We start from the raw sequence: 56,925 nt of genomic DNA, 5'->3' as shown, positions 1-56,925 counted from the left end.
AGCATGCAGGAGTTCGGGGAGTGAGGGCTTCGTCATAGCGCGACCACCCTACGGCGCGCCACTGACAAACGGGCGATCAAGGCGGTGGTGAGGGGCGGGATCAAGACCGAGTGCTGCTCAGGCGTGGATCGGATCGCTTCGGTCGGGTCCGGGACAGGCACGTTCGGGTTCGCGGTGGCTCGTTTGATGGCCTGGATCACTTCGGTTCTGTTCGATGGCGGCGTGGTGGCGTCAGGGGCTGGGCTCGGCGCTGGTGGAAATCGGCTTGGCTACGGCGCTCGCCGGACACGGATTCGTCGGATGTCGGCTCGGCTGGAAATCCGTGTGGCGCGAGTGGGAACCGGATCGGCGCGGGCGGTGTACCAAAAGTGATGACGCTGCGACGTGGCGTTACAACACATGGCGCAGGTGCCGGTCTCGGATCATGAGGGCGGCCTGCTTGGTGGGCAGGTCGACCTCGGCGGCGAAGCCGAATCCTGCACTCAGAAAGGCGGCGATGGAGGCGATGTTGCGAAGGTCGGGTTCCGCGACCACGCGGGTACAGGAGAACCGCTTGTCGAGCACCAGATCGGCGACAGCTCGCAAGAGCGTGCTGCCGAGCCCTCGCCCACGGTCGGCGGCACCGCCCATAAGAAAGTGGATGCCGGTGTCGTGAGGTCGAGCGGGATAGTGACGTGCCAGCGGATCGAGGTCTGCCCGGTAGATCTCCCAGTAGCTCATCGGTGTGTCCTCCAGCACCCCGAGGCACGGAACGCTGCGTCCGTCGCCAGCGAGTTGGGCGAGCAGGTGCTCCTCCGTGACGGACTGGGGTCCGGCCAGCTCCCAGAACTCTGCGACGGCGGGGTCGTTCATCCAGCGGCTGACAAGCGACAGGTCCCGCTCGATGCGTACGGGAACCAGGTGGAACCCGCCCGCAGGGGTCGCGGTCGGCCCCCAGTCCGCGACCTGTTCGATCAGGTCGTCGCCTGTTGGTGGGGCGTCGGCGGGCGGTGCCATTTCCGCGGCGTGGTCCCGGTCCGGGTTGTCGCCGGTCCTCTCGCTCTCCTTCTCGAGGAGTGCGATGAGTTCGTCGGGCAGGCGCAGCTCCAGCGTGTCCTCGCTGTCCGGGCTCACGGCGTCATGTTCCTCGCGGGAAAGGGGTTGGCGGCGGTCACGCGCGTCGGTCATGAATGAAAGTCGTCGGCGTTGGTCAGGCGGCGGTCAGCAATGAAGGGGGTTCGTGATGGTGACGTACACGGACTGGGTGTCCACCGGGCCGACGAGTTCGTCGAGGCCGTGGAGGCGGGTCAGCAGGTTGGCCTTGCAGCGCAGGACCGGTGAGTCGAGCAGGCGGGTGGGCAGCGTGGTGTGCAGTCGGGCGGGCCCCGAGTCGACGTCGGTGAGGAAGCCACGGAAGGCGGCGAGCAGAAGCCGCTCGTCGGCGAGGCGCTGAGAGCCGAACGCGCCGATGAGACCGAGGACGTTGTTGATCGCGAGGTAGTACGCGAATCGTTCGTCGGTCACCTCGTCGGAGACGAAGGTGTCGCTGTGCTCTCCGATGCCGGGCAGCCGGGCATCGAGTTCCGCGCGCCGGGACTCGCGGAAGTAGTAGCCCTGGTTGTCGCGGTAGCGGCCGCCGGTGGGCCAGCCGTCGCGGTCCAGCAGGAGCAATGTGTTCTGCTGGTGTGCCTCCAGGGCGATTCCCGCTTCCGCGTCCAGCCACAGCACCGGGCGTACGACCTGTTCGAGGTAGCGCAGAAACCACTCGGCGGCGACGGCTCCACGGGGACGGCCGGTCCGGTCGGCGAGGCGTATGACCACCTCGGCCAGCCGGGACCGCAAGGCCGGCCGGTCGAGGTGCCGATGGCCGTCGGCGGCGCCTGGTGGGACGTGGGGTCGGGGCGAGACGAGTCCGGCGATGCAGGAGACGTCGTCCTCGGGGCTGAACGGGTTGTGCCGGATCATCACGTCGAGCCCGGGCACGGCGTTTCCGTCCGGCCCGTCGACGGCGACCCAGGCGGGATCGCGGACGATGTCGAATCCGGGGTGGGCTGCCTGCCATTGCTTGGACAGGCCGCTGCGGAGCAGCCGGTGGACCTCTACGCCGCGGTGGAGTTCCTTGCGGAGGTTCTCTCGGCGGGAGTTGGTGATGCTCAGACCCAGGGACAGCTTGAGCATGGTGGGGGCGCCGGACTGGTGGACGGTTCGAACGGAGGAGGTGGGGTGCCATGGGGAGCCGTGCGTGCCGAGGTCCTGGAGCAGTCCCGCGTCGAGCAGGGCCGTGGTCTCGGGGCGGTGCAGGATCTCGCGCAGCTGCCAGGGATGCAGGGGCAGGGCGGTGTGGCCGTCGGGCAGCGGGAGCCCGGCTCCTGCGAGCCGTGCGGTGAGCTGGGTCGCGGAAATCGGGCGGCCACGTTCGGTCCAGGCCGAGTCGGTGGCCAGTACAGAGGGAGCTACAGCCAACCAGTGCAGGGGGAAGGAACCGCGCAACTCGGGCGAGTACAGCCGTGCTTCGGCTTCGGAGAGACCCTCGCGGCTCTTCGGTGTCGGGTGCAGCGGATGTCCGAGTACGAGGGCCTGTTCGGCGGCGAGAAAGAGGTGGGGGTCGTCGGCAGGGTACCTCCGTCGCTCGGTGACGAAGGCGGCGGTTCGGCGAACGGAGTCGGCCACGCGTGCGACGAGATCAGCACCGGCACCGGCCGGGGCGAGAGCGGGAGGTGCCTGGGGAGGAGCGTGGGTCGGGAGGACTTCAGCGCCGGCATCGGAGGTGACTGTGCTGGTCACGGGGAGGTGAGCACCGGCATCGGGGGCGGCTGTGCCGGTCACGGGGACGTGAGCGTCGGGCTCCGAGGTAGTCGTCTCTGAGGTGGAGGCAGATGTTGCGGTCTCGGAGGCGGCCTCAGGGGTTCCGGGAGTGGTTTGGCCCGGTGCTGGCGAGGCCGTGGTGGGGCCCGGGCGCGTCGACTCGGTCGGCTGAGCCGACAGGGCGGCGGTGGGCTCTGCCGAGTCCACAGAGTGCGGCGTCTGCTGGATGGCGGTCTGAGTGGGCCTGTCGGTGGGGTTTCCTCCGCTGGACGACTCGCGCGTGAGCAGGGCAGCGACCGTGATCGCGTCGGCCGGTGGAGCGTCATCGGGGGCGTCGGCGAGGAATGGGAGGCCGAAGCGGTGCCAGCCTGTCGGAGACCAGTAGTGGACGGGAGTGAGGAGGGCTGTGCCGCTGGCGGGAAGCGGGATGCAGAGAGTGCAGTTGTCGGGTGCGGGGAGGTTGGTTTCGCGTACCCAGCAGCGCAACAGGTTTTCCACGGCCGCGGCCTCAGCCACCGTGTGCGGATCGGCATGCTCCAGGAGGTCGGTGGCACCGCCTCGTAGCCAGGCGGTCTCGGGGCTGCGCCCTACCTGTGTCGGAACCTTTTCCGCCGGCACCTCGGTCGCTCCGCTTGCCTCCACCGAGGCCTCCCGCCGCTGGTGGGCGGTCCGTGTGGTGGTCGGCGCCGGTTGTGGATGCGAGGAGTTCTGGCCGCCGGAGGAGCCGTCGGTGTGGGGGTGGGCACGGCCGCCGGGTGCGGGGGTGGTGTTCAAGGCAGTGCTCCTCGGGGTGGTTCTGGCTCGTGCGGCCGAGGTGAATCGGCTCCGTGGTGCGGTAAGGCGTGCGTCGGGCTGGGGTGTTCAGGAAGTCGTGTGACGGGGCTGGAGGTCAGAGATGTTGAGGGAGGATCTCGGCGGTGATGGGTGAGAGGAGGGTTCCTGTGTGGGCGTGTGGGCGTCAGACCTCGCGGGCCACGGCCACTGGGCTACCCCGCCCGCTCGGCGCGGTCGCCGGGTCGGCCGGGCTGTGGGTGCTGTGGGCGTCGTGGCTGCTGTGGTCGCTGTGGGAGCGTCTGCTCCCCGCGGGCGTGGTTCCGGGCCACTGCCTCCACCGCGTCGGTCAGTCGGTCCAGTACCGCTGTCGCTTGTTCGTCGGTGATCGTCAGGGGTGGGAGCAGCCGTACGACGCTCGTGTGACGGCCGCCCAGCTCGACGATCAGACCGCGGCGCAGACACTCCCGTTGGACGGCAGCAGCGAGGTGGGGGGCGGCAGGACGCGGGCTTCCAGCAGAGCGACCGGCTTCGACACTCCCCAAGCCGGTCGACGGCGCCCCACCATCGTGCCCCGCACCCGCTGCGGCACCGGCACCGGCACCGGCACCGGCGAAGGTGCCCGCACCACAATCATCGATACCACCAAGGCTGACCTGATCCGCAAGCGAGGCCCCACCTCCAGCCCAAGCCCCAGCCACCGCCCCCGGTTCAGTCCCAGCCTCGGCCCGAGCGGTGCCGAAATCGCCCTCAGCCTCGACAAGTTCAATCCCGACCATCAGACCCCGGCCCCGGACATCGCCGACGATGGAGAACTCGCGTGCAAGCGCCCGAAGTTGATTGAGCATGCGGGAGCCGAGCGTCCCGGCCCGCTCCGCGAGGCTGTTCTCACGGACGTAGGACAGCGTCGCCGCGCCCGCGGCCATGGCCAGCTGGTTGCCCGGGAACGTGTCCGCGGGGGTGCCGGGCTCCCCGGCGTCGAGGTCGTCCCGGTACACCAGGGCGGCCAGGGGCAGGCTGCCGCCGATGGCGTTGGAGAGGATCATCACGTCGGGTGTGACGCCGCTGTGGTCCACGGCCCAGAAAGCACCGGTGCGCCCGACACCCGTCCGGATCTCGTCGGCGATCAGCGGGACGGCCCGAGCGGCTGTGATCTTGCGCATGCGTCGCATCCACGCATCGGGCGCGGGGAGCACACCGCCCTCGATCTGGACGGGTTCGAGGATCACCCCGGCAGGCAGCGGCAGCCCCGACTTGGGGGCGTCAAGGACGGACTCGGCCCACCGGGCGGCGAGTTCGGCACCGCGCGCGCCCCCGACGCCGAAGGGACAGCGGTAGTCCTGGGGGTAGGGCAGGTGGGCGATCCGCGAGCCGACGGCGTCTCCGGGCGCTTCGAGCGCCCTGATGATTGTGCCGTGGTGGGCGCCGGTGAAGGCGAGCATGCCGTCGCGTCCCGTCGCCGATCGGACGAGTTGGAACGCGGCCTGCACCGCGTCCGTGCCGGCCGGTCCGCAGAACCTGACCCGCGCGCGGTCGGCGAGCCCCGGCGGCAGCGTGCGGAACAGTTCGGTGACGAAGGCGTCTTTGACGGGGGTCGCGAGGTCGACGGCGTGCAGCGGGGCACCCGAGTCGAGGACGTTGCGGATCGCTTCCAGGACGACGGGGTGGTTGTGGCCGAGTACCAGGGTCCCCGCGCCCGAGAGACAGTCCAGGTAGCGGCGGCCGTCCGCGCCCTCGATGGTCAGCCCACGGGCTCGCACCGGCACGATCGGCAGGGCGCGAGCGTAGGTACGCGCCGCCGACTCGCGCAGCGACTGTCGCCGCAGAATCCCCTCCTGCATCAAGTGCACCCCATCGGATGCCTCCTCGGCAGCCCCCTCAAGCGCATCGGCATCCGCATCCGCACCAGCCTCGCCAAGCCCGGTCACCACGTCCTCCCAGTCCCGACCCCGGCCACTTCTCCCAGCACAATCCCGGCGGTGTCCCCAGCGGACGCTGGGATCCCTACGGCATTGGCCACAAGTTCGACCACAACGGCACCCCCTTCACACGCAGTCCTCGCCGCCACCCCAACCGCACGCCTCTTCACACCCACGGCTCCCTGTCCTCCCGCAGTCCAAGGGCAGGCCGTTCCTGACGTCCTCGCCCGACCCGACATACGAAACCCCGCGAGCGTTCACTCGAAGACTCTCGAAAGCTCACGGGAATTGGGCACGAGGGGCCGGGTCGACAGGCCGACCGGAGCGACCACCGGCGACAAGGCCCCGTCGCTACCAACCTCGGACTGCTCAGCGGGTTACGGGTTGCCTCGTGATCGTTGCCGTGGCCGAACCAGTCGTCTCCCGCGGCGACGGGTCGAGCGTTGCGGCAGAACAGCCGGCCGATCAGGCGGGCCGAGTCACCAGGCGCTGACGCCTGCCTTCTCCCGCGCCGACTCACCGATCCACCGACGCCACAACGCGCCCACGCGCCCACGCGCCAGCCAATTCGTCTCTCACCGCGGGCAGTTCGTCGCAGGTCAGCACCCGGCCTTCACGCGGGTCGCCACTCCGCAACCGCATCGACGCGCAGCGGCTTCAGTCGGGCCGTGTCAGGGTGCGGATGCCGGGGTGAGGCGTGCCGCCAGCGTGGCCGCGAACTCCTCGGCACGGGCCAGCTGGGTGCGCAGATCCTCGACCCGCTGCTGTGCGGCCTGCTCGAAGCCCTGTATGCGCTTCAGCAGTTCCTCGCGCTCCCCGGGCAGCAGTTCCTCGCCCGAGTCCAGACGATCCGTGGCGTCGAGCAGGGCGCGCATCTCATCCAGGGTGAAGCCGAGCGGCTTCATACGGCGGATGACCATCAGGCGGGCCACGTCGGCCTCGGTGTAGAGGCGGAAGCCGCCCTGGGAGCGGGCGGAGGGGATGACGAGGCCGGTGTCCTCGTAGTGCCGGATGGTGCGCAGCGACAGCTCGGTCCGTGCGGCGACCTCGCCGATCTGCATGTGCTCGCTGCTCACGCGGGGTGCCTTCCTCGTCCGTCGCTGTCTGTCGCCGTCAATCGCCATCTGCCGCCGCCTGCCGCTGCGGCCGCGGACGACCGGCCACCGCCGGTCTCTACTCTAACGTTAGGGTAGAGTTGCCCGGGTGTTGGGGCGGCCGCCTGCCGTGCCCGTTTCCCTGGTACGGGATGCCGCCCCGTCACACTGAGCCGTGTCGGGGCCGACGAAGCCCCCGGCGAAGATCGATGTCCGTGGGAGAGAGCGTGCGCATGTCCGTGATGCCCGGCGCCGCCGCCTTCCCGCCGTGACCCTTCGCCCACTCACAGCGCAATATTCCCCTGCGGGTCGATTCGCTGCTGCCCACTGACTTCGGTCCGCGACTCCGGTCCGCGACTCGTGAACCCCGTGGATCGCCGCCCCGGCCCTCCACACCTCCCTGCGCGCCCGCCGTGATGCCGGGTGCCCGAGCACGACAGGTTCCCTCCGTCTTGTCATCCTCCGCACTCTCCCCGGCCGCGTGGCTGCGTGGCTCCCGGCGTCCGTCCTGGCTCTCCGATCCCAAAGTGCTGCGCACCGAGGTGCTGGCCGGACTCGTGGTCGCGCTGGCGCTGATCCCGGAGGCGATCTCGTTCTCGATCATCGCCGGGGTCGAGCCGGCCATCGGCCTGTTCGCCTCGTTCACCATGGCCGTGACCATCGCGATCGTCGGCGGCCGACCGGCCATGATCTCTGCGGCCACCGGCGCGGTCGCCCTGGTCATCGCCCCGCTGAACCGAGAGCACGGCTTCGGCTACCTGGTCGCGGCCGTCATCCTCGCCGGTGTGTTCCAGATCGTCCTTGGCGCACTCGGAGTCGCGAAGCTGATGCGGTTCGTCCCGCGCAGCGTGATGGTCGGCTTCGTCAACTCCCTCGCTGTGCTGATCTTCATGGCACAGGTGCCGGAGATGACGGACGTGCCCTGGCCCGTCTGTCCGCTGATCGTCGCCGGGCTGGCGCTGATGGTGTTCTTCCCGAAGGTCACCACGGTGATCCCGGCGCCGCTGGTGTCGATCGTCATCCTCACCGTCCTCACGGTCGCGGCCGGCATCGCGGTGCCGACCGTGGGAGACAAGGGCGACCTGCCCTCCGCGCTGCCGGTGCCGGGCCTGCCGGACGTGCCTTTCACCCTGGACACGCTCACCACCGTCGCCCCGTACGCGCTGGCGATGGCCCTCGTCGGCCTGATGGAGTCGCTGATGACCGCGAAGCTGGTCGACGACATCACCGACACCCACTCCTCCAAGACCCGTGAGTCGGTCGGGCAGGGCGTCGCCAACATCGTCACCGGCTTCTTCGGCGGCATGGGCGGCTGCGCCATGATCGGCCAGACGATGATCAACGTCCGGGTCTCGGGCGCCCGCACCCGGCTGTCGACGTTCCTGGCCGGGGCGTTCCTGATGGTGCTGTGCATCGTCTTCGGGCCGGTCGTCTCCGACATCCCGATGGCCGCGCTGGTCGCGGTGATGGTCATGGTGTCGGTGGCCACGTTCGACTGGCACTCCATCGCGCCGAAGACGCTCAAGCGGATGCCCGCCGGGGAGATCAGCGTCATGGTGATCACCGTCGCGTGCGTCGTCGCCACCCACAACCTCGCCATCGGCGTGGTCGTCGGCTCGATCACCGCGATGGTCATCTTCGCCAAGCGCGTCGCCCACCTCGCCGAGGTCACCGCCGTCACCGACCCCGACGGCACCACCGTCGTCTACCGGGTCACGGGCGAGCTGTTCTTCGCCTCCTCCAACGACCTCGTCGGCCGGTTCGACTACGCCAACGACCCCGACAAGGTCGTCGTCGACCTGTCCGCCGCCCACATCTGGGACGCCTCCTCGGTCGCGGCCCTGGACGCCATCGAGACCAAGTACGCCCAGCGCGGCAAGACCGTCGAGATCATCGGGCTGAACGAGCCCAGCGCCCGGATCCACAAGACGCTCAGCGGCGAGCTCACCGGCGGCCACTGACCGCCGTACGCGCATCCGACAGCCGCGCCGACAGCCGCGTGCCATCAGTCTCCGCAACCTCCCGTCGGCGACGGACGTCTGCCGGCTGTTCACCCGGGCAGGGTCTGGGTGACGCGCCACAGGCGGCGGGGCAGGTCGCCCTCCTCGAACGGGTGGACCTCATCCAGGGTCCAGCCCTCGGCGAGACTGTCGACCAGGGCGCGGGGGAAGAAGTGCACGGCGAAGCCACTGTGCTCGTAGATGTCGTCTCCGTGTGCGGTGCCGGCGCCGTAGTGGGCGTCGCCGGTGTGCCGGACGGTGTAGACGAAGGTGCCACCCGGCCGCAGCACGCGCCGGATTTCGTCGGCCAGGGCGTGGATCTCCCCGGTGGACAGGGCCATGCACAGCAGCATGTGCGCGAAGACCGCGTCGACGGTGGCGTTGGGTATGGGCAGCGGCTCGCGCACGTCGTGCACCATGGTGCTGATCCGTTCGGCGACGTCCTGCTCGTGGGCGGCGTGCCGCAGTTGCCGGAGGCCGGTGGGGCTGAAGTCGGTGGCGCGGACGGTGAAGCCCTGGCGGGCGAAGCACAGGGCATCGCGGCCGTGTCCGGCTCCGAGCTCGAGCACCTGCCCGGCCCGCCGTACGGAAGACGCCGGCCGCGTGGACGGCGGCGGTGGAGGGCTCCTCGCCATACATTCCGGGATGAGCGGCGTAGGTGCTCTGCCAGTGCGCGCGCTGTCCCTCAGCCAGCTCCTGCTCCTGCTCCTGCTCCTGGTCATCCATGCCGTGCGCCCTGCTTCCGCGACCGGTGCCTGCCGTCGCGACCAGCCTAGGCGCGGCGCATCACGCAGTACGGCCACCCGTCGGCCATCGCTGTACGGCCACGCCCCGGCCGGTCGCCGTAAGGCCACCCGCGCCGCCCTGTCACCGTTCGGCCGGCCACCCGCCGCCCTGTCGCCGTTCGGCCCCCGGGACTGTTGTCCCGGACGGGTCGCGCGCTGGGTTCGTGACGGCGAGCTCCTGATCTGTGGGAAAGCCTCGATCTCTGTGGGAAGCCTCAGTCCCGGACCGAACCGGGTGTGCCTCCGAGCAGCAGCGGCCACACGCTGGGCATCTCGGCCACCGGTACCTCGATCAGCGAGGGGCCCGGTTCGGTGAGGCGTTCCCTGAGGGCTCCGACGAGCCGTGCCGGGGTGTCGGCCCGAACAGCGGGGACGCCGAAGGACTCCGCAAGCCGCACGAAGTCGGGGCTGGTCAGGTCACTGCCGATGAAGCGGCCCTCGAACTCGTCGGCCTGGATGCGCCGGACGTTGCCGTAGGCGTTGTCGTTGAAGACCACCGCGGTCACGCCGATGCCGTACTTGCGGGCGGTGGCCAGTTCCTGCATGTTCCAGCAGAACCCGCCGTCCCCGTTGACGGAGACGACCGCCCGGTCCGGGTTGCCCACCTTCACGCCCAGCGCCGAGGGATAGCCGTAGCCCAGAGTGCCCTGGTAGCCGGGGGTGAGGAAGGTTCCCGGATGGTGGACGGGGTAGCCGACGGCGGCCAGATAGCCCACCTGGGTCAGCTCGTTGACCAGGAAGCCGTCGTCCGGGATCGCCTCGCGCAGTGCGCGCACGTACGACCACTGCGGTTCGACGCTCTCGACCTTCCGTGCGCACCAGGCGCGCACCTCGGCCAGTTCGCCGGGCGACCACCCGGCCTCCGGCCGTCCCGATCGGGGTGTCGCCGTCCGAGCGGGGACCAGCGCGGCTCGCAGGTCCTCGAGCGCCTCGCGGGCGTCGGCGCGCAGTGCGAGGTCGGCCCGGCGGGGCGCGCCCAGGTCGGCCGGGTCCGCGTTGACCAGGGCGACGGTCGCGTCGGGGGCAGTCGGTACGGCCGTTCCGCGAGGGGTCAGGAAGCGGCTGCCGACGACCAGTACCGCGTCCGCCAAGGGGAGCAGCCGGGGTGCGGCGAGGCTGGAGAAGGCGAGTCCGTGGTGTGCCGGGACGGCGCCACCCGCGTTGCGACTCATGACGACCGGGGCCGACAGTTCCTCGGCCAGGGCGATCAGCGCCGCGCCGGCCCGCGAGGCGAGCACTCCGCCGCCTGCGTAGAGCAGGGGCCGACGAGCAGCCCGTAACACCGCGGCGATCTCGGACAGGGCGTCCTGCTCCGGCTCCCCGAACGCACAAGCGCGGCCCGACCGTCCGTCGTCCGGTGCTTGCCCGGCCCACTCCGGCCCGCCGGACGCACGGGGACGGCCCGTCCGGTCGCCGTCCGGTGCCTGCCCTTCCCGCTCCAGGTCCACCTCCGCCCGCGCGGCCAGTACGTCCGCCGGAATCGTCAGAGCCACCGGCCTCGGGCGGCCGGACCGTGACTGTCGTATCGCCTCGCGTACGAGTCCGGGAATCCGAGCCGGGGTGTCGGCCCGTCCGGACCATTTGGTGAGCGAGGCCAGGAAGCCGTGCTGGTCCGGCAGTTCGTGCAGCATGCCCAGACCCCGGCCGGCCAGCGGCGACGGGATGTCGGCTGCCAAGCACAGCATCGGCGACGAGCAGGCGTAGCCGGTGGCCACGGCGGGCAGGGCGTTGAGCACGCCGGGGCCGGGAACCACCAGGCAGACGCCGGGCCGCCCGCTGGTGCGGGCGTACGCCTCGGCCATGTGGGCCGCGCCCTGCTCGTGGCGGGCGGCGATGTACTCGATCGGTCCTCCGGCGGCCCTGGCACGGGCCAGGGCGTCCAGTACGTGGTCGAGCTGGACACCCGGCACGCCGAAGACATGGCGGACGCCCTCCCGCTCCAACTGGCCGACCAGCGCCTGTGCCCCGCTCAGCGTCATGTCACCGCCGCCTTCTCGCTCTGAGAGACCGTCTCGTCGGAAGTCCGCGCCCGGGCGGCGTCCCGGCGGTCCAGCAGGCTCAGCACCGGAACCGTCATGATCGTGGTGACCATGGCGACGAGGACCAGCGCGGTGAACAGTTCGTCGCTGACGATGCCGGCCGACAGCCCGATGTTGAGGGCGATCAGCTGCATCAGGCCGCGGGCGTTCATCAGGGCACCGACCCGTACGGCCACCGGGCCGGGTTCGCCGCGCAGCCGGGCGGCGGCCCAGCAGCCGCCGAACTTGCCGACCACCGCCAGGACGACCGCGGCCGCCCCGAAGGCCATCACCGACGGGTCGGAGAAGACGTCGAACCGGGTGTTGAGGCCGGAGTAGGTGAAGAACATCGGGACGAAGACGACCTGGGTCACGGACTGGGTGGTCCGTACGAGCCGTTCGGACGCCTCGGCGCGCGGCATGACCATCCCGACGCAGAACGCCCCGAACACGGCGTACAGGTCGATGATGTCGGTGAACCAGGCGGCGCAGAACAGCACGGCGACGGTGAACAGGAGCCGGGTGTCGTCGCCGAGGCCCGGCCGGTTCACGACCCATGCCAGCAGGCGGCGTCCCAGCAGGAGCAGGACGGCCACGAACAGCAGGGAGCCGCCGACCGCCGTAAGGACGGGGCCCGCCTCGCCGGAGGCCGCGCTCAGCACCCCCGCGAGCAGGATCCAGGCGACGGCGTCGTCGGTGGCTCCGGAGGCCAGGGCGAGGGAGCCGAACCGGGAGCCTGCCAGCCCGCGTTCGGTGATGATCCGGGCCAGCATCGGGAAGGCAGTGATCGCCAGGGCGACGCCGACGAACGCGGCCGTCACCCATACCGAGACCCCGTCGACGAAGATGCCGACGTGGCCGTGGGCCACCAGGGTCAGTCCCACGCCCAGTGCCAGCGGGATTCCGACCCCGGCCGAGGAGACGGCGACGGCCGTGCCGGCCAGCCCCCGCCCGGCGTGCGCCCGGAACTCGTATCCGGCGGCGAACATCAGGGTGACCAGACCGATCTGGCCGGCCACGTACAGGACCGGTTTCAGTTCCGGCGGGAAGATCCCGGGGGCGAGCAGTCCGAACAGTGAGGGGCCGAGCAGCACCCCGGCGATCATCTCGCCGACCACGGGCGGCTGACCGAAGCGGCCCGCCACCAGGACGACCAGACGGCAGGTCAGCAGGATGACGACGGCTGCCAGGAAGAAGGCGGGAGCGAGCTCCACGGGAGTCATGGTCTCGTTCCTCTCAACGGCCGGCGGTGACGGAGGGCGCGGAGCCGCCGGAGGAGGCGGCGAAGTAGGTGCGGCACAGCCCTTGGCGCCGGGCGTCCCAGACCATGTAGCTGCCGAGGACCAGTTGGGTGAGGCTGCGCGGGACCGTCGCCCAGCGGTCGGCCAGGCGCATCGCCGCGAGCCGGGTCCGCCGGCGGGCGGGGCTGAGGGACGCTCCGGTGCGCGGCACCAGCAGGCAGGGACCGCGGCTGGGCAGGGACCGGGTGTGCTCCACCGAGGACTCCAGCCGGAAGCGCCGCAGCACCTCTTCGGCCGCGACCCGCATGGTGAGGACGGCGAAACCGCGGGCGGGGCAGGGGCGGTTGGCGGTGACCCCGAACGGGATGAAGGCGGACGGCCTGGTGTCCGGGTTCAGCCACCGGTCGGGGTCGAACCGCCCTCCCCCGGAGGAGCCGGATCCTTGGTACTCGGGGTAGTTGAACAGCAGAACCGACCCGGCCGGGATGGGCTCGCGTCCCTCCCGGGGGATCTCCCCGGAGGTGATCCGGTGGGCCACGCCGAAGAGCGGGAAGTGCTGCAGCGTCTCGTTGATGACCCGGTCCAGGAAGGCGCCCTCCTTGTCGACGGTCTCCTCGCCGGCCGACAGGCGGTCCTGCACCGGGCGGTGCGTGGCGAGGGCGAGCAGCAGATGGGCCATCGCCTCCGACATCTGCACAACGGCGGTGTTGAAGAACGTGCCCTGCAGGTAGTACGCCTGCTCCCGCCGCGAGAGCGAGGACGGCAGCGGCACGGGCGGCGGGTCGTGCGCGAGCCGGTCCCGTAAGTGGGCGGTGAGCCGGGCCCGCCGGTCCATGTGCCGCAGACCGGTGCACTTCAGGGCGGTGACCACGTCGTCCGCGTTGCCGGTGATCAGGTCCCGGACGTGACGCGGGCACGGTTCGCGGAAGACCACCTCGTAATAGACCTCGGCCCAGACCGGCATCATCAGGTCGCGCAGTCTGACTCGCTGCACGCGCGCGTGGCCGTCGAGTTCGTCGAGCACCCGCTGGGTGCAGCGGCCGACCAGCTCGGTCCACTGCGCCCGGGAGAGTCCGGCCAGGATCTGCCGGGTGGTCCTGGCCACGTCGTCGTAGCGCGGTCCGGGCTCCAGGTGCTCCTGGTGCACCTCCGGGCCGGGCGACAGCCAGTACCAGAAAAGGTCGGAGAGTGCAGCGCCCCGGCTGCGGCCGTTCGCCGCCGGATGGCCGTAGACCTTCTTGAACTCCTCGGCGGGCACCTCCCGGCCGGGTGCCCGGACGCCCTCCTCGCCGCCCACCCGGGCGAAGATGCGTACCCGCAGCGCGATCACCGCCCTGGGCAGCCAGTACGGCAGCGTGGCCACCAGGACCACGACCGCGCCGGTGATCAGCCATCCGGTGGCGCTCATGCGACCACCCCGCCGAACCGGTGGTCCGACCCCGGAGCCAGGACGGGACCCGGCACGGGCCCCCATGCGGGCACCCGGACCAGATCGGGCGTCAGGTCGGCGAGACCGGACGCCCCGCACAGGGCCATGGTGTCGTCGAGCTCCTCGCGCAACAGATCCAGCAGCCGGCGTACGCCCTTCTCACCGCCCTCGGCCAGCGCCCACATCACGGGCCGGCCGATGCCCACCGCGGACGCGCCCAGCGCCAGGGCCTTCACCGCGTCGGTGCCGCGCCGGACCCCGCCGTCCAGCACCACCGGGACCCGGCCCGCCACCGCGGCGACGATCTCCGGCAGCAGCTCCAAGGTGGCGGGGACGGTGTCGAGTTGGCGGCCGCCGTGGTTGGAGAGCAGCAGCCCGTCGACGCCGTGCCGGACGGCAAGCCGGGCGTCCTCGGGGTGCAGCACGCCCTTCAGCAGGATGGGCAGGTCCGTCACGCCGCGCAGCCAGTCGATGTGCTCCCAGTTCAGCTCCGGGGACATGGCGATCTGCCGTACGTGGCCGCGCTCGCCGTCGCGCAGGTCCACCAGGTTCTCGCAGCGGAGCCCGGGCGGCAGGTCGTGGAAGCTGTTGCGCCGGTTGCGTTCGCCCGCGCCCAGCACCGGGGAGTCGACGGTGACCACCAGGGCGCCGCACCCGGCGTCGGTCGCCCTGCGCACCAGCGCCTCGGTGATCTCCAGGTCGGGCTGGATGTAGAGCTGGAACCACAGGGGTACGTCGTCGCCGACCGCGCGGACCGCGTCGGCGAGCTCGCCCACGGCCACCGTGGACGCCATGGAGACGATCATGATGGCTCCGGCGGCGGCAGCGGCCCGGGCCGTGGCCAGCTCCCCTTCCGGGTCGACCAGCTTGTGGAAGGCGGTCGGGGAGAGCAGGACCGGCAGGCTCGCGCGGCTGCCGAGCAGGGTGATGTCCAGCTCCCGTACGGCACTTCCGCGCAGCACCCGCGGCAGCAGCTGGAGGCGCCCGAACGCCGCCTCGTTGGCCCGTACGGTGATCTCGTCACGGGCTCCGCCGGCGATGAAGTCGGCGTACACCGGGTCGAGTGTGGCGCGCGCCGCGATCTCGAAGTCGTGGACGGTGAACTGCTGCACGCCGCTCACCGCCCGGCGGGGCTCGGCCGGCGGTCCAGTTCCCGGGTGAAGAACTCGGCCAGCGGGGCGCGGTGGACCTCCGGGTCATCCCACTCGTTCTCCAGGTTCTCTGCCATGTGATGCGTGCCGAGCAGCTCACCGCCGCGGAAGTGGCGGATCACGGGGTGCAGGTAGGCGGCGTCGAAGGCGTCGTCGACCGAGTTCTGGGCGGTGCGGCGCACGGTGATGTCGAAGGGGTCGACCTTGTCGTGGTCGGGGCCGTACTCGAGGGTGACGGCGAAGTAGTCGCCGCTGTCGGTGAGTCGGCTCTCGTGGGCGTACGCGACCGGCACCTCTTCGTGGTAGCGGGCCGGTTCGCCGGGCGGCACGACGATCAGGTCCCCGATCACGCCGAACTGCTGCCAGAGCGCGGAGGAGCGGTTGACCCGGTCCGCGACGGCATCCGCCAGCGCGGGCGGGGACGCGTCCAGCTGCTGGTGCGGCCAGGGCCGGTCGTGATGACGCTCGTCGAGGATGCGGCTCAGGGCGCGTACGGCGTACCGGAAGCCGTGGATGAAGCCGCCGGTGGACTTCTTGAAGTCACGCTGCTGCATCAGGGTGCCGGCGAAGTACAGGCCGGGCACGCTCACCGACTCGTACGCCGGGGAGAGCGCGGCGAAGCGGTCGTTGATGACCAGCTCGGGCCGGCACTGCGGGCCGAACACCGAGGCGTCGAAGCGGAAACCGGTGCATACGACGACCCGGTCGTAACGCAGTTCCTTCACGACCTCGTCGGCCCGGGAGAAGCTGAACCGGATCCGGTATCCGCCGTCGCCGGCGTCCTTCTCGATCGACAGCACGTTGCCGTCCAGCAGGGCGTTCTGCGATTTGAGTTGGTAGGTGTCGAGGAAGTTGTTGTTGACCGCGCGCAGATGGCCGACGTAGTGGGTATTCCAGGCCATGCGGATGGAGTGGGGGCCGGCGACATGAATCACGGCCGCGGTCTCGACGAGGCTGTCCGCGGTCTCCAGGGCGGAGTTGCCCTTGCCGATGATCAGGACGCGCTGGTCCGTGAAGTCCTCGGGATCCACGGAAACGACGGAGTAGTCGTCGGCGGTCTCGATGCCGGGGATGTCCGGGGTGTTGGGCCGGCTCACCCCGGTCGCCATGACCAGGCGCCGGGCGTGGTGCTCCTGTCCGTGCTGGTCGGTGACGGTGAAGCCGTCGGCATCGCGCCGGATCCGCTCCGCCCTGGTGTCGTAGGCGATGTCCAGCTTGAACGCCTCGGCGAAGTCGGCGAGATAGCGCACCAGGTCGTCGGCGTGCGGGAAGTACCGCTTGCTGTAGCGGGTGAAGAGCAGGTCGGGGTCCGGGGACAGCAGGGAGTTCCAGTCCATCCGGAGGTTCAGCTCGGGGTCGTCGGTGCCGTTGTACACCTTGTTGATGGAGATCAGCTTGCGGTGGCGGGGGAACGTGCGGAAGAAGGTGCCGGGGGCCTGGCCGCCCTCCAGAATCCGGTATCCGTGCCCGGCCGCCTGGAGTAACTGCCCGAGCTGCAGCCCGGCGGGGCCGGCGCCGACCACGAGGTAGTCGAGGGGCTCGGTGGGTGTGGAGTTCACGGATCTCTCCTTCTGCTCCGGGCGATGGGTGATGGCATGCCCGGAAACCGGTGGGGGGTGGGGCAGTGGGAGACGCGATGGCGTGGTGGCGTGGTGGTGCGCAAACGGCAGAGCGCCGCCCCGTGCAGCGAGAATCGAGAGTCGCGTTCCGTCAGGCCGGCATCGGCCGGAACGAGGTGATACGGCTCGTCGGAGCAGCCGTGCTTCGCAGGTGCGGGAGAGTATTTCGGGGGATGGCAAGGGCAGCCGGGGATGACAGAGGCTTGCTTTTTGGCAGGGGCATGACAGGCCCTTCCACGGGATTTCCCGTTGAAATCTCAAGCAGCACGGTAGTGACTCGTCACGTCACGGGCAACAACGGCTCCGGGATGACAGGGTTTCGATAGGTAGCCCGACCATCGTCGATCCCGGGTGAGGGCAGCCGAAGGCCCGGGCAGGCATGACCGGCGCGGAGGGACACGTGCGGCGGCGTCAGCCGAAGCCCGGGCAGGAGTGACCGGCGCGGCTCGAAGGGTGCCCCGGCCTCAGGCGGCGGCGAGTTCGGCGGCGCCGAAGGACACGTCGAAACGGTCGCACCAGATGCTGACGCTGGTGTAGCGGGCGGGGTCGATGTCGGCGGGCAGCGTGTAGTTCTGGCTGCCCTTGTTGCCCTTGAGTTTGCCGAGGCTGACGTACTCCCCGTCGTCGAAGACGTGCCAGCCCGCCTTCCCCTCTTTCACCGGTGCGTCGGTCAGCCACACCCGCAGGTCCGGCCCGTTGCTGGTGTCGAGGTTCTCCAGCCGGACGACGTGGGAGCCGTCGGCCAGTCGTACGAGCTTCACCGTGCCCGATGTCGCGTGCTCGTGGCTGATCAGCTCACCGCTCGCCAGCGACTGCGGCCCGGTCGCCGAGGAAGCCGACTCGGAGGGAACCGACTCGGGGAGAGCTGTCGAGGGCGCCACCGTCGGCGGCGCGGAGGTCTCCACGGTTCCGGGCAGGGCCTCCTCGACGGTCTCGTCCTGCCACAGCTTCCACGGCTGGAACCAGTACAGCCCGAAGCCGGCCGCGGCGACCGCCACCACCAGTGCTCCGACGACCAACGGCCCGGTCAGTACCTTGCGCACGCGCCCCATCCCCGCCCTCACCACTTGGGAGTTCTTTGATCTCCGCCCCATTCAACGGAAGAGGCAGCCGCCCCGTAACCCCGCAGGAGATGACGGAAGCCTTACGTCGTCCCACTCAGATCCGCGGATCCTTGATGATGTCCAGCTCAGACAGCTCGTAGCGAAACCGTTGCCGTTCCGCGGGGAGTCCCCCACAGCGAGCGCATAGTGTGTGATGCCGTTCCCACACAACGTGACTCAAGCGCGTGAGCCAACCGATTTCACCTCAGGGGGAGTTCAGACAATGCGACCCATACGGCCGTCCTTCACCGCTCGTCGAGGAAGGAACGCGCGCCGCAGAACCTCCCCCGCGCTGACTGCCGTTGCCCTCACCTCGGCGCTCCTGCTCTCCGCCACTGCCTGTGCCTCTGGCGACGCCGAGGCCGGTGGCGAGGCCTCCGCCACGGCCACGTCCGCGGGCGACGGCAAGATCACGATCCCGGACGACCTCAAGGACAAGCTCAAAGAGCACGGGATCGACCTCGACAAGTGGAAGAACGGCGCCTGGAAGGACTGGAGCAAGGAGGACTGGCTCCGCGAGGCCGACGAGTACATCAACCCGATCATCGAGGGCCTGTGGGACCCGGACCGGATGCGGGACGCCGAGGACCCGGAGAAGGCCGTCGACGACAGCGACCTCTCCGACGACCAGGGCGTGACCGACCCGGAGCCCGAGCCCGTGGAGGCGAAGGCCGTCGCGCCCACGTACCAGGCCAACGCTCCTGAAGCGGGCAAGGTGTTCTTCGACTCCCCCGAGGGCACGATGGTCTGCTCGGCAACCGTCGTGCAGGACCCGGCCAACCCCGGCAAGTCCAACCTGGTGTGGACGGCAGGCCACTGTGTGCACGCGGGCAAGGACGGCGGCTGGTACCGCAACATCGCGTTCGTGCCGTCGTACAACAACAAGGCCATGGCGACGCAGGAGTTGGAGAGCGCCGCCAAGGAGGAGGTCGCTCCGCTCGGTGTGTGGTGGGGCGACTGGGCGCAGACCTCGGACCAGTGGATCGAGCAGGGCGGGGCGACGGGCGGTGACGGTGCCTCGTACGACTTCGCCGTCATCCATGTGACCCCGGAGGAGGGCAGCGGCGGCAAGTCGCTGGAGGAGACGGTCGGTTCGGCTCTGCCGGTGAACTTCAAGGCGCCGGCCGTGGCGAAGGTCGCGAGCATCACGGCGACCGGCTACCCGGCCGCGGCACCGTTCGACGGCCAGACCATGTATCAGTGCGAGGACAAGCCGGGACGGCTGTCGATCAGCGCCCCGGACCCGACGATGTACCGCATCGGCTGCACCATGACAGGCGGTTCGTCGGGCGGCGGCTGGGTCGCGACCGGCTCGGACGGCAAGCCGGCGCTGGTCTCCAACACCTCCATCGGCCCGGTGACGGCGGGCTGGCTGGCCGGTCCGCGGCTGGGTGAGGTGGCCGAGGGCGTGTACGCCTCGGTGAGCGACAAGTTCGCGGGCCAGTGACCGCCCGCTGAACACGGACGGCGGTGGGGCGGGTCGGGGAAACCTTCACCGGCTCACCGCCGTTCACCCTCAACTCCCCGGGCATAGTGGTGTGTCGTCCGTTACAGGCACACGGCATTCGCACGTTCCCACGGGGGTTATCGCACCATGCGCTCCACACGTACGCCCGCACCTCCACGCCACGGGCGGCGCACCCACACCTTCCTCGCGGCCACCGGCCTCGTCGCGGCCCTCGCGCTGACCGCGAGCGCCTGCGGCGGCTCGAGCGAGGACACCGCCGGCGACAAGCCCGGGGCCACCACGTCCCAGGCCGCGAGGGACAAGGTCGAGATCCCCGCCGGTCTCGCCGACAAGCTCAAGGAGCACGGCATCGATGTCGACGACTGGGCGGCCGGCGGCTGGAAGGACTGGGACAGGGCCACGTGGCTCAGTGAGGCCAAGGACTTCGTCAACCCGGTGATCGAGGGCCTCTGGAAGCCCGAGCGGATGCAGTCCGCGAAGGAGGCCGACAAGACCGTCTCGACGCAGGACGCCACCGCCGACCAGGACGTCAGCGACCCGGAGCCGGTGCCCGTCGAGGCCACGGCCGAGAAGACGCCGTATCACCGGAACGCGGCCCCGGTCGGCAAGATCTTCTTCGACTCCCCCGAGGGTCCGATGGTCTGCTCCGGCACGGTCGTCACGGACGTGAACCACCCGGGCAAGTCCAACCTGGTATGGACGGCCGGCCACTGCGTGCACGCCGGCGGCAGCGGCGGCTGGTACCGCAACATCGTCTTCGTCCCGGCGTACAACGACCTCGGCAAGTCCGAGGCGCAGCTCGCCGACGCCCCCGCCACGGAGATCGCGCCCTACGGCAACTGGTGGGCCGACTGGGCCTCGACGTCGAACGGGTGGATCGAGGGCGGTTCGGAGACCGGAGGCGCGGGTGCCGCGTACGACTACGCGGTGCTGCATGTGAAGCCGGAGTCGGGCTCGAAGTCCCTGGAGGAGACCACCGGCGCGCTGGACGTCGACTTCTCCGCCCCGCCCGCGAGCGAGGTCGCCACGATGGGCGCCTGGGGCTACCCGGCCGCGCCCCCGTACAACGGCCTGAAGATGTTCAAGTGCCTCGACCGGCCGGGCCGGTTCTCGGTCAGCGCGGGCCTGCCGACGATGTACCGCATCGGCTGCACCATGACGGGCGGCTCGTCCGGCGGCGGCTGGTTCCGGGTGGTGGACGGCGAGACCAGGCTGGTCTCGAACACCTCCATCGGCCCGACCGACAACACCTGGCTGGCGGGCCCGCAGCTCGGCCAGGACGCCGAGACGCTCTACGAGACCATGAGCAAGACCTACGGCGGTCAGTGATCCGCGCACGCTGAAGGCCCGCCGCCTGCGACGAGCAGACGGCGGGCCTTCAGGCTGTGCTACGACGGTCAGACGAGCGGCGCCGGAACGTACGGCGCGAGATCCGCCGCCAGTTCCTCGTGCACCCGCGCCTTGAGCAGGGTGCCCTCCGGGGTGTGCTCCGCGGAGATCACCTCACCCTCGTCGTGAGCGCGGGCGACCAGCTTGCCGTGCGTGTACGGCACGAGCGCCTCGATCTCGACCGACGGCCGCGGCAGCTCGTTGTCGATCAGCGCGAGCAGTTCCTCGATGCCCTGGCCGGTGCGGGCCGAGACCGCGATCGAACGCTTCTCGATCCGCATCAGCCGCTGAAGCGTCAGCGGGTCGGCCGCGTCCGCCTTGTTGATCACGACGATCTCGGGTACGCCGGTGGCGCCGACGTCCCTGATCACCTCGCGTACGGCGGCCAGCTGCTCCTCCGGGTCCGGGTGCGAGCCGTCCACCACGTGCAGGATCAGGGCGGACTCGCCGACCTCCTCCATGGTGGAGCGGAACGCCTCGACCAGGTGGTGCGGCAGGTGCCGTACAAAGCCGACGGTGTCCGCCAGCGTGTACAGGCGGCCGCTGGGCGTCTCCGCCCGGCGCACGGTCGGGTCGAGGGTCGCGAACAGGGCGTTCTCGACCAGGACGCCCGCGCCCGTGAGGCGGTTGAGCAGTGAGGACTTGCCTGCGTTGGTGTAGCCGGCGATGGCGACCGACGGCACCTTGTGGCGCTTGCGCTCCTGGCGCTTGATCTCGCGGCCGGTCTTCATGTCCGCGATCTCCCGGCGCATCTTCGCCATCTTCTCGCGGATCCGACGCCGGTCCGTCTCGATCTTGGTCTCACCGGGACCACGGGTGGCGAGGCCGCCGCCCTTGCCACCGCCCATCTGACGGGACAGCGACTGACCCCAGCCTCGCAGCCTCGGCAGCATGTACTGCATCTGCGCGAGCGCGACCTGCGCCTTGCCCTCTCGGGACTTGGCGTGCTGGGCGAAGATGTCGAGGATCAGGGCCGTACGGTCGATGACCTTGACCTTGACGACGTCTTCGAGGTGGATGAGCTGGCCCGGGCTGAGCTCACCGTCGCAGATGACGGTGTCCGCGCCCGTTTCGAGCACGATGTCGCGCAGCTCCTCGGCCTTGCCGGAACCGATGTAGGTGGCCGCGTCGGGCTTGTCGCGGCGCTGGATCACGCCGTCGAGCACCAGCGCGCCCGCGGTCTCCGCGAGAGCGGCGAGCTCCGCGAGGGAGTTGTCCGCGTCCCGCGCGGTCCCCGTGGTCCAGACGCCGACGAGCACGACCCGCTCCAGGCGGAGCTGGCGGTACTCGACCTCGGTGACGTCCTCGAGTTCGGTGGAGAGGCCCGCGACGCGGCGCAGGGCCGCGCGCTCGGAGCGGTCGAACTGATCGCCGTCCCGGTCTTCGTCGATCTCGTGGCTCCAGGCGACGTCCTCTTCCATCAGGGCATCGGCCCGGAGACTTTCGGGGTAAGCATGCGCGAAGCGCTCAGTGTCCTGGGAAGAAGATGAAGAGGAGGTCATTGGGTCCTTACGTCGATGAGGATTCCGATAAAGCGCGACAGAGCCGAAGCGGAAACTTCTGAGCGATCCGTCACTGCTCACAACGCACGAGTGCCCCGGGAGATTCCCGTGTCCCGTGCCGCGCCGACCTGAAGATGGTCGCACGGCACGGCCCGTCTCGTCACCGTGTTATTTCACAGCGGCCGACCGGGGTGCGGCTGACTTCCAGTCCGGGTGGCCGGGCATCGGAGGGGTCTTAGCGCCGTACAGCCAGCCCTCGAAGAAGTCGCCCAGTTCCCGTCCCGAGACCTCCTCAGCGAGCTCGACGAAGTCCGCGGTACTGGCGACACCGTCCTGGTGGCGGTTCACCCAGGCCCTCTCCAGGCGTTCGAAGGCCGGGCGGCCGATCTCCTGGCGCAGTGCGTACAGGACCAGCGCGGCGCCGTCGTAGACGTTCGGCCGGAAGATGCTGATCTTCTGGCCGGGGTCGGGCACCTTCGGGGCGGCGGGCGGTCCGCCGGCCGCGCGCCAGCGGTCGGAGGCGCCGTACGCCGCCTTCATCCGCGCTTCCACGGACCGGTCCGCCTTCTCCTCCGCGTACAGCGCCTCGTACCAGGTGGCGTGCCCCTCGTTCAGCCACAGGTCGGACCAGGTGCGGGGGCTGACGCTGTTGCCGAACCACTGGTGGGCCAGCTCGTGCACCATGATCGACTCGACGTACCACTTGGGGAAGCCGGGCTCGGTGAACAGGTCTCTCTCGAAGAGAGAGAGGGTCTGTGTCTCCAGCTCGAAGCCGGTGTCGGCATCGGCCATGAGCAGTCCGTACGTCTCGAAGGGGTACGGCCCGACCTTGCCCTCCATCCAGACGATCTGGTCGGGGGTCTTCTTGAGCCACGGCTCCAGCTGCGCTCGGTCCTTGGTGGGCACGACGTCCCGTACGGGCAGCCCGTGCGGGCCACTGCGGCGCAGCACGGTGGAACGGCCGATGGACACCTGGGCGAGCTCGGTGGCCATGGGGTGCTGGGTCCGGTACGTCCAGGTCGTCGCCCGGCCCGCCCGGTCCACGCCGGTGGGCAGGCCATTGGCGACGGCCGTGTAGCCCTTGGGCGCGGTGACCCTGATGGTGAACATCGCCTTGTCGGAGGGGTGGTCGTTGCACGGGAACACCAGGTGGGCGACATCGGCCTGGTTGGCCATGGCAAGGCCGTCCGCGGTCCGGATCCAGCCGCCGTCCCGGTCCGCGGCGGAGACGGGGTCGCTGGTGTGCCGGACGGTGATCCGCATCCAGCTGCCCTCGGGCAACGACCCCTCGGGCGTGACCACCAGGTCCTCGCCGGCGCTCGTGAAGGCCGCGGGCTCGCCGTCGATCTCGACCGAGTCGACCTTGCCGTGCGCGAAGTCGAGGTTCACGTGGTCCAGCGAGGTCGTCGTCCAGGCGTCGATCGTGGTGACCGCCTGGAGGGGCTTGCTGTTGGTGCCCGGATAGGTGAAGGCGAGGTCGTACGACGCCACGTCGTATCCCGGGTTGCCGAGGTATGGGAAGAGGCGGTCGCCGACACCCAGCGGGGCGGCCGGGGCGCTCGCGGCGAGGAGGCAGACGGAGACGGCGCAGGCGAGGCGCGCGGCGGCCTTCCGGCGCCGGGAGGGCGTGATGCGGGCTCGGGGGGCCACGGTGCGGGGGGTCAGCGGCATGCACCACGGCTACCAGCGCGCGCGTGCGGTACGGCGGCGGCGCGCGATCGGCCCACTCGAACGGGTAGCGCAGCGGGACGACGGCGTGGCCGCGTGCAACCACCCCCCACGCGCGCGTGCATGTTCCGCGGGCGGTCTCAGGCCCCCGGCGTCTGCGCGCGGCTCACGTCGTACACCCCCGGCACGTTCCGCATCGCCCGCATCAGGGCGGGCAGGTGCGCCGCGTCGGGGAGTTCGACCGTGTAGGTGTGGCGTACGCGTTGCTGGCTCGGGGGCTCCACGGTCGCGGAGACGATCTCGGCACCCTCCGAGGCCATCGCTTCCGTGAGGTCCGCGAGCAGATGCGGGCGGCCGAACGATTCGGCGAACAGCGTGACCCGGCACCCGGTGGTGTCCCCCCAGCGCACGCCGACCTCCGCGCGCCCCGAACTCTTCATGCGCGCCACGGCCGCGCACTCCACCCGGTGGACGGTCACCGCTCCCCCGCGCACGGAGAAGCCGATCACCTCGTCGGGCGGTACGGGTGTGCAGCAGCCCGCGAGCCGTACGCTCGCGCCGGGCTGGTCGACGACGGCGTTCGCGGCGGCGGGGCGGTCGGCGGTGCGGGATGTAGCGCCTTCGGAGGCGGTCACGGAGTTCTGGGCGGCGGGCCGGGCGGCTGCCTCGCCGGCCTGGAGGGTCGGAACCGGCCCCTCCTTCTGCGCCTCGGCGGATGCCGGATGCGTCGCCAGCCATCGCTGGATGGCGATCCGGGCGGCGGCGGTGTGAGCGTGGTCCAGCCACTCTCTGGAGGGCTCGGAGGCGGGGTCCTGGCCCATGAGGAGCTGGACGGTGTCGCCGTCCTTCAGGACCGTGCTCAGGGTCGCCAGGCGGCCGTTGACGCGGGCGCCGATGCACGCGTGCGCGTCCTCGCCGTACTGCGCGTACGCGGCGTCCACGCAGGTCGCGCCCTCGGGCAGGCCCAGGGTGCCGCCGTCGGGACGGAAGACGGTGATCTCGCGGTCCTGAGCGAGGTCCTCACGCAGGGTGGACCAGAAGGTATCGGGGTCGGGCGCGGCCTCCTGCCAGTCGAGAAGGCGGGAGAGCCAGCCGGGCCGGGTCGGGTCGGCGCGCTCGCCGTCGCTCGAAACGGTCTGCTCCTCCGAAGGAGGAGCGTAGGGATTGCCGAGCGCGACGACGCCGGCCTCGGCGACCTTGTGCATCTGATGGGTACGGATGAGGACTTCGGCGACCTGGCCGTCCCCGAGGGCCACCGCGGTGTGCAGCGACTGGTACAGGTTGAACTTGGGAACGGCGATGAAGTCCTTGAACTCCGAGACGACGGGCGTCATACAGGTGTGCAGTTCGCCCAGTACGCCGTAACAGTCGGCGTCCTCGTTCACCAGCACCAGCAGACGGCCGAAGTCGGTGCCGCGCAGCCGGCCGCGTTTGCGGGCCCTGCGGTGCACGGAGACGAAGTGCCGGGGCCGGATGAGGACTTCGGCCGGGATGTCGGCGTCCCGCAGGACCGTGCGCATCTCGTCGGCCATCTCCGCAAGGGGGTCGTCCGCGCGGGAGGCGTTGTCGACGATCAACTCCCGTGTGTGCTCGTACTCCTCGGGGAGGAGGATCGCGAAGACCAGGTCCTCCAGTTCGGTCTTGAGCGCCTGGACGCCGAGCCGTTCGGCGAGCGGGATGAGGACGTCCCTGGTGACCTTGGCGATGCGGGCCTGCTTTTCGGGGCGCATGACGCCGAGGGTGCGCATGTTGTGCAGCCGGTCGGCGAGTTTGATCGACATCACGCGGACGTCGTTGCCGGTGGCGACGAGCATCTTGCGGAAGGTCTCGGGCTCGGCGGCGGCGCCGTAGTCGACCTTCTCCAGTTTCGTGACACCGTCGACGAGGAAGCGCACCTCCTCGCCGAATTCCTCCCGAACCTGATCGAGCGTCACGTCCGTGTCCTCGACCGTGTCGTGGAGCAGAGAGGCCGTCAGAGTCGTTGTCTCGGCGCCCAGTTCGGCGAGGATCAAGGTCACGGCGAGCGGGTGTGTGATGTACGGCTCACCGCTCTTGCGCATCTGACCGCGGTGCGAGGACTCGGCCAGGACGTAGGCGCGGCGCAGCGCGTCGAGGTCGGCGTCGGGGTAGTGCGAGCGGTGGGCCTCGACCACGTGGCCGATGGCGTCGGGCAGCCGGTCGCGGGCGGTGGGGCCGAGCAGCGCGGCCCGGCCGAGGCGGCGCAGGTCGAGCCGGGAGCGGGCCTTCCTGCGGGGCACGGTCGGCAGTACAGGGCCTGCTGTCACCGGGCCTGGGCTCGCGGGATTCGTGGCCTCCGCACTCATGGGCACCTCCGGCTGCGTGGACCGGCGGACGGGGTGCCCCAAGGCGGACACGGCTCCGGGGATGGCATCGCTTCCCCGTCCGGGCCGGTGCTTGATGCTACCGAGCCCATCACGTGCACCTGACCGCCTCTCGCCGAGCGTGAAAAGGATCACCCATTCGAGCGACGGTTTGGAGGTTTACGATTTCGTGTCCCGTGATCAGCGGCGGTGTCAGCGAGCGGACCTTTCCAGCCACTCCGCGTCGATCCGGCCCTCGGCGACGATCACCGCGGGGCCGGTCATCTCGATCTCGCCGTCGGGCCGCTCGGTGATCACCAGGGTGCCGCCGGGCAGGTCGACGGTGTACGTCGCCGGGATTCCGGTGACGGTCGGGTCGGCGCCGTCCCGGCGGGCGGTGGCCACGGCGACGGCGCACGCGCCCGTGCCGCACGAGCGGGTCTCGCCGGAGCCGCGCTCGTGCACGCGCAGGGCGACGTGCCCAGGGCCGCGGTCGACCACGAACTCGACGTTCACCCCGTCCGGGTAGGCGGTGGCCGGGCTGAAGGGCGGCGGGGAGTACAGGTTGCCCGCCTGCGCGAGGTCGTCCACGAAGGCGACGGCGTGCGGGTTGCCCATGTTCACGTTGCGCGCGGGCCAGCTGTGCTCCCCGACGCTGACCGTGACGTCCCCCTCGGGGAGGAGCGCCTTGCCCATACCGACCGTGATGTCGCCCTCCTTGGCGATGTGCACGGTCTTCACGCCGCCGCGGGTGGCGACCGCCAGGTCGCCCTCACCGGCGTACCCGGCGCGCTGGAGGTAGCGCGCGAACACCCGCACGCCGTTGCCGCACATCTCGGCGATCGAGCCGTCGCCGTTGCGGTAGTCCATGAACCACTCCGCCTCGGCCGCCATGTCCTTGGCCTCGGGGTGCGCCGCGGACCGCACCACGTGCAGCAGGCCGTCACCGCCGATGCCGGCCCGGCGGTCGCACAGGGCGGCGACGGCGGCCGGGGGCAGGTCAATGGCGTTGTCGGGGTCCGGGACGATCACGAAGTCGTTCTCGGTGCCATGACCCTTGAGGAAGGCGATCCGCGTGCTCATTCCTCGATCGTACGGGGTGGGTACGACAACCCCGCGCGCGGAAAGCCCACCGCGGCCGACCGCCGAAGCGCCGCGTCAGCGCAGCCGGGCCACGCGCCACACGGCAAGCACGACCACCGCGGCGACCACCACGACGTACGCGATCACGATCCGCCAGTCCGGACGGCGCCCGGAGCCCCGCTGCGGCAGCCCGGGCCACGTGTAACCAACGCGGCGGGCGGCCATCATGCCCCAGCCGGCCGCGCAGGAGCAGATCAGCAGCCCCAGCATGGCGATCACGGCCCCGCTGTCGCCGAAGTCGAAGGCCAGCGGGAAGGCGAACATCAGCGAGCCGACCGCGGCCAAGCTCACGATGGGAGCGAGCTGCCAGATGCGCATCCGGCGCTGCGGGCGCAGCTCGACCTCGACCTCCGGGCCGCCCGGGAACATCTCCTCGGGCTCCGGACCGTCGGCGGTCACACCGTCCTGCGTCTCGTCGGGCCCGTCGGGGCTCAGACGGTCGCCGTCCTGCTCCGTTTCACCGCTGTCTGCGGTGAGGGGCTCGGTGCCTTGTGCGGTGTCGCGAGGGCCGGCCTCCATCGCCACGCGCCCTCCCAACTCGGACTCCACTTGGTCGATCGAAGCTCGATGATGGCACGGCGCCGAAGGCCGCGATGACGGCCGGAGCGTCCCGATGCCATGACGTGATCAGGCTGTAACCGGTCGTTCGACCAACGCCAATGCGAGCTGCGGAAGTTCTGTGAGATCCGCCGCGGCCCCACTCAACCAGTGCACCCGGGGATCGCGCCTGAACCACGAATCCTGACGGCGCGCGAAGCGCTTGGTGGCTCGCACCGTCTCGGCCCGCGCCTCTTCGTCGGTGCACTCCCCGGCGAGCGCCGCGAGCACCTGCTGGTAGCCGAGCGCGCGCGAGGCCGTACGCCCCTCACGCAACCCCTGCGCTTCTAGTGCGCGCACTTCTTCCACCAGGCCCGCGTCCCACATCCGGTCGACCCGGCGCGCGATGCGCTCGTCGAGCTCGGGCCGCGCCACGTCGACACCGATCTGGAAGGTGTCGTAGACGGAGTCGTGGCCCGGGAGGTTGGCGGTGAAGGGCCGGCCGGTGATCTCGATCACCTCGAGGGCCCGCACGATACGGCGGCCGTTGCTGGGCAGGATCGCCTGCCCGGCCTCGGGATCGGCGGCGGCCAGGCGCGCGTGCAGCGCTCCCGAGCCGCGCAGGGTGAGCTCCTCCTCCAACCGGGCCCTGACCTCGGGGTCGGTGCCGGGGAACTCCAAGTTGTCGACGGCTCCGCGGACGTAGAGGCCCGATCCGCCGACCAGGATCGGCCAGCGGCCCTCGGCGAGCAGCGCGTCGATCCTGGCGCGGGCCAGTTTCTGGTACTCGGCGACGGAGGCGGTGACCGTGACGTCCCAGATGTCCAGGAGGTGGTGCGGGACGCCCGCGCGCTCCTCGGGCGTCAGCTTGGCGGTGCCGATGTCCATCCCCCGGTAGAGCTGCATGGAGTCTGCGTTGACGACCTCACCGCCTAGATGCTGGGCCAGGAAAACGCCCAGATCGGACTTTCCGGCCGCGGTTGGTCCGACGACGGCGATGACTCGGGGGGCGGGGGGTGCGCTGCTCACCGCCCCAGTCTCGCAAACCTCAGGACGCCGCCTCGAACGAGTTACGTGACGGCACGCGCGCGGGGTCGTTGCCAGTTGCGAGGTTCTCCGCTGCCCGATCACAGAGGCGGCGACCCGGGCGGCGCAAACGGGCGCACCGGACGACGCGGGATTTCGCCCGCACGAGTAACGTATGGAGTGGATATGGGCGTTTTGGCACGACTTCTCCGAAGGTCGAAGACCACGGAGGAGGCGTCGACCGCCGAGGCGCAGGCCGGAGCAGCGACGGCCGAGTCCGCGGCTCAGGAGGCGACAGAGGCGAAGGGGTCGGTCGAGGCTGAGACCGAGGCCGGGGCCGGAACGAAGTCCGAGACGAAGGCCGAGCCCAAGGCCGAGGACGCGGTGGAGGAGACGGCGACACCGGCCGCCGAGGACACCTCCGGCTCCGGCGAGGGCGTCGAGATCCCCAAGCAGCAGTCCGCCGATGAGGCTGCCGACAGCGAGGCCGGCGAAGGCGCCCGCACGTAACTGCCCGGCGAGGGAAGGTGGACCATGGGTCTCCTGGACAACTTGAAGACCAAACTCAACCCGGCCAAGGACAAGGTCTCCGGCCTCGCGCAGCAGCACGGGGACAAGATCCAACACGGCATCGACAAGGCCGCGAAGGTCGTCGATGAGAAGACCAAGGGCAAGTACAGCCACAAGATCGAGTCGGGGACGGGCAAGGCCAAGGGCGCCATGGACCGACTCGCGCACAAGGACGGCACGGGCACGGGAGGCGGTTCCGACACACCGCCGGCCTCCCCGCCACCGGCCGGCCCCCCGCCGACTTCCTGAACGGCACGGCACGGCACACCGACGGACGGCCGCGGAGCACCACGCTCCCGGCCGTCCGCCGTGTTCGTCGCGTCCGTGTACGACCAGGCCAGTCATGGCCGACCCGATATCGGCCAGGCGTGATCGCCTGGCCGTCCTGACCAGGCGTTACGACCAGGCCGCGACCACGTACCCCACCCCGTACGGCGCGTCCTCGTACAGGAGTGTGCCGCCGAGGTCCGTGCCCTCGGCGGCACCGGCCAGCACCTGCCAGGGGGCCCGGCCGGATGCCTTCAGCTCGTGGGCCAGGTCCGCGTCCAGCGCCTTGAGGGCCGCCACGTCCGCCGCACCCAGCGCACGCGCGACCTCCGCGTCGAACGGTGCCGCCCGCTCGTCGAGATAGCCCGGCGCCTTGAGTGTGCGGCACGCGCTGGCGTCGCCCATCACCAGCAGCGCCACCCGCTCGGCCCCGGCGGCGATCTCCCCTCCCACTTCAATACACCGCTCGGCCTCGAGAGGTTCCCCCACGCCGAGTCCCTCGATCGGGGCATCCGCCCATCCGGCCCGTTCCAGCAGCCACGCGGCCACCACGAGCGAGGGCGGGAGCAGGCGCCCGGCCGCCGTGCCCCGGTCGGCGCCCAGGCGTACGTCGATGTCGACGCCGAACCCTTGGAACGAGCCCCGCGTGCCCTCCGGGTGCGTCCCACGCCCGCTCCGCTCGGCCGGCCCGACGACGACGAGCCGGTCGGGCCGGGCGGCGGCGAGAACACTCAGCGCGTCCGAACACGCGGCACGCGCGGCGTTCAGTTCGGGTGCGGCCCCCGCGGCGACCTCGGGCACAAGCAGCGGCGGACAGGGACAGACTGCGGCGGCGACAAGCATGATCGGCAGGGTAACGCCGAGGGGCGGCGGGACGGCAGCCGACGGGAGCGGAACGGCCGTACGTCCCTCGTCCGTCGACTGTCGACTGTCGACTGTGCGACGCGCGCGGCGTCAGTCGCAGCCGCAGCCGCTGCCCGTCGCGGCCGGGAGCGGCTCGGGGGCGCCGATCTTCGGGAGGCCGAGCATGACGCCGACCGGCTTGGCGGCCTTCTCGGCGTTGCGCTTCTCCCAGGCGTCGCCCGCGCGCGTGGGGCGCACGGCGAGGGTGGGGCCCTCGGCGAGGAGGTGGTGCGGGGCGGCGTACGTGATCTCGACGGTCACCACGTCGCCGGGGCGCACCTCCTGCTCCGGCTTGGTGAAGTGGACCAGGCGGTTGTCGGGTGCGCGGCCGGAGAGGCGGTGGGTGGCGCCGTCCTTGCGGCCTTCTCCCTCGGCGACCATGAGGTCGAGCGTGCGGCCGACCTGCTTCTTGTTCTCCTCCCAGGAGATCTCCTCCTGGAGGGCGACAAGACGCTCGTAGCGCGCCTGGACGACCTGCTTCGGGATCTGGTTCTCCATGGTCGCGGCCGGGGTGCCGGGGCGCTTGGAGTACTGGAACGTGAACGCTTGCGCGAACCGGGCCTCGCGGACGACGTGCAGGGTCTCCTCGAAGTCCTCCTCGGTCTCGCCGGGGAAGCCCACGATGATGTCGGTGGTGATCGCCGCGTGCGGGATGGCGGCGCGGACCTTCTCGATGATCCCGAGGTAGCGCTCCTGGCGGTAGGAGCGGCGCATCGCCTTCAGGACCGTGTCCGAACCGGACTGCAGGGGCATGTGCAGCTGCGGCATCACGTTCGGCGTCTCGGCCATGGCCGCGATCACGTCGTCGGTGAAGTCGCGCGGGTGCGGCGAGGTGAAGCGGACGCGCTCCAGGCCCTCGATGGCGCCGCAGGCCCGCAGCAGCTTGCTGAAAGCCTCGCGGTCGCCGATGTCGGAGCCGTACGCGTTGACGTTCTGGCCGAGCAGCGTGATCTCGGAGACGCCCTCGGCGACCAGGGCCTCGATCTCGGCGAGGATGTCGCCGGTCCTGCGGTCCTTCTCCTTGCCGCGCAGCGCCGGGACGATGCAGAAGGTGCAGGTGTTGTTGCAGCCGACGGAGATGGAGACCCAGGCCGCGTACGCGCTCTCGCGCCGCGTCGGCAGGGTGGAGGGGAAGGCCTCGAGCGACTCGGCGATCTCGACCTGCGCCTCCTCCTGGACGCGGGCGCGCTCCAGCAGGACCGGCAGCTTGCCGATGTTGTGCGTGCCGAAGACGACATCCACCCAGGGCGCCTTCTTCACGATGGTGTCGCGGTCCTTCTGCGCGAGACATCCGCCGACCGCGATCTGCATCCCCGGGCGGCTCGCCTTCCTCGGGGCGAGGCGGCCGAGGTTGCCGTACAGCCGGTTGTCAGCGTTCTCGCGCACCGCGCAGGTGTTGAAGACGACGACGTCGGCGTCCCCGTCCGACCCCTCGGGCGCGCGCACGTACCCGGCGTCCTCGAGCAGCCCGGACAATCGCTCGGAATCGTGGACGTTCATCTGGCACCCGTAGGTTCGGATTTCATACGTTTTAGATGAACGAACGTCCACTGCCGGGCTCCGGTCACTGCTGCTGGTCATGAGTGCAAGAGTAGGCGGTCGTGAACGGGGCCTGTCTCGGCGCCGCCACGGCTCCAGAGTGATGACCATGCCGAACACTGGCCTGTCCGTCGGGATCCTTCAGTTCCTCGCGCTCGGCCGGCGTCACCACGTCACCGTCCCCGCCGGTCGCAGGCCGGGCCATGCGGACCCATTGCCGCAGCGACTCGGTGTTGACGCCGAGCTCCTTGGCGACCGAGCCAATCGACCGGCCGCTGGACAGCACCGGCTGGACCGCGTCCCGCTTGAACTCCTCCGGATACCGGGCAGGACCCATCGAGTGGCCGGCCGACGTACCGCTGGTTTCCGACAAGGACGCGGCAGCACCATCCCTGGCGGAGATGGCGGAGACGGGGCTGCTGCCCTCACAGGACGTGTGCCTGGCGTACAGCAATTCGCCGGACCGGTAGTGGCCTTCGCCGCGACGTCGCCGCCGGCCCCTTCCACGCCTCGTATCCTGCCCAGCTGTCACCGCCCGGACAACCCGTACGCCAACAGAATGAACCCCGGCGAAATTTCGGGATGGCGCAGGCTGAAGACGGCATAACTGCATTTGGATACGCCCCCGCCGCCGTGTGGCTCTCCAATGTCAGCGCGCGCTCAACCACTGCGCCCAATGCATTCGGTGCGTGTTCGCGCGCATTGGCTTCCGGCTCTGCAGGAGGTTTCAGCGATGAAGCGTCAGTCACGTCGTAGGTCCTGGGTCCAGGCCGCCGCTATGTTTTCGGCGGCGGGAGCTATTGGCCTGGTCGTCAACTGCGCCTCGTCGACGACCCCTCTGGCCGCCGCGAGCGAGAGGCCCGGCGCCGATTGCCCTCACACCACGGTGCCAGGCCCGAATGGCGCCCTGAGCGTCGATTCCGATCTCCGCCCCTGTGAGCCTCAAGGTCCGCAGGGTGCGCAAGGACCTCAAGGCGACACCGGCGCGCAAGGACCTCAGGGGCGAGACGGGTGCTCAGGGCAGTCAGGGTTTCCAGGGCAACACGGGTGCGCAAGGGAACCAGGGCGACACCGGTGCTCAGGGCGCGCAGGGGTTCCAAGGCGACACCGGCACCCAGGGCGACACCGGCCCGCAAGGCACCCAGGGCGACACCGGCACCCAAGGCACCCAGGGCTTCCAGGGCACCCAGGGGTTCCAGGGCAACACGGGTGCGCAAGGGAACCAGGGCGACACCGGTGCTCAGGGCGCGCAGGGGTTCCAAGGCGACACCGGCGCTCAGGGCACCCAGGGCTTCCAAGGCACCCAGGGCGACACCGGCACCCAAGGCACCCAGGGCTTCCAGGGCAACACGGGCGCGCAAGGGAACCAGGGCGACACCGGCGCTCAGGGCACCCAGGGCTTCCAAGGCTTCCAGGGCACCCAGGGCACCACCGGCACCCAAGGCTTCCAAGGCACCCAAGGCTTCCAGGGCGACACCGGCCCCCAAGGCACCCAGGGCTTCCAAGGCGCAAGCCCCGGGTCGCAGAGCACGGTTGTCACGGCTACCAGCGGCACAGGCAGCGCCACGGCCTTGTGCCCCGCCGGCAGTTTCGCCATCGGTGGCGGTTTCCAGGCCGCGGCTTCCCTCACCAACGAGATGCTCATCAGCCGTCCTGTCGGCGGCTCTCCGGCGACTGGCTGGCAGGCCGTCTCCGACGACCCGCGCACAGTCACCGTCTACGCGGTATGCGCGCCGTGAGCCCCCGAGATCGCGAGCCTCGCTGGGCCGACGGGCGTTCACGGGTGGGTACACGGAGTGTCGTCCCTGGGGGACGACACATATACCCGCGCTTGTCCTTTTCGGCCGACTCAGTCGCGTTGCCGGATCGATGAGGTAGAACCCGTGAAAAAGCGGATGGGACTATGGACCGCAATCGTCGCCACAGTCGTGGTCGCCCAGGTGGTGACCGGGTGGGCGCAACTTCCCACAGCGGACTTCAAGACCCCGCCTACGGCTGGAACCAAGCCCACAGGACCGGCGGCCAAGCTCGTCCCGAAGACGGAGGAACTGCTCCAAGCAGGCATCAGGCAGGGCGAGGACAAGGACATTTCAGGGGCGACGAGTAGCTTCAGACGAGCCCTGGACCTGGATCCCGCCAACAAACTCGCCTGGTACAACCTCGGTGTCATCGCCCAGGACGATCACAGGACGGCTGACGCGCGCGCGGCTTACGACAACGCCCTGAAGATCGATCCGGATTTCGAATCGGCCCTGTACAACAAGGCGATCCTGCTCGAGTCGAGCGACCCCGACCAGGCGATCGCTCTCCTGAAGCGCATCGTGGACGCCGACTCACGAGCTGCCACGGCCTATCTGCACCTTGGACAGGCGCTGGCGAAGAAGGGCCGTGACGGCGAGGCCGAGGACGCCTTCGGCTTCGCCGTCCGCGCCGACCCGTCACTCCAACCGTTCGTCCCGGAACAGTTCCGCGATTCCACGACCGCAGCACCGACAGGCACTCAGGCAGGTACCAGCAGATGACGTCTTCCCCAACCCCGAAATTCTCTGTCTTCACTCCCAGCCACCGATCGCGTTTCCTGGACGAATGCCTCACCACGCTGCAGGCGCAGACCCGCTCCGACTGGGAGTGGATCGTGCTCCTCAACAACGGCACGCGATGGCGGCCCGAACAGCCCGACGACCGTGTCCGGGTAGAGGTGGCGGACCACATCCAAGGGGTGGGAGCGGCCAAGCGCCGCGCCTGCGAACTGGCACGCGGAGAGATCCTCGTCGAGCTCGACCACGACGACCTGCTGGCGAAGGACTGCCTGGCAGAACTGGCGAACGCCTTCGACGAGCGACCCGACGTCGTCTTCGTCTACAGCCACACCGCTCAGATCACCGAGGACGGAAGCCGGGACGACACGCGGTTCAACGAGGCGCACGGCTGGCAGTACGAGGAGGTCGATGTCGACGGCCGCCAGCTCTTGCAGGCCGTCTCCATGGCGCCGACGCCGCACAACGTGTCGTACATCTGGTACGCCCCCAATCACGTGCGGGCGTTCCGCAAGGACACCTACGAGCAGGTCGGCGGGTATGACGCCACGCGCACCGTGCTGGACGACCAGGACCTGATGTGCCGTCTCTTCCAGGCGGGTGACTTCCACCGGATCCCCAGGTGCCTGTATCTGCAGCGGATGCACCCCCACAACACCCAGCGCGACACCGAGATCAACGCGCACATCCAGCGCGAGACGGTAGCCCTGTACGACAAATACATTGAGGCCAACGCCCTCGCCTGGACCAAACGACGCGGACTGCTCGCGCTGGACCTCGGCGCCGCACACCGCAAGCCACCCGGCTACCTGGGCGTGGACCAGTACCCACGAGACGGCGTCGACATCGTCGCGAGGCTGCCCGAGCCACTGGACCTCCCTGACGACTCGGTCGGCCTGCTCCGGGCAGTGGACTTCCTGGAGCACGTGCCCGCAAAGATTCCACTGATCAACGAGCTGTACCGCCTGCTGGCACCGGGCGGCATGCTCCTCACCCAGACTCCCAGCTCGGACGGCCGGGGCGCGTACCAGGACCCGACGCATGTCGCCTACTACAACGAGAACTCGTTCTGGTACTACACCGACAACCAGTATCGCGCTTTCGTACCCGAGATCCGGGCCCGGTTCCACCGTTCACGGTTGGTCACCTACTACCCGACCGACTGGCACTCCAGGAACCACATCTCCTATGTGCAGGCCAATTTGATCGCCGTGAAGGAAGGCGCCGAACGGTGCGGTGGTCCACTCCTCGTGTGATGCCTTGAGGGGCTGACGAGTGTGTGAGTGCCCTACGCGGACTCGTTCAGCAACCTTCCCAGGTGCTCCCGGCCCGCACCCAGCAACCCCCTCGATCGGCGGGGCCTGCTCGTACCACCGCTTCTCGTACTCCCAGCACAGCCAGCCGTCCCAGCCCTCGCGGGAGAGCAAGGTCCACGCACTCCGTGAGGGGGAGGACGCCCGAGCCCAGCGGCAGCGGGGTCGTGTCGTCGGCGGATGCGATGTCCTTGACCTGGACGTAACCGAGGAACGAGGAGAGCGCGACGTAGGTCGACGAGGGCTGTTCGCCGCCGAGCCAGGTGTGCATGACTTCCCAGAGGGGGCCGACGCGGCGGCGGCGGCCGGATCGCGTCGGCGCCGGTGCGGTGGCAGTCGTGGGTCTCCAGGAGGTGCGGCCGTGAAGCGCCGCCCCCTCTCTCCGGCCCCAGCCCGCCGGATCACAGCAGGTCAGAAGCCGGGCCCGCGGGGCTCACGGATCGATCAGGCCCGCCCGGATCGCGTACCGGGTCAGTTCCAGGCGGTCGCGCATGCCGAGCTTCTGGAGCAGGTTCGCGCGGTGGCGTTCGACCGTCTTGGCGCTGATGAAGAGGAGTTCGCCGATCTCCTTCGAGGTGTGGCCCTCGGCGACGAGCTTGAGGATCTCCTCCTCGCGCTCGGTGATGGCCCGCTCGGGCAGGCCGTCGCCCCGATGGAGGCGGTCGAGGTAGGAGCGGACGAGGGCCCGTTCCGCGCCCGGGTAGATGAACGGCTCGTCCCGTACGGCCGCTCGGCACGCCTCGACGAGGTCGCGGTCGGCGACGGACTTCAGGACGTAGCCTCCGGCGCCTGCCTTGAGGGCCTCGAAGAAGTACTGCTCGTTGTCGTACATCGTGAGGATGAGGATGCGCAGGTCCGGCAGGCGGCGGGAGAGTTCGCGGGCCGCCTGGAGGCCGGTCATCCGGGGCATCGCGACATCGAGGACCGCCAGATCGACGTCACGCGCGCGTGCCAGTTCGACCGCCTCCGCCCCGTCGCCGGCCTCGGCCACGACAGTGAGGTCCGGCTCATTCTCGAGGATGAGACGCACGCCTCTCCGTACGAGGGTGTGGTCGTCGGCGAGCAGGACGCGGATCGGGGTCTTCAGCGGCGGTCGGGGCGCCATCAGCGGCGCTCCGTGGTCGCGGCCGGAATCCGCAGCCGTATGTCCGTGCCCCGCCCCGGGGCGGGTTCCAGGGACAACGCGGCGCCTATGAGGAGGGCACGTTCGCGCATGCCGCTGATGCCGGAGCCCTCCGGTGCCCCGCCCAGGCCCTTGCCGTCGTCGCGTACGAGGAGTTCGACGCCGCCCCTGACCGGGCTCAGCCGCACCTCCGCACGGTCGGCGGCGGCGTGCCGTGCGGTGTTGGTGAGTCCCTCCTGGGCGATGCGGTAGACCACGAGTTCGGACTCCTCGGTCAGCCGGGGCAGATCGCCGGGGACGTGGTGGCGCACGGTCAGTCCGTGCGTGGTGAACTCGGCCGCGAGGGAGCGCAGGGCGCTCGGCAGCCCGAGCTCCTCCAGGACGCCGGGGCGCAGCCGGCGGGCGATGCGGCGGATCTCGTCGAGGCCGGCCCGGGTGGCCTCCTGCGCCTGGCCCACCTCCTCGCGCAACTCGTCCGGCACCCGGTCGGCGACGCGCTTGAGCTGGAGGAGGACCGCGGTCAGGGTCTGGCCGACCTCGTCGTGGAGTTCGCGGGCGATGCGGTGGCGTTCGCGTTCCTGGGCGGAGAGCGCGCGGGCGGCGCCGGCGGCGCGTTCGGCCTCCAGCCGGTCGAGCATCGTGTTGTACGTCGTGATGAGCGCGGCCGTCTCCGCGGGCCCGGCGACGGGGGCACGGGCTCCCGGGCGCAGCAGGTCGGCCGTCGCCATGGCCCGGCCCAGCCGCTGGAGCGGGGCGAGTCCGATGCGCAGCACCAGCGCGTTGGCGGCCAGCAGTGCGGCGAGGCCCACCACGACCGCGAGCGCCTCGCCCGGCAGGACGGGGGTGGACACGGTGACCGGGCCCAGCAGCAGTGCGGCGGCCGCGATCAGACCGACAGCGTTGAGCGAGAAGATCCGCCAGAACAACGACACGGTCCCGTTCTCGCTCCTTCCCGTCTTCGCGTGCGGCGCACGGGTACCCGCGCGCCGCACCGTCGCAGCCAGCCTCGCCGCGCGCCTTCGTCCTCGTATATCCGTGACGACACCCATGTCGTCACCGTACGGGCCAGTGGGAGCATGCGGAGTTGGCAACCGCGATCATCGAAGCACCGACGAGCAAGGGGAAGAAACGTGTCTGCTCCACGCCTGAGGGCGACGCCGCTGCCGGGTATCGGGGTCCAGTACGACCTCGTCACCCGGGAAGACCGCCATCTGTCCGTGGTGGCGCACCGCGACGGTGCCCGCACGGTGAGCGTGTACCGGGCCGACGACCCCGACTCCTGCGCCCAGTCACTGCGCCTGAGCGGTTCCGAGGCGGGCGCGCTGATCGACGCGCTCAAGCCGTCCCACCACAGTGCGAGCCTGCTCTACACCTCTGACCTGGGGCTGGTCGCCGAGCGCATCGAGGTTGCCGCGGGTTCGCGGTGGAACGGGCGGGTGCTGGGCGAGACCCGGATGAGGACCGAGACAGGCGCGTCCGTCGTGGCGGTGCTGCGGCGAGCGGAGGCGATTCCCTCGCCGGCGCCGGACTTCCGGCTCGTCGGCGGGGACACCCTCATCGTGATCGGCACCCGTGAGGGCGTCGACGCCGCCGCGACGATACTCGGCCGGGAGTGAACCGGTGCATTCCGCGGTCCTGTTGATCGAGTTCGGTTCCATCATCCTCGCCCTCGGCCTGCTGGGCCGGTTCGCCGCCCGCTTCCGGCTCTCCCCCATCCCGCTGTACCTGCTCGCCGGACTGGCCTTCGGCGAGGGCGGGCTGCTGCCGCTCGGGGCGAGCGAGGAGTTCGTCGCGACCGGCGCCGAGATCGGCGTCATTCTGCTGCTGTTGATGCTCGGCCTGGAGTACACGGCCGGCGATCTGATCACCAACCTCAAGTCCCATTACCCGTCCGGTCTCGTCGACTGCGCGCTCAACGCGCTGCCGGGCGCGGCCGCGGCGCTGTTGATGGGCTGGGGTCCGGTGGCCGCGGTGGTGCTGGCCGGCGTCACCTGGATCTCGTCGTCCGGCGTGATCGCGAAGGTCCTCGGCGACCTGGGCCGGGTGGGCAACCGGGAGACGCCGGTGATCCTCAGCGTCCTCGTCCTCGAGGACCTGGCGATGGCCGTGTACCTGCCCATCGTCACCGCGCTGGTGGCCGGCGCCGGGCTGCTGGCCGGGAGCGTGACCCTGGCGGTCGCGCTGGGCGCGGCGGGGCTCGTCCTGTTCGTGGCGGTGCGCTACGGCCGGCTGATCTCCCGGTTCGTCTCCAGCGACGACCCGGAGAAGCTGCTGCTGGTCGTGCTGGGCCTGACGATCCTGGTGGCGGGTATCGCCCAGCAGCTCCAGGTGTCCGCCGCGGTGGGCGCGTTCCTGGTCGGCATCGCGCTGTCCGGGGAGGTCGCGGAGGGTGCGCACACCCTGCTGAGCCCCTTGCGGGACCTGTTCGCCGCCGTCTTCTTCGTCTTCTTCGGGCTCCACACAGACCCGGCCAGCATCCCGCCCGTACTCCTGCCCGCCCTCGCCCTGGCGGTCCTCACCGCCGCGACGAAGATCGCCACCGGGTACTGGGCGGCCCGGCGGGCCGGAATCTCCGTCAAGGGCCGCTGGCGCACCGGCGGCGCGCTGGTGGCACGCGGCGAGTTCTCGATCGTCATCGCGGGACTGGCCGTGAGCGCCGGCATCGAACCGTCCCTCGGCCCGCTGGCCACGGCGTACGTCCTCATCCTGGTCGTCCTCGGCCCTCTCACCGCCCGTTATACGGAGCCCCTGGCGTCCTGGTGGACCCGCCGCGCCGAAGGCCGCCGGGAAACCCGGGAGGCATCGTCGCGGGAGGCAGCCGAGGCGGAGGCGGGGGCTTCGGTGGGCGGGGACTGAGCCGTCAGCCGCGTGCGGGCTGGTGCCCTGGTGAGTTGACGGGCGACAGAGGCCGACGTCGAAAGGTCGCCCACTGAACCCTCACTCCCCGCCCGGCACCCATCCCTGCCGGCGCAGCACCCCCGCCACGTCCGGTGCCTCGTAGTGGTCGCCCTTGAGGACCTTGCCGTCGGCCCGGCGGTCGATGCGGCCGTCGGGGCCGCGCTTGGTCATGTTGGAGCGGTGGATCTCGGCTATCACCGCGTCGAGGTCGATGCCGTGGACGAGGGCCGTGCCGTACGCGACGTAGACGACATCGGCGAGTTCGTGTGCGAGCCGGTCGAGCGGGCCGGTGACGGAGACCTCGGCGACCTCCGCGGCCTCCTCGGCGAGCAGTTCACCGCGGTGGGCGGCCAGTTCGGGCGAGACCTCGGCGGGCGTACTGCGGACGGCGAGCCCGACGGCGAGATGGAATTCACGGACCAGGTCGAGGGGCGAGGAACTCATGCACCGACTCTATCGACCGCCTCGGACAACGCCCTCGCTGAACCCGAGGGCGCCCCTTCGGCACCGCCGGCCCTGGTCAGCACCGCGCCCCGGCTGGCAGGATCGCCCGCATGTCCAGAGTGTTCCCCCGTATCGGCAGGCGCCGGGTCCTGCAGGGCGCGGCCGCCGGGTTCGTCGCGTTCGGGCTGCTGCTGTGGTGGCTGCTGCCCCTGGGCGATGCGCCGCCGAGCGGGACGATCACGTTCAGCACGGGGACGAAGGCCGGCGTCTACCAGGAGTACGGGCGGCGGCTGCGCGCCGAGCTCGACAAGGACATGCCGAACCTGAACGTGCGGCTGCTGACCAGTGACGGCTCGCAGGAGAACGTCGCGCGCGTGGCGACCGGCAAGGCCGACTTCACGATCGCGGCGGCCGACGCGGTGCAGACGTACGCGGGTCCCGGAGCCGACCGGCTGCGTGGTGTCGCCCGCCTGTACGACGACTACGTACAGCTCGTCGTCCCGCGCGACTCGGACGTCAGGTCCGTCGCGGACCTGAAGGGCAAGCGCGTGGCCATAGGGCTGCCCCACTCGGGCGTGCGGCTGATCGCCAACCGTGTGCTCAAGGCGGCCCACATCGACGCCAAGAAGGACATCACGCCCATGGCCGACGGGATCGACACCGGCCCGGACCGGCTCAAGCGGGGCGAGATCGACGCGTTCTTCTGGTCGGGCGGGCTGCCGACGGCCGGGCTGGAGAGGTTGTCCGCCGACTACGCCTTCCGGTTCGTGCCGATCGGCACCGACATCGTCGCCGAGCTGCACGACCAGGGTGGCGCGTCCCGCTACTACCGCGCCACGAACATGCCGGAGTCGGCCTATCCGGTGGTGCAGAACGGGTCCACGGTGGCGACGATCGCGGTGTCCAACCTGTTGATGACACGCAAGGACATGGACCCGAGGCTCACCGAGTGGGTGACGCGGACGGTGCTCAAGAGCCGGGACGGCATCGGCGCCCACGTCCACTCCGCCCAGCTGGTCGACGTACGCACGGCGATCTACACGGACCCGCTGGCCCTGCACGATGGCGCCAGGCGTTACTACCGCTCGGTCAAGCCGTAGCCGACACCCCGCGCGCGGCGTACGACACATCACGCGGATGCCGTACGAACGTCTCTTGGGCCGTCGCAGGAAGCATCACCACGAAACCGGGCGCGCGTGCCCGCACGGCGCAGCGTGCTCCAGCCACCTGCCGTACCCCGCCGTACCGAACCTCACGCAGCCGGACCCGACCGCGGCACCCGTACCGTCACAGTCAGTCCGTGCGGCTCGTGGTGGTCGAAGGTGATCGAGCCACCGCCCGCGGCGAGCAGGGCGCGGGAGATGGACAGGCCGAGGCCGGAGCCCTTGACGTTCTGATGGCGGCCGCTGCGCCAGAAGCGGTCGCCGACGCGGGCGAGTTCCTCGCCGGTCAGACCGGGGCCGTTGTCGGTGACCACGATGGTGGAGGTGCCGCCGTCGGAGGCGACCGTGACCTCGACGGTCTCGTCCTTCGGCGTGAACTTCACCGCGTTGTCGATCACCGCGTCCAGGGCGCTGGAGAGGGTGACCGGGTCGGCCCAGGCGGTGGTGGGCGGGCAGCTGCCCGCCAGCCGTACGCCCTTGGCCTCGGCGGTCGGTGTCCAGGCCGCGACGCGCTCGGCGGTCAGGGCACCGATGTCGGTGACCTTGAGGTCCGCCTCGGCGTGCTCGGCCAGGGCCAGGTCGAGCAGGTCGTCCAGGACGTGCGCCAGACGCTTGCCCTCGGCCTGGACGGAGGCGATCTCCTGGTTGCCCTCCGGGAGTTCGAAAGCGAGCAGTTCGATGCGCAGCAGCAGCGCCGCGAGGGGGTTGCGGAGCTGGTGGGAGGCGTCCGCGACGAAGGCGCGCTGCTGCTCCAGAACGTCCTCGACGTTGTCCGCCATCTCGTTGAACGACCGGGCCAGGCGTCTGAGTTCCGGCGGCCCGCCGGCGGCCGCGACCCGGGACTTCAGGGCCCCGCTCGCGATCGCGTGCGTGGTGGCGTCGAGGACGCGTACGGGCCTGAGGACCCAGCCCGTGAGCCGTAGCGCGGCGCCCACCGCCAGCAGCATCGCGGCGAACTCGCCCGTGCCGATGACCAGCCAGCCGTGCAGGATCCGCGACCGCATCTGCCCGGTGGGCGAGTCGGTGACGACGACCGCGACGACGTCGCCGTCCCGGATCACCGGCGAGGCGACGACCAGGCGGTTGCGCTGCCAGGGCCACACCTGCTTCGGGTCGTGGCTGCGCCGACTGAGCAGCGCCTCGTCGAACGCCTCACGGACCTCGCCCTCCTTGGGGAGGAAGAAGGTCGACGGCGCCTTGGCCATGGGTGTGTCGTTGCGGTAGAAGACGCCCGCCCGGATGTCGTAGACGTCGTAGTAGCTCGTGAGCTCGATGCCCAGCGTGTCCTTGCGCTCGTTCGACTCGCCGGGCGGGTCGGTGACGTACTGGGCGAGGGCCGCGAAACGTGCCGTGTCGTCGATCCGGTCGACGACCACCTTCTGCTGCTGGGCCGCGGCCACGCTGACGGCGAGCGGGATGCCCAGAGCGAGCAGCACGGCCGCCATCAGGATGATGAGCAGCGGGAGCAGACGTGTGCGCACCCGGCCCCGCTACGCGCCCGGGGCGACGAGCCGGTAGCCCACGCCGCGTACGGTTTCGATCAGGGCGGGCATGCGCAGCTTGGCGCGCAGTGACGCCACGTGCACCTCCAGGGTCCGGCCGGTCCCCTCCCAGCTGGTCCGCCACACCTCGCTGATGATCTGTTCCCGGCGGAAGACCACGCCGGGGCGCTGGGCCAGCAGGGCGAGCAGATCGAACTCCTTGCGGGTCAGCTGGACGACCGAACCGTCCACGCTGACCTGTCGGGTGGGCAGTTCGATGTGCACCGGGCCAAGACGCAACGCGGTCTCGCTCGCCCCCGGCGCGTCCTCGTGGACGGTGCGCCGGGCGACGGCGTGGATGCGGGCGAGCAGCTCACCGGTGTCGTACGGCTTCACCACGTAGTCGTCGGCGCCGAGGTTGAGACCGTGGATGCGGGAGCGGACGTCGGAGCGCGCGGTGACCATGATCACCGGGATGCTGGTGCGCTTGCGGATCTTGCCGCAGACCTCGTAGCCGTCCTGGTCGGGCAGCCCCAGGTCGAGAAGGACGACGCCGAAGCCGGCGCCTTCCGGGACGAGTGCCTGCAGGGCCTCCTCGCCGCTGCGGGCATGGGTGACGTCGAAACCGTGCCGCGCGAGGACCGCGGACAGGGCGGCTGCCACATGGTTGTCGTCCTCGACGAGGAGCAGTCTCATCCGGGCCCCCTTCGGTTCATCCGACGTACGATCAAGATGTGTACAAAGACGTGTGCACGCGCGCGTGCGCACATGGCAGTCACGCTGATGGAAGAGGACGGCGTCAAGAGGGTTCCGGTTGCGCGCTGCTTCCGTTACCCGGCCGATACGCGCCCAGCTCGCAAGTGCTACGACACGTGTCCGATTGCTATCGGATCGTGATCCTCAGATTCCCCTCAGATGTAATGACGCTGGTCGCGAGTGGTTACTACTGTCCTCCGAAACCGAGGAGGACGGAGCCTTAGAGCGATGACCGAAGTATCGGTGGCCAAGGAAGATGTGGCCGCGACCGGAGATCTGGTCGTCCTGAAGAGCGTCAACAAGCATTTCGGCGCGTTGCACGTTCTCCAGGACATCGATCTGACGATCGCCCGCGGCGAGGTTGTCGTGGTCATCGGACCCTCCGGGTCCGGAAAGTCCACCCTGTGCCGCGCCATCAACCGCCTGGAGACGATCGACTCCGGCACGATCGCCATCGACGGCAAGCCGCTGCCCCAGGAGGGCAAGGCTCTGGCCCGGTTGCGTGCCGACGTGGGAATGGTCTTCCAGTCCTTCAACCTGTTCGCGCACAAGACGGTGCTCGAGAACGTCATGCTGGGCCAGCTCAAGGTCCGCAAGATGGACAAGAAGCAGGCCGAGGAGAAGGCCCGGGGCCTGCTTGACCGGGTCGGCGTCGCCAACCAGGCCGACAAGTACCCCGCACAGCTCTCCGGCGGCCAGCAGCAGCGTGTCGCCATCGCGCGCGCCCTGGCCATGGACCCCAAGGTCATGCTCTTCGACGAGCCCACGTCGGCGCTCGACCCGGAGATGATCAACGAGGTTCTGGAGGTCATGCAGCAGCTGGCCCGGGACGGCATGACCATGATCGTCGTCACCCACGAGATGGGGTTCGCCCGTTCGGCCGCGAACCGGGTGGTGTTCATGGCGGACGGCCGGATCGTCGAAGAAGCTGTGCCGGACCAGTTCTTCAGCAACCCGCGCAGCGACCGTGCCAAGGACTTCCTGTCGAAGATCCTGCACCACTGACGCAGCCGCACCCGTGACACGCCCGGATCACTGAGTGCGGTGTCACCCGCAACGTCGGCATTCTCCTCACCACACAAAGGATGTTCACCATGAAGCTCCGCAAGGCCTCCGCCGCGGCGGCCACCGCGCTCGTCCTCGCTCTGACCGCGACCGCATGTGGAGGCGACGACAACGACAGCGGCGACACCGGCTCGGGTTCCGGTGGCGGCGACAAGATCAAGGTCGGCATCAAGTACGACCAGCCGGGTCTCGGCCTGAAGGAGCCCGACGGCTCCTTCTCCGGTTTCGACGTCGACGTGGCCACGTACGTGGCCAAGGAGCTCGGCTACGAGCCCGACCAGATCGAGTTCGTCGAGACCAAGAGCGCGGACCGCGAGAACGCGCTCGCCCGCGGCGACGTCAAGTTCATCGCGGCCACGTACTCGATCAACGACGAGCGCGCGCAGAAGGTCGACTTCGCCGGGCCGTACCTGCTGGCCCACCAGGACCTGCTGGTCAAGGCCGACTCGGACATCACCAAGGCCACGGATCTCAACGGCAACAAGCTGTGTTCCGTGACCGGCTCGACCTCGGCGCAGAACGTCAAGGACGAGATCGCCCCGAAAGCCCAGCTGAAGCAGTACGGCGGCTACTCGGAGTGCATCGCCGGCCTGCAGAGCGGCGTTGTGGACGCGGTGACCACGGACGACTCGATCCTCGCGGGCTTCGCCGCGCAGGAGCAGTACAAGGGTCAGTTCAAGCTGGCCGGCCTCAAGCTGAGCAACGAGAACTACGGCATCGGCGTCAAGAAGGGCGACACCGCGACCGTGGACAAGATCAACACCGCCCTGGAGAAGATGGTCAGCGACGGCGCATGGGACACCGCGGTCAAGGAGAACTTCGGTCCGGCCAACTACAAGAACGAGCCCGCGCCGAAGATCGGCGACATCGTCAAGTAGCGCCACAGGGATTCCACCGGCGCGCCGCCGTCCACGCGATCACGGCGGCGGCGCGCCGCGACGTCCACATACGCCACACACCCGGAAGCGCGGGAGATCGTGTTCGACTTTCTTGAAGGTTACGACGTCCTAGGGGCGTTCTGGATGACGGTGAAACTCACCATCCTCTCCGCCGTCGGTTCCCTGATCTGGGGCACTCTGCTCGCCGCCATGCGGGTCAGCCCGGTCCCGCTCATGCGCGGGTTCGGCACGGCCTATGTGAACATCGTCCGGAACATCCCGCTGACCGTCATCATCGTCTTCGCCTCGCTCGGCCTCTCCGACGTCTTCGGCATGACGATGGGCGCCGCCGACGACTTCGACACGCAGAGCTTCCGGCTGGCCGTCCTCGGCTTCGTCGTCTACACCGCCGCGTTCGTCTGCGAGGCGATCCGGTCCGGCATCAACACGGTGCCCGTCGGTCAGGCCGAGGCGGCACGCGCCATCGGCCTGACCTTCAGCCAGATCCTGGGGCACATCATCCTGCCCCAGGCCTTCCGTTCGGTCATCGGACCGCTGGCCAACGTGCTGATCGCGCTGACCAAGAACACCACCGTGGCGGCCGCGATCGGCGTGGCGGAAGCCGCCCTGCTGATGAAGGAAATGATCGAGAACGAGGCACAGACGCTGGCCATCGGTGCGGTGTTCGCCCTCGGGTTCGTGGTACTGACCCTGCCCACCGGCCTCATCCTCGGCTGGCTGAGCAAGCGACTGGCGGTGAAGCGATGACCTCCGTTCTCTACGACGCTCCCGGCCCTCGCGCCAAACGGCGCAATGTGCTCTTCTCCGTCGTCTTCTTCGTTCTCCTGGCCCTGCTCCTGTGGTGGATCTGGCAGACGATGGACGACAAGGGCCAGCTGAAGTGGGCCCTGTGGAAGCCGTTCACCCAGTCGGAGGCCTGGACGACGTATCTGCTGCCGGGCCTCGCCGACACGCTGAAGGCCGCGGCGCTCGCCATGGTGATCGCCCTGCCGCTGGGCGCGTTCTTCGGCATCGCGCGCCTCTCGGACCACCGGTGGGTGCGGGGCACGGCCGGCACGGTGGTCGAGTTCTTCCGGGCGATCCCCGTCCTGCTGCTGATGCTGTTCGCCAACGAGTTCTACGTCCGCTCCACGGACATCAGCAGCGAACAGCGGCCCATGTACGCGGTCGTCACCGGTCTGGTGCTCTACAACGCGTCCGTGCTCGCCGAGATCGTGCGGGCCGGCATCCTCTCCCTGCCCAGGGGACAGACGGAGGCCGCCATGGCGGTCGGTCTGCGCAAGGGCCAGACGATGACCAACGTCCTGCTGCCCCAGGCCGTGACCGCCATGCTGCCGGCCATCGTCAGCCAGCTCGTCGTCATCGTGAAGGACACCGCGCTCGGCGGTGCGATGCTGGGCTTCACCGAGCTGCTCAACTCGCGCCAGACGCTGGCGGCCGTCTACGCCACCGTCATCCCCAGCTTCATCGTGGTGGCGGCCATGTACATCGTGCTGAACTTCATGCTCACCAGCTTCGCGAGCTGGCTCGAGGGCAGGCTGCGGCGCAGCAAGAAGAGCACGGGCGCGGTCCTCGGCGAGGACACGGTGGAGGTCAACCCCGCCGCCGTGCGAGGTACCTACGGGACCGGCGAAAACACCGGTGGCGGCGGAGGCCTCACCTGACAACCAGTCAGGTGACCTGAACAACGCGGAGGGCAGTGGCGTGATCGCCACTGCCCTCCGTCACTTGACGCAAGCTTCGGCAATGGGTTGCATACGTTCTGTGATCGTGCACCCTGCCCCAACTTCCTGTTCACCTACGTCTCTCGGGACACCGCTGCGGGCAGGGGGCGCCGCGCCGTGGACCCGGTGATCATCGTCGGTGCGGGGCCCGTCGGGCTGACGCTCGCCCTGGCTCTGGCCCGCCAGGAGGTGCCGTCCGTGGTCCTGGACGAGGGCCCGGGCAAGGACGAACCCCGCCTCGCGCGCACGGTCGTGCTGCGCGAGGACACGGCTGCGCTGATGGAGCGGCTGACCGGCATCCCCCTTGCGGACGTCGGCGTCCACTGGGCCGGATGGCGGTCCATGCGGCGCAAGCAGGTGATGCGCGAGGTCACGTTCGGGGACGACACCGACGCCGAGGGCGATGCCGGTCCCGCTCCCCTGCACATCGCCCAGCACGTGCTGACCGGCGCCCTGCGCGCCGCCCTCGCCGGCGAGCGCCTCGTCAAGATCGCTGTGGAAAGCCGCCTCGACGGCATCGAGCAGGAACCATCCGGCGTCACGGTTCACACCCGCGGCCCCAAGGGCACCTGGTGGCGTGGCAGTTACCTGGTCGCCTGCGACGGCCCGCGCTCGACGGTGCGCAAACTCCAGGACATCCGCTTCCCGGGCCGTACGGCGGTGGAGCGGCACGCCGTGGCCGCCGTGCGCACCGAACTCCCCTGGCCCGACCAGGCGTTGCTCCACCGGATGCCGCCCTGGCGTACGACCGGCCCCTCGGCCGGCGAGATCACCGGCCGCCCCCTGCCGGACGGGGTCTGGCGCCTCGGCTGGCTGCTGCCGCCCGGCAAGGACCTGGTCACGCCGGAACTGCTGGTGGCCCGCGTCCGGGAGACCCTGGCCGGCTGGATGGGCGGCTCGACACCGCCGTACGAACTCCTCGACACCGGTGTCCACATCGTCCACCACCGGCTGGCCCGCCGCTGGCGCGCCGGCCGGGTCTTCCTCGCCGGGGACGCGGCGCACCTGCTCGGCGCGCTCGGCACGCAGGGCCTCGACGAGGGGCTCGAGGACGCCGACAACCTCGCTTGGAAGCTGGCGCTGGCCTGGCATCACGGGCCGCACGAGGCGCTGCTCGACAGCTACCAGGCGGAGCGGCGCGCGGTCGTCGCCGGCCGGCTGCGCGCCGCCGACCAGGCACTGCCGCTGCTGCGCGGGGGCGGGGGCCTGCGCGGGTACGTTCCCGGCTCGGCTCGCGGCCACGACGCACTGCTCACGGACGGTCACTTGGGGCGCGGCCCGCTCGGTGCGCCGGGGGCGTACGCCGACTCGCCGCTCGCGCCCCGGCACCTCGAAGGAGAGGCCCTCGTCGACACGGCGCCCGGCGCACCGGTCACCGATGTGCGGGTGACGGCCGAGGACGGCTCCTTCGTACGACTGCGGGACCGCCTCGGTCGCGGCGCACTGCTCGTCCTGCTGATCGCGCCGGGCACCGGCGTGTGGGAACGCAAGCACTGGGTGACCGCCGGGATCATGCCCCGCCTCGCGGCGGCGGTGACCGCGCTGCCGCACACCGCCGAGCTGCTGGTCGCCGAGGAGTACCCGGGCGCGGCCCCGCACACCGTCCTTCTCGTACGGCCCGACGGTCACCTCGTCACAGCGCTGACCGGGGTCCGGCCGGCCGACCTGTACGCGGCGGCCGAGGCGGCGCTGGGCGGGCCCGCGCGGGCGGGAGCGGAAGCCGGGGCGGGTGCCGGCTCCCGTTGACCTGTTTGTGCTCACTGTCACCGAGCGTCCACATAGTGACAGTGAGTTGACCGCCCCGCACCGCCATGGTGTACTCCGGATCGTGACCGACACCTGTGTGCACCTGTGGCGGAAGGTCCATGTGGACCTGGTCCGCTATGCGGGCTGCATGTGTCGCCCGTCCTGCTGAATTCGCATTTCACCTCACTCTTGGCGCGCGCCGCTTCTGCGTTGACGCGCGCTTCACGCGAACGCTCTTCAGGACGGTGCCCGTGTCTGCCTCACCCTCCCCCGTTGTCTCCTCCGGTTCCGCCGTTTCCGTGCCCACGCAGGCGGACCTCCTCGCATTCGTGCGGCGTACGGCCGCCGACTCCGAGCTGATCGACTCGCTCCCGCTCGACCCGGAGGGCCGCACGTGGGTGCGGCTGGAAGGGCCGGGCGGCAGCGAGGCCTGGTTGATCGGCTGGCCGCCCGGCACCGGCACCGGCTGGCACGACCACGCCGAATCGGTCGGCGCCTTCCTCACCGCGTCAGGTGAGCTCAAGGAGAACTCGCTCGCCGCCCGGCTGCCCACCGACGGCTGGAAGACGCTGGAACTGACCGAGGACGTGGACCGGGAGCGTCGGCTGCCGACCGGACAGGGGCGCGCCTTCGGCCGCCACCACGTCCACGAGGTCCTCAACGAGTCCACCGAGCACCACGCGATCTCCGTCCACGCCTACTACCCGCCCCTGCCGCAGATCCGCCGCTACAGCCGCAGCGGGCCGATCCTGCGCCTGGAGCAGGTGGAGCGCCCGGAGGACTGGCAGTGAGCGGTGCGGGCACGCCGGTCACCGGCAGCATGGTCGTCACAGGTGTCGAGGCTGAACGGCCGGTCGGCATCGACGAGTTTGCGAGCCGTTTCCGTTGAGCGGCGACTCCTCGACGCGCCGCTGGCTGACGGACCCGGACTCCCGGGCGACAGGGCGGTCGCGCGGAGCCCAACACCGGGGCCGGCAGCGCCTCCGGCACCACACAGCACCGCTCCCGAACGCGATGGGCGCCCCCGCGCGTCCACCGTGTCCGGGCCGCTGAGTCACACGGCTCCGGTCACCACGCCGGAGCCGCTCTCCCCTGGGAGCTGTTCCTCAGAACCCCGCGCCCGTCGGGCTTCCCGTCCTCAGAACCCCTCGTCCCCGAGGAACTCCGTGTCCTCGCCCTCATCCTCCAGCGCCTGCCGGACCACCCGCAGGGCCATGCCCTCGGGGTAGCCCTTGCGGGCGAGCATGCCGGCGAGACGGCGCAGTCGTTTGTCGCGGTCGAGGCCGCGGGTGGAGCGCAGCTTGCGGGCGACGAGCTCGCGCGCGGTCGTCTCCTCCTGCTCGGAGTCGAGCTGGGCGACGGCCGCGTCGATCAGCGTGGAGTCGACACCCTTGGTCCGCAGTTCCTGGACGAGCGCGCGCCGGGCCAGCCCCCGTCCGTGGTGCCGGGACTCCACCCAGGCGTCCGCGAACGCGCTGTCGTTGATCAGCCCGACCTCCTCGAACCTCGACAGCACCTCCTCGGCGGCGTCATCCGGAATCTCCCGCTTGCGCAGGGCGTCCGCGAGTTGCTTCCGCGTGCGCGGGGTTCCGGTGAGCAGGCGCAGGCAGATCGCCCGTGCCTGCTCGACCGGGTCCTTCGGGGGCTCCGCCTTCTCGGCCCTCGCCGAGAAGGCGCCTCGATCCGCACCGGACGACTCTGTGCGACCGCGCCGACGGCGCCCGCGTGAGCCACCCGCGCCCCGTGCTCCACCGTCACGTGCTCCACCGCCCCGACGTGACTCGCCCGCGGGCGAGTCGGCGCCGAACACCGAGGAGCGGCCGCTGTCCGGCCTGGTCTCCAGCCCCTGCCCATCGCCCGGCTCGTCGTCGTACGACCCCCTCGTGCCGTACGACGCCGTGCGGGCGTACTTCCCGTCCACGTCGTGGACCGCGTCACCACCACTCATGCCGGCGATTCCCCCGTCGCTTCCCCCGCTCCGCTCACGCGGAGCGTCCGGGTGGGCGGCGTACTCGGCCCAGTCGGTGCGCCACGCTTTTGAATCAGGCACGGTATTCGATCAGCTCTTGGCCACCGCGGCCTTGGTCTTGGCAGCCTTGGCCGCCGCCGGAGCGGGCACCGTCTTCGCGGCGTCGTCGGTGACGGCGGAGACCACGGCGTCCGCGCCCGGCTCGGCGGTCGGCTTCTCGGGCCGGACCCCGACGCCCAGCTTGTCCTTGATCTTCTTCTCGATCTCGTTGGCCAGGTCGGGGTTGTCCTTCAGGAAGTTGCGCGCGTTCTCCTTGCCCTGGCCGAGTTGGTCGCCCTCGTACGTGTACCAGGCGCCGGCCTTGCGGACGAAGCCGTTCTCCACGCCCATGTCGATCAGGCCGCCCTCGCGGCTGATGCCCTGCCCGTAGAGGATGTCGAACTCGGCCTGCTTGAAGGGCGGCGCGCACTTGTTCTTGACGACCTTGACGCGGGTGCGGTTGCCGACGGCGTCGGTGCCGTCCTTCAGCGTCTCGATACGTCGGATGTCGAGTCGCACCGAGGCGTAGAACTTCAGCGCCCGGCCACCGGTCGTGGTCTCCGGCGAGCCGAACATCACGCCGATCTTCTCGCGGAGCTGGTTGATGAAGATCGCGGTGGTCTTGGACTGGTTGAGCGCGCTGGTGATCTTCCGCAGGGCCTGGCTCATCAGACGGGCCTGCAGACCGACGTGGCTGTCACCCATCTCGCCCTCGATCTCCGCGCGCGGGACGAGCGCGGCGACGGAGTCGATGACGATGAGGTCGAGAGCACCGGAGCGGACCAGCATGTCCACGATTTCCAGGGCCTGCTCGCCGTTGTCCGGCTGGGACAGGATCAGGTTGTCGATGTCGACGCCGAGCTTCTTCGCGTACTCGGGGTCGAGGGCGTGCTCCGCGTCCACGAACGCGACCTGGCCGCCGGCCTTCTGAGCGTTGGCCACGGCGTGCAGGGTCAGGGTCGTCTTGCCGGAGGACTCCGGGCCGTAGACCTCCACGACACGGCCGCGCGGCAGGCCACCGACGCCGAGGGCGACGTCGAGTGCGGTCGACCCGGTGGGGATGACCTCGATGGGCTCGTTCGGCCGCTCGCCCAGGCGCATGACCGCGCCCTTGCCGAACTGCCGTTCAATCTGTGCGAGCGCGGCGTCCAACGCCTTCTCGCGGTCGGTTCCTGCCATGGGTTCCACCCGATTTGCTTGAGTCGATCGCTTCACGTCAAAGACGCTAACGCCTGCCACTGACAATGGGCCCCGACGCCCGTCCGGCCTGTGGATAACTCGGGCACTTCTCCACCAAAACCGTGCCGAAACGCCCGTCGAGAGTCTCACCGGAGCTCTCATCAGAATGGATGTTCGATTTTCGTGTCAAGCGCACCACGCGGCACCTCCGAGACTACGTCTCGGCGGCCCACGGCCCATTGATCCGGAACGAGCACCCCGCGCCACCGCCAGGTCCCCGGCATGGCGGCCCCTGGGCCCGCACGCCGTCCCGGTCTCCTGCGGTCACGAGGAGCCGTCGCCGGGGTCCTTGGCCCCCGGCCGCCGTACCCACAGCGCCCACATGCGCGCGAGCGGCCCCTCCCCCCGATTCCGGTGCCCATGGACCCGAGGGTCGTCCGTGACGTCGTACCGCTTCACGTATGCCCCGAGGAAGGCCTGCAGCGTGGCGATCGCCGGGATGGCGATCAGTGCGCCGACGGCCCCGAGAAGGGCGGTGCCGGCGATGACGGAGCCGAACGCGACCGCCGGGTGGATGTCGACGGTCTTCGAGGTCAGCTTGGGCTGCAGCACGTAGTTCTCGAACTGCTGGTAGACCACGACGAAGATCAGCACCCACAGCGCGTACCAGGGGTCGACGGTGAAGGCGATCAGCATGGGCAGGGCGCCCGCGAGATACGTACCGATCGTGGGGATGAACTGCGAGACCAGCCCCACCCACACGGCGAGTACGGGCGCGTACGGCACGTTCAGTGTCTGCAGCAGGATGTAGTGCGCGGCTCCGGAGATGAGGGCCATCAGTCCGCGCGAATAGATGTAGCCGCCGGTCTTGTTCACGGCGATCTCCCACGCGCGCAGCACCTCGGCCTGCTTGGCGGGCGGCAGGACGGAGCAGAGGGCGCGGCGCAGACGCGGGCCGTCTGCGGCGAAGTAGAACGAGAACAGCGTGACCGTCAGGAGCTGGAAGAGCCCGCCGAGGACCTGGGCGGACACGTCCAGGACGCCGGTGGCACTGTTCTGCACGTAGTTGCGCAGCCAGTCGGAGCGGAGCAGGCCCTCCTGGACGTCCACCCGTTTCAGGTCGGTGTTGAAGTGGGTGTTGATCCAGTTGATGACGGAGTCGAGGTACTGCGGGAAGTCCTCGACGATCTTGATGATCTGGCCCGCGAGCATGGAGCCGAGCAGCGTGACGAAGCCCGCCGCCGCGATCATCACGCCCAGGAAGACGACGGCGGTGGCCAGGCCTCTGCGCAGGCCGCGCGAGGCCATCCAGCTCACCGCGGGCTCGATGGCCAGGGCCAGGAAGAACGCGATGAGGATGTTGATCAGCAGGCCGGTGAGCTGGTGGAAGGCCCAACTGCCCAACTGGAACACGGCGATGAGGGCGAGCGCGAGCACCATGGCGCGCGGCAGCCAGCGCGGCATGCGGGCGTTCGGCCCGGCGGCGCCGGCGGCCGGGGGCCAGTTGGGCGGCGTCGTGCCGAACGGGGATGCGTGCTGGGTGACCTGGTCGGTCTCGTCATTGGGTGCCACGGGGCAAGTCTCGCCCACGCGGCTGACAATCGGCCGCCGTCCTGCGATCTTCGTGACCGATCAGTGCTTCCCTCGCAGCACGTTCATGACCGAGCGGCGTTTCTCCCGCCGAACGTTCATGACCGGTCAGTGCTTCTCCCACGGAACGTGCATCACGGTGCAGACCACGCGCCACACGTCCTTGGCGTCCCAGCCGGCGTCCAGCGCCTCGTGCACCGTGCGCCCGCCGAGCTCCGCCATCACGTGGTCGCGCGCGAACGTGTCGGCGTAGCCCGGACCGAAGTGATCCGTCATCCGCTCCCAGAAGACCGTCAACCGCATGACCCCAGTATCCCGCCCCTGAGAGTGGGCCTGAGCCGGGACCGCTCGCCGAGACCGCTTTCCGCCCTACGGTCTGACGCATGGCCGAAACAGGAGCTTCCCCACTCCCCCCGACCTCCCCGGCGCACTCCCCGCTCGCGCGCGCCGAGCACTTCGTCTGGCTCACCGCACGCGTGCTGGAGCAGCGCCTCTTCGCGTATCACTTCCTGAGAGGAAGCGCCGACCCGGTGGAGACGGCGCTGGACGCCTACCGCAACGAGGACGGTGGATACGGCCACGCGCTGGAACCCGATCTGCGGGGTCCGGTCAGTCAGCCGCTGCACACCGGTCACGCCCTGCGCGTCCTGGACGCCATCGGGCGCTGCGGCGGGCAGCGCGTGGAGCGCGTGTGCCGGTATCTGACCTCCGTGACCACGCCGGACGGCGCACTGCCGGCGATCCACCCCAGTCAGCGCGGCTATCCGGCGGCCCCCTTCGTCCCGATCGTGGACGACCCGCCGAGCGAACTCCTCGCCACCGGACCGGTGGTGGGCCTCCTGCACCGCAACGAGGTGTGGCACGCCTGGCTGTTCCGGGCCACGGACTTCTGCTGGCAGGCGGTCGAGTCCCTGGAGCGGTCCCACCCGTACGAGGTCCAGGCCGCCGTGGCCTTCCTGGACTCCGCTCCTGACCGCCCGCGCGCGGAGGCGGTCGCCGATCGTCTCGGCCGCCTGGTACGCGAACACCGGCTCGCGGCCCTGGATCCCGCCCGCCTCGACGCGTACCCGGTCGCGCCCGGCTACGCCCCCGGGGAGCACCACTTCCCGCACGACTACGCGAAGACGCCGACCTCCCTCGCGCGCGGGTGGTTCACGGACGACGAGATGGCCCGTTCCCTGGACTTCCTCGCGGAAGAACAGCAGGAGGACGGCGGCTGGCCCATCCGCTGGCGTCAATGGGCGCCAGGCCCCGCAGTGGAGGCGCGCCCCCTGGTGACGCTCGATGCGCTGCGCACCTTGCGGGCCTACGGTCATTCCCTGGGCTGAGACCACGATGCGGTCGGCGACAGGTCAGGCCACGTCACCGCCGCCACCTCACCCGCCGCCCATCGCCCGCACTCCCGCGGTCACCAGCACGGCGGCAGCGACGACGAGCAGGAAGGGGGCTCGCAGGACCAGCGCCACAGCGGCCGCGGCGAGCCCCGCGGCCCTCGCGTCGAGCACCAGTGCCCGCCCGTCGGCGAAGGCCTGCTGGGCCGTGAGCGCGGCCAGGAGAGCCACGGGCAACAGCGCGGCGAGACGCTTGACGAGAGGCCGCTCGAGGGCACCGGCGGGCACGAGCAGTCCGGCGAGCTTGACGGCGTAGCACCCCAGGGCGGTCGCACCGATCGCGATCCAGGTGTTCAACGATCTCCCCCTTGTACGTCGTCACGGTCGGCGCCCCTGCGGCGGCCCTCCGCCCACAGCACGGCCGGCGCCGCGAGCGCCGCCACCAGAACAGGCACACCGGCGGGCAGCACAGGCAGCAGACCGAGCCCCAGAAGGACCGCGACACCGGCGACCGTCCGCTCCACCGTGGTCTTCAGCATGGGCGCCAGCAACGCCAGGAAAACCGCGGGCCCGGCCGCGTCCAGCCCCCAGGCGTCGGTGTCCCCGATGGCCTCGGCCCCCAGCGCGCCGAGCAGCGTGGTGAGGTTCCACAGCACGTACAGACTGAGCCCCGTCACAGCGAACCCGATCCGCGCCCCACGCCGCGTGGGCTGCGCCAGCGCGACCACCGTCGTCTCGTCGATGACCCACTGCGCGGCGAACGGACGCACCGCGCGCGGGAGGGCCAGCAACTGCGACAGCCGCAACCCGTAGAAGGCGTTGCGCACCCCCAGGAAGAACGCCCCCGCGGCCGCCGTCAGCGGGTTCCCGCCCGCCGCGAGCGCCCCGACCAACGCAAACTGCGAAGCACCCGTGAACACCAGCAGACTGAGCGCACAGGTCTGCAACAGCGTGAGCCCACTCCCTGCCGAGGTCACCCCGAAGGCGAACCCTGACAGCCCTACAGCGACCCCGACCCCCAGCGCGTCCCTCACGACGGCGGAGTCGGGCTTCTCTCCACCATCACGCTCGTCCACGAGACCTATCTGATCTGCCACGCGTCGGACGGTAGGAGCAGCCGCCCCCGCTCGTCTTGTACGTTCTTGCGCTCACGCCGGTACGCGCCCGGAGGCACGCCCACGATCCGGGTGAAGTGCCGATGCAGATGCGGCTGATCCGTGAACCCCACCGCGACGGCAGCCTCGGCCGGAGTCGTACCGGCGTCCAGCAGCCGCCGCGCCCGACGTACCCGCGCATCGGTCAGCCAGGCGTGCGGCGGCATCCCGTAGGCATCCCGAAACGCCCGCAACAACGCGAACGGACCGGTCCCCAGGTCACCGGCCAGCCTCTCCAGCGTCGGCGGCTCGACCATCCGCTCCTCC

52 protein-coding genes and 1 pseudogene (2 of these 53 cut by a window edge) are annotated in these 56,925 nt (G+C 70.3%); 19 read left to right on the top strand and 34 right to left on the bottom strand.

Features of this window, described 5'->3' with window-relative positions:
* The 5 genes from QFZ76_RS36795 to QFZ76_RS36775 all read right to left on the bottom strand — a co-directional run.
* A protein-coding gene (locus QFZ76_RS36795; protein WP_307677715.1) for an ATP-dependent DNA helicase crosses the window boundary here: on the bottom strand, nt 1–36 show its beginning. The gene continues 1,953 nt to the left of window position 1, outside the view; only the first 36 of its 1,989 coding nucleotides appear in the window; it begins with the start codon at nt 34–36; its stop codon lies off the left edge, out of view.
* Nucleotides 37–390: 354 nt separating this feature from the next.
* A complete protein-coding gene (locus QFZ76_RS36790) occupies nt 391–1,167 on the bottom strand; it encodes a GNAT family N-acetyltransferase (RefSeq protein WP_307677714.1) in 777 nt (258 codons plus the stop codon).
* A gap of 33 nt (nt 1,168–1,200) precedes the next feature.
* Complete coding sequence (locus tag QFZ76_RS36785; RefSeq protein WP_373464404.1) at nt 1,201–3,558, bottom strand: IucA/IucC family protein; 2,358 nt, start codon at nt 3,556–3,558, stop codon at nt 1,201–1,203.
* A 212-nt stretch (nt 3,559–3,770) separates the two neighbouring features.
* Nucleotides 3,771–5,396, bottom strand: a complete 1,626-nt coding sequence (locus QFZ76_RS36780; RefSeq protein ID WP_307677713.1) for an aminotransferase class III-fold pyridoxal phosphate-dependent enzyme — start codon at nt 5,394–5,396, stop codon at nt 3,771–3,773.
* A 749-nt stretch (nt 5,397–6,145) separates the two neighbouring features.
* Complete coding sequence (locus tag QFZ76_RS36775; protein ID WP_307677712.1) at nt 6,146–6,550, bottom strand: MerR family transcriptional regulator; 405 nt, start codon at nt 6,548–6,550, stop codon at nt 6,146–6,148.
* A 434-nt stretch (nt 6,551–6,984) separates the two neighbouring features.
* Between QFZ76_RS36775 and QFZ76_RS36770 the strand changes: the two genes are divergently transcribed.
* Nucleotides 6,985–8,529: a SulP family inorganic anion transporter gene (locus QFZ76_RS36770; protein WP_373464403.1), complete on the top strand. Its 1,545-nt coding sequence runs from the start codon at nt 6,985–6,987 to the stop codon at nt 8,527–8,529.
* Nucleotides 8,530–8,618: 89 nt separating this feature from the next.
* On the opposite strand, the gene QFZ76_RS36765 is transcribed toward QFZ76_RS36770, so the two are convergent.
* From QFZ76_RS36765 to QFZ76_RS36735, 7 genes are all read right to left on the bottom strand, one after another.
* Nucleotides 8,619–9,137 carry a class I SAM-dependent methyltransferase gene (locus tag QFZ76_RS36765; RefSeq protein ID WP_307677710.1) on the bottom strand — a complete coding sequence of 173 codons (519 nt, stop codon included), beginning with the start codon at nt 9,135–9,137 and terminating at the stop codon, nt 8,619–8,621.
* A gap of 431 nt (nt 9,138–9,568) precedes the next feature.
* A complete protein-coding gene (locus QFZ76_RS36760; RefSeq protein WP_307677709.1) occupies nt 9,569–11,332 on the bottom strand; it encodes a thiamine pyrophosphate-dependent enzyme in 1,764 nt (587 codons plus the stop codon).
* Nucleotides 11,329–12,594 (bottom strand): cation:proton antiporter, encoded by a 1,266-nt coding sequence (locus tag QFZ76_RS36755; protein WP_307677708.1) that lies wholly within the window; start codon nt 12,592–12,594, stop codon nt 11,329–11,331. The genes QFZ76_RS36760 and QFZ76_RS36755 overlap by 4 nt, the downstream gene beginning before the upstream one ends.
* Nucleotides 12,595–12,607: 13 nt before the next feature.
* Nucleotides 12,608–14,020, bottom strand: coding sequence for a cytochrome P450 (locus QFZ76_RS36750; RefSeq protein WP_307677707.1), 1,413 nt, complete (start codon nt 14,018–14,020; stop codon nt 12,608–12,610).
* On the bottom strand, nt 14,017–15,162 hold the full coding sequence (locus tag QFZ76_RS36745) for an alpha-hydroxy acid oxidase (protein ID WP_307677706.1): 1,146 nt from the start codon (nt 15,160–15,162) through the stop codon (nt 14,017–14,019). The genes QFZ76_RS36750 and QFZ76_RS36745 overlap by 4 nt, the downstream gene beginning before the upstream one ends.
* Nucleotides 15,159–16,751 carry an NAD(P)-binding domain-containing protein gene (locus QFZ76_RS36740; protein ID WP_307677705.1) on the bottom strand — a complete coding sequence of 531 codons (1,593 nt, stop codon included), beginning with the start codon at nt 16,749–16,751 and terminating at the stop codon, nt 15,159–15,161. The genes QFZ76_RS36745 and QFZ76_RS36740 overlap by 4 nt, the downstream gene beginning before the upstream one ends.
* A gap of 524 nt (nt 16,752–17,275) precedes the next feature.
* A complete protein-coding gene (locus QFZ76_RS36735) occupies nt 17,276–17,863 on the bottom strand; it encodes a DM13 domain-containing protein (protein WP_307677704.1) in 588 nt (195 codons plus the stop codon).
* Nucleotides 17,864–18,137: 274 nt separating this feature from the next.
* Between QFZ76_RS36735 and QFZ76_RS36730 the strand changes: the two genes are divergently transcribed.
* Both QFZ76_RS36730 and QFZ76_RS36725 read left to right on the top strand, forming a co-directional pair.
* A complete protein-coding gene (locus tag QFZ76_RS36730) occupies nt 18,138–19,361 on the top strand; it encodes a serine protease (RefSeq protein WP_307677703.1) in 1,224 nt (407 codons plus the stop codon).
* A 147-nt stretch (nt 19,362–19,508) separates the two neighbouring features.
* Nucleotides 19,509–20,711 carry a serine protease gene (locus QFZ76_RS36725; protein ID WP_307677702.1) on the top strand — a complete coding sequence of 401 codons (1,203 nt, stop codon included), beginning with the start codon at nt 19,509–19,511 and terminating at the stop codon, nt 20,709–20,711.
* A 68-nt stretch (nt 20,712–20,779) separates the two neighbouring features.
* On the opposite strand, the gene hflX is transcribed toward QFZ76_RS36725, so the two are convergent.
* From hflX to miaA, 6 genes are all read right to left on the bottom strand, one after another.
* The gene (hflX, locus tag QFZ76_RS36720) at nt 20,780–22,273 is read right to left on the bottom strand and encodes a GTPase HflX (protein ID WP_307677701.1); all 1,494 of its coding nucleotides are present in this window, start codon (nt 22,271–22,273) and stop codon (nt 20,780–20,782) included.
* 168 nt (nt 22,274–22,441) lie between these two features.
* Nucleotides 22,442–23,944, bottom strand: a complete 1,503-nt coding sequence (locus QFZ76_RS36715) for a M1 family metallopeptidase (protein WP_307677700.1) — start codon at nt 23,942–23,944, stop codon at nt 22,442–22,444.
* 137 nt (nt 23,945–24,081) lie between these two features.
* The gene (locus QFZ76_RS36710; RefSeq protein WP_307677699.1) at nt 24,082–26,265 is read right to left on the bottom strand and encodes a bifunctional (p)ppGpp synthetase/guanosine-3',5'-bis(diphosphate) 3'-pyrophosphohydrolase; all 2,184 of its coding nucleotides are present in this window, start codon (nt 26,263–26,265) and stop codon (nt 24,082–24,084) included.
* Nucleotides 26,266–26,475: 210 nt separating this feature from the next.
* The gene (dapF, locus tag QFZ76_RS36705) at nt 26,476–27,345 is read right to left on the bottom strand and encodes a diaminopimelate epimerase (protein WP_307677698.1); all 870 of its coding nucleotides are present in this window, start codon (nt 27,343–27,345) and stop codon (nt 26,476–26,478) included.
* A 75-nt stretch (nt 27,346–27,420) separates the two neighbouring features.
* On the bottom strand, nt 27,421–27,924 hold the full coding sequence (locus tag QFZ76_RS36700; protein ID WP_266448032.1) for a hypothetical protein: 504 nt from the start codon (nt 27,922–27,924) through the stop codon (nt 27,421–27,423).
* 108 nt (nt 27,925–28,032) lie between these two features.
* Nucleotides 28,033–28,971, bottom strand: coding sequence for a tRNA (adenosine(37)-N6)-dimethylallyltransferase MiaA (miaA, locus tag QFZ76_RS36695; protein ID WP_307677697.1), 939 nt, complete (start codon nt 28,969–28,971; stop codon nt 28,033–28,035).
* Nucleotides 28,972–29,154: 183 nt separating this feature from the next.
* Between miaA and QFZ76_RS36690 the strand changes: the two genes are divergently transcribed.
* A complete protein-coding gene (locus QFZ76_RS36690) occupies nt 29,155–29,478 on the top strand; it encodes a hypothetical protein (protein ID WP_307677696.1) in 324 nt (107 codons plus the stop codon).
* Nucleotides 29,479–29,502: 24 nt separating this feature from the next.
* Nucleotides 29,503–29,787 (top strand): antitoxin, encoded by a 285-nt coding sequence (locus tag QFZ76_RS36685; RefSeq protein ID WP_307677695.1) that lies wholly within the window; start codon nt 29,503–29,505, stop codon nt 29,785–29,787.
* A 147-nt stretch (nt 29,788–29,934) separates the two neighbouring features.
* Here the strand turns inward: QFZ76_RS36685 and QFZ76_RS36680 are convergent, their stop codons facing one another.
* The 3 genes from QFZ76_RS36680 to QFZ76_RS36670 form a co-directional block, all read right to left on the bottom strand.
* Nucleotides 29,935–30,648, bottom strand: a complete 714-nt coding sequence (locus tag QFZ76_RS36680; protein ID WP_307677694.1) for a class III extradiol dioxygenase subunit B-like domain-containing protein — start codon at nt 30,646–30,648, stop codon at nt 29,935–29,937.
* A gap of 111 nt (nt 30,649–30,759) precedes the next feature.
* Complete coding sequence (gene miaB, locus QFZ76_RS36675) at nt 30,760–32,289, bottom strand: tRNA (N6-isopentenyl adenosine(37)-C2)-methylthiotransferase MiaB (protein WP_307677693.1); 1,530 nt, start codon at nt 32,287–32,289, stop codon at nt 30,760–30,762.
* Entirely contained in the window at nt 32,273–32,620 is a 348-nt protein-coding gene (locus QFZ76_RS36670) for a transposase (RefSeq protein WP_373464402.1), read from the bottom strand. The genes miaB and QFZ76_RS36670 overlap by 17 nt, the downstream gene beginning before the upstream one ends.
* 562 nt (nt 32,621–33,182) lie before the next feature.
* Here QFZ76_RS36670 and QFZ76_RS36660 point away from each other — a divergent pair.
* From QFZ76_RS36660 to QFZ76_RS36650, 3 genes are all read left to right on the top strand, one after another.
* A complete protein-coding gene (locus QFZ76_RS36660) occupies nt 33,183–33,986 on the top strand; it encodes a hypothetical protein (RefSeq protein ID WP_307677691.1) in 804 nt (267 codons plus the stop codon).
* Nucleotides 33,987–34,130: 144 nt separating this feature from the next.
* Nucleotides 34,131–34,769, top strand: coding sequence for a tetratricopeptide repeat protein (locus QFZ76_RS36655; RefSeq protein ID WP_307677690.1), 639 nt, complete (start codon nt 34,131–34,133; stop codon nt 34,767–34,769).
* Nucleotides 34,766–36,040 carry a glycosyltransferase gene (locus QFZ76_RS36650; RefSeq protein ID WP_307677689.1) on the top strand — a complete coding sequence of 425 codons (1,275 nt, stop codon included), beginning with the start codon at nt 34,766–34,768 and terminating at the stop codon, nt 36,038–36,040. The genes QFZ76_RS36655 and QFZ76_RS36650 overlap by 4 nt, the downstream gene beginning before the upstream one ends.
* Before the next feature lie 32 nt (nt 36,041–36,072).
* On the opposite strand, the pseudogene QFZ76_RS36645 reads toward QFZ76_RS36650, so the two are convergent.
* From QFZ76_RS36645 to QFZ76_RS36635, 3 genes and pseudogenes are all read right to left on the bottom strand, one after another.
* Nucleotides 36,073–36,450 (bottom strand): annotated as a pseudogene (locus QFZ76_RS36645) (TIM barrel protein); the annotation flags it as partial.
* Nucleotides 36,451–36,530: 80 nt separating this feature from the next.
* Complete coding sequence (locus QFZ76_RS36640) at nt 36,531–37,202, bottom strand: response regulator transcription factor (protein ID WP_307677688.1); 672 nt, start codon at nt 37,200–37,202, stop codon at nt 36,531–36,533.
* Nucleotides 37,202–38,152 carry a sensor histidine kinase gene (locus tag QFZ76_RS36635; protein ID WP_307677687.1) on the bottom strand — a complete coding sequence of 317 codons (951 nt, stop codon included), beginning with the start codon at nt 38,150–38,152 and terminating at the stop codon, nt 37,202–37,204. Before QFZ76_RS36635 ends, QFZ76_RS36640 begins: the two co-directional genes overlap by 1 nt.
* 198 nt (nt 38,153–38,350) lie before the next feature.
* Here QFZ76_RS36635 and QFZ76_RS36630 point away from each other — a divergent pair, with 198 nt between their 5' ends.
* Both QFZ76_RS36630 and QFZ76_RS36625 read left to right on the top strand, forming a co-directional pair.
* Complete coding sequence (locus QFZ76_RS36630) at nt 38,351–38,836, top strand: cation:proton antiporter regulatory subunit (protein WP_307677686.1); 486 nt, start codon at nt 38,351–38,353, stop codon at nt 38,834–38,836.
* Between the two features lie 4 nt (nt 38,837–38,840).
* The gene (locus QFZ76_RS36625) at nt 38,841–40,076 is read left to right on the top strand and encodes a cation:proton antiporter (protein ID WP_307677685.1); all 1,236 of its coding nucleotides are present in this window, start codon (nt 38,841–38,843) and stop codon (nt 40,074–40,076) included.
* 81 nt (nt 40,077–40,157) lie between these two features.
* Here the strand turns inward: QFZ76_RS36625 and QFZ76_RS36620 are convergent, their stop codons facing one another.
* A complete protein-coding gene (locus QFZ76_RS36620) occupies nt 40,158–40,562 on the bottom strand; it encodes a MazG nucleotide pyrophosphohydrolase domain-containing protein (RefSeq protein ID WP_307677684.1) in 405 nt (134 codons plus the stop codon).
* Between the two features lie 110 nt (nt 40,563–40,672).
* Between QFZ76_RS36620 and QFZ76_RS36615 the strand changes: the two genes are divergently transcribed.
* Nucleotides 40,673–41,662, top strand: coding sequence for a TAXI family TRAP transporter solute-binding subunit (locus QFZ76_RS36615; protein ID WP_307677683.1), 990 nt, complete (start codon nt 40,673–40,675; stop codon nt 41,660–41,662).
* Between the two features lie 152 nt (nt 41,663–41,814).
* On the opposite strand, the gene QFZ76_RS36610 is transcribed toward QFZ76_RS36615, so the two are convergent.
* Nucleotides 41,815–43,206 (bottom strand): HAMP domain-containing sensor histidine kinase, encoded by a 1,392-nt coding sequence (locus tag QFZ76_RS36610; RefSeq protein WP_307677682.1) that lies wholly within the window; start codon nt 43,204–43,206, stop codon nt 41,815–41,817.
* A 9-nt stretch (nt 43,207–43,215) separates the two neighbouring features.
* Entirely contained in the window at nt 43,216–43,902 is a 687-nt protein-coding gene (locus tag QFZ76_RS36605; RefSeq protein WP_266432976.1) for a response regulator transcription factor, read from the bottom strand.
* Between the two features lie 288 nt (nt 43,903–44,190).
* Between QFZ76_RS36605 and QFZ76_RS36600 the strand changes: the two genes are divergently transcribed.
* The 7 genes from QFZ76_RS36600 to QFZ76_RS36575 all read left to right on the top strand — a co-directional run bounded on the left by QFZ76_RS36600 (nt 44,191) and on the right by QFZ76_RS36575 (nt 50,187).
* Nucleotides 44,191–44,967: an amino acid ABC transporter ATP-binding protein gene (locus QFZ76_RS36600; protein WP_307677681.1), complete on the top strand. Its 777-nt coding sequence runs from the start codon at nt 44,191–44,193 to the stop codon at nt 44,965–44,967.
* 89 nt (nt 44,968–45,056) lie between these two features.
* The gene (locus tag QFZ76_RS36595; RefSeq protein ID WP_307677680.1) at nt 45,057–45,905 is read left to right on the top strand and encodes a glutamate ABC transporter substrate-binding protein; all 849 of its coding nucleotides are present in this window, start codon (nt 45,057–45,059) and stop codon (nt 45,903–45,905) included.
* 99 nt (nt 45,906–46,004) lie between these two features.
* A complete protein-coding gene (locus QFZ76_RS36590; RefSeq protein WP_307677679.1) occupies nt 46,005–46,673 on the top strand; it encodes an amino acid ABC transporter permease in 669 nt (222 codons plus the stop codon).
* Nucleotides 46,670–47,590, top strand: a complete 921-nt coding sequence (locus QFZ76_RS36585) for an amino acid ABC transporter permease (RefSeq protein WP_307677678.1) — start codon at nt 46,670–46,672, stop codon at nt 47,588–47,590. Before QFZ76_RS36590 ends, QFZ76_RS36585 begins: the two co-directional genes overlap by 4 nt.
* Nucleotides 47,591–47,767: 177 nt before the next feature.
* A complete protein-coding gene (locus QFZ76_RS36580) occupies nt 47,768–49,396 on the top strand; it encodes an FAD-dependent monooxygenase (RefSeq protein WP_307677677.1) in 1,629 nt (542 codons plus the stop codon).
* Nucleotides 49,380–49,565 (top strand): putative leader peptide, encoded by a 186-nt coding sequence (locus QFZ76_RS51915; protein WP_373464400.1) that lies wholly within the window; start codon nt 49,380–49,382, stop codon nt 49,563–49,565. The genes QFZ76_RS36580 and QFZ76_RS51915 overlap by 17 nt, the downstream gene beginning before the upstream one ends.
* Nucleotides 49,566–49,647: 82 nt before the next feature.
* Nucleotides 49,648–50,187: a cysteine dioxygenase gene (locus QFZ76_RS36575; protein WP_307677676.1), complete on the top strand. Its 540-nt coding sequence runs from the start codon at nt 49,648–49,650 to the stop codon at nt 50,185–50,187.
* Between the two features lie 347 nt (nt 50,188–50,534).
* Here QFZ76_RS36575 and recX read toward each other — a convergent pair whose 3' ends face one another.
* From recX to QFZ76_RS36555, 4 genes are all read right to left on the bottom strand, one after another.
* Nucleotides 50,535–51,446, bottom strand: a complete 912-nt coding sequence (recX, locus tag QFZ76_RS36570) for a recombination regulator RecX (RefSeq protein ID WP_307677675.1) — start codon at nt 51,444–51,446, stop codon at nt 50,535–50,537.
* Nucleotides 51,447–51,455: 9 nt separating this feature from the next.
* Complete coding sequence (gene recA / locus QFZ76_RS36565; RefSeq protein ID WP_307677674.1) at nt 51,456–52,583, bottom strand: recombinase RecA; 1,128 nt, start codon at nt 52,581–52,583, stop codon at nt 51,456–51,458.
* Nucleotides 52,584–52,907: 324 nt separating this feature from the next.
* Nucleotides 52,908–54,155: an AI-2E family transporter gene (locus QFZ76_RS36560; RefSeq protein WP_307677673.1), complete on the bottom strand. Its 1,248-nt coding sequence runs from the start codon at nt 54,153–54,155 to the stop codon at nt 52,908–52,910.
* Between the two features lie 126 nt (nt 54,156–54,281).
* Entirely contained in the window at nt 54,282–54,476 is a 195-nt protein-coding gene (locus QFZ76_RS36555) for a DUF3046 domain-containing protein (protein WP_307677672.1), read from the bottom strand.
* A gap of 80 nt (nt 54,477–54,556) precedes the next feature.
* Here QFZ76_RS36555 and QFZ76_RS36550 point away from each other — a divergent pair, with 80 nt between their 5' ends.
* Nucleotides 54,557–55,501, top strand: a complete 945-nt coding sequence (locus QFZ76_RS36550; RefSeq protein WP_307677671.1) for a hypothetical protein — start codon at nt 54,557–54,559, stop codon at nt 55,499–55,501.
* 48 nt (nt 55,502–55,549) lie between these two features.
* On the opposite strand, the gene QFZ76_RS36545 is transcribed toward QFZ76_RS36550, so the two are convergent.
* The 3 genes in view from QFZ76_RS36545 to QFZ76_RS36535 are tightly spaced (each overlapping or abutting the next) and all read right to left on the bottom strand, a layout consistent with a single transcriptional unit that may run on beyond the window.
* A complete protein-coding gene (locus QFZ76_RS36545; RefSeq protein WP_266432996.1) occupies nt 55,550–55,861 on the bottom strand; it encodes an AzlD domain-containing protein in 312 nt (103 codons plus the stop codon).
* Complete coding sequence (locus QFZ76_RS36540) at nt 55,858–56,601, bottom strand: AzlC family ABC transporter permease (RefSeq protein ID WP_373464399.1); 744 nt, start codon at nt 56,599–56,601, stop codon at nt 55,858–55,860. The genes QFZ76_RS36545 and QFZ76_RS36540 overlap by 4 nt, the downstream gene beginning before the upstream one ends.
* A protein-coding gene (locus QFZ76_RS36535) for an AraC family transcriptional regulator (protein ID WP_373464556.1) crosses the window boundary here: on the bottom strand, nt 56,586–56,925 show its 3' portion. The gene runs 539 nt beyond the window's last position; 340 of the gene's 879 nt are visible here — the last part of the coding sequence; its start codon lies beyond the right edge, outside the window; it ends in the stop codon at nt 56,586–56,588. Before QFZ76_RS36535 ends, QFZ76_RS36540 begins: the two co-directional genes overlap by 16 nt.

Source organism: Streptomyces sp. V4I2 (assembly GCF_030817655.1).
Lineage (GTDB): Bacteria > Actinomycetota > Actinomycetes > Streptomycetales > Streptomycetaceae > Streptomyces > Streptomyces plumbiresistens.
Note: the sequence above shows the minus strand (reverse complement) of the source record. Positions and strands in the feature narration are given on the sequence as shown.

Bases quoted from the DNA above. Each gene is read 5' to 3' on its own strand.
- recA (WP_307677674.1), bottom strand. From the start codon at position 52,583: ATGGCAGGAACCGACCGCGAGAAGGCGTTGGACGCCGCGCTCGCACAG.
- QFZ76_RS36620 (WP_307677684.1), bottom strand. From the start codon at position 40,562: ATGAGTTCCTCGCCCCTCGACCTGGTCCGTGAATTCCATCTCGCCGTC.
- QFZ76_RS36595 (WP_307677680.1), top strand. From the start codon at position 45,057: ATGAAGCTCCGCAAGGCCTCCGCCGCGGCGGCCACCGCGCTCGTCCTC.
- QFZ76_RS36700 (WP_266448032.1), bottom strand. From the start codon at position 27,924: ATGGAGGCCGGCCCTCGCGACACCGCACAAGGCACCGAGCCCCTCACC.
- QFZ76_RS36725 (WP_307677702.1), top strand. From the start codon at position 19,509: ATGCGCTCCACACGTACGCCCGCACCTCCACGCCACGGGCGGCGCACC.
- QFZ76_RS36735 (WP_307677704.1), bottom strand. From the start codon at position 17,863: ATGGGGCGCGTGCGCAAGGTACTGACCGGGCCGTTGGTCGTCGGAGCA.
- QFZ76_RS36760 (WP_307677709.1), bottom strand. From the start codon at position 11,332: ATGACGCTGAGCGGGGCACAGGCGCTGGTCGGCCAGTTGGAGCGGGAG.
- QFZ76_RS36605 (WP_266432976.1), bottom strand. From the start codon at position 43,902: ATGAGACTGCTCCTCGTCGAGGACGACAACCATGTGGCAGCCGCCCTG.
- QFZ76_RS36600 (WP_307677681.1), top strand. From the start codon at position 44,191: ATGACCGAAGTATCGGTGGCCAAGGAAGATGTGGCCGCGACCGGAGAT.
- hflX (WP_307677701.1), bottom strand. From the start codon at position 22,273: ATGACCTCCTCTTCATCTTCTTCCCAGGACACTGAGCGCTTCGCGCAT.
- QFZ76_RS36680 (WP_307677694.1), bottom strand. From the start codon at position 30,648: ATGCTTGTCGCCGCCGCAGTCTGTCCCTGTCCGCCGCTGCTTGTGCCC.
- QFZ76_RS36640 (WP_307677688.1), bottom strand. From the start codon at position 37,202: ATGGCGCCCCGACCGCCGCTGAAGACCCCGATCCGCGTCCTGCTCGCC.
- QFZ76_RS36650 (WP_307677689.1), top strand. From the start codon at position 34,766: ATGACGTCTTCCCCAACCCCGAAATTCTCTGTCTTCACTCCCAGCCAC.
- miaB (WP_307677693.1), bottom strand. From the start codon at position 32,289: ATGACCAGCAGCAGTGACCGGAGCCCGGCAGTGGACGTTCGTTCATCT.
- QFZ76_RS36780 (WP_307677713.1), bottom strand. From the start codon at position 5,396: ATGCAGGAGGGGATTCTGCGGCGACAGTCGCTGCGCGAGTCGGCGGCG.
- QFZ76_RS36715 (WP_307677700.1), bottom strand. From the start codon at position 23,944: ATGCCGCTGACCCCCCGCACCGTGGCCCCCCGAGCCCGCATCACGCCC.
- QFZ76_RS36770 (WP_373464403.1), top strand. From the start codon at position 6,985: ATGCCGGGTGCCCGAGCACGACAGGTTCCCTCCGTCTTGTCATCCTCC.
- QFZ76_RS36790 (WP_307677714.1), bottom strand. From the start codon at position 1,167: ATGACCGACGCGCGTGACCGCCGCCAACCCCTTTCCCGCGAGGAACAT.
- QFZ76_RS36550 (WP_307677671.1), top strand. From the start codon at position 54,557: ATGGCCGAAACAGGAGCTTCCCCACTCCCCCCGACCTCCCCGGCGCAC.
- QFZ76_RS36685 (WP_307677695.1), top strand. From the start codon at position 29,503: ATGGGTCTCCTGGACAACTTGAAGACCAAACTCAACCCGGCCAAGGAC.
- QFZ76_RS36750 (WP_307677707.1), bottom strand. From the start codon at position 14,020: ATGAGCGCCACCGGATGGCTGATCACCGGCGCGGTCGTGGTCCTGGTG.
- QFZ76_RS36710 (WP_307677699.1), bottom strand. From the start codon at position 26,265: ATGAGTGCGGAGGCCACGAATCCCGCGAGCCCAGGCCCGGTGACAGCA.
- QFZ76_RS36585 (WP_307677678.1), top strand. From the start codon at position 46,670: ATGACCTCCGTTCTCTACGACGCTCCCGGCCCTCGCGCCAAACGGCGC.
- QFZ76_RS36615 (WP_307677683.1), top strand. From the start codon at position 40,673: ATGTCCAGAGTGTTCCCCCGTATCGGCAGGCGCCGGGTCCTGCAGGGC.
- QFZ76_RS36730 (WP_307677703.1), top strand. From the start codon at position 18,138: ATGCGACCCATACGGCCGTCCTTCACCGCTCGTCGAGGAAGGAACGCG.
- QFZ76_RS36690 (WP_307677696.1), top strand. From the start codon at position 29,155: ATGGGCGTTTTGGCACGACTTCTCCGAAGGTCGAAGACCACGGAGGAG.
- QFZ76_RS36555 (WP_307677672.1), bottom strand. From the start codon at position 54,476: ATGCGGTTGACGGTCTTCTGGGAGCGGATGACGGATCACTTCGGTCCG.
- QFZ76_RS36755 (WP_307677708.1), bottom strand. From the start codon at position 12,594: ATGACTCCCGTGGAGCTCGCTCCCGCCTTCTTCCTGGCAGCCGTCGTC.
- dapF (WP_307677698.1), bottom strand. From the start codon at position 27,345: ATGAGCACGCGGATCGCCTTCCTCAAGGGTCATGGCACCGAGAACGAC.